Annotated in this window: 34 protein-coding genes, 1 tRNA gene and 1 pseudogene; 15 read left to right on the plus strand and 21 right to left on the minus strand. The window is 64.4% G+C overall.

What is annotated here, in order from left to right:
• Positions 1 to 189: 189 nt before the first annotated feature.
• Both ABT061_RS35770 and ABT061_RS35775 read right to left on the minus strand, forming a co-directional pair.
• Positions 190 to 1,134 carry a polysaccharide deacetylase family protein gene (locus ABT061_RS35770; protein ID WP_350926434.1) on the minus strand — a complete coding sequence of 315 codons (945 nt, stop codon included), beginning with the start codon at positions 1,132 to 1,134 and terminating at the stop codon, positions 190 to 192.
• A 41-nt stretch (positions 1,135 to 1,175) separates the two neighbouring features.
• A complete protein-coding gene (locus ABT061_RS35775) occupies positions 1,176 to 1,544 on the minus strand; it encodes a MerR family transcriptional regulator (protein ID WP_350926635.1) in 369 nt (122 codons plus the stop codon).
• Positions 1,545 to 1,857: 313 nt separating this feature from the next.
• Between ABT061_RS35775 and ABT061_RS35780 the strand changes: the two genes are divergently transcribed.
• On the plus strand, positions 1,858 to 2,289 hold the full coding sequence (locus ABT061_RS35780; protein WP_350926436.1) for a PPOX class F420-dependent oxidoreductase: 432 nt from the start codon (positions 1,858 to 1,860) through the stop codon (positions 2,287 to 2,289).
• Between the two features lie 313 nt (positions 2,290 to 2,602).
• Here the strand turns inward: ABT061_RS35780 and ABT061_RS35785 are convergent, their stop codons facing one another.
• Positions 2,603 to 3,682: a D-alanyl-D-alanine carboxypeptidase family protein gene (locus ABT061_RS35785; RefSeq protein WP_350926438.1), complete on the minus strand. Its 1,080-nt coding sequence runs from the start codon at positions 3,680 to 3,682 to the stop codon at positions 2,603 to 2,605.
• A gap of 1,451 nt (positions 3,683 to 5,133) precedes the next feature.
• Between ABT061_RS35785 and ABT061_RS35790 the strand changes: the two genes are divergently transcribed.
• Positions 5,134 to 5,206: transfer RNA gene (locus ABT061_RS35790), tRNA-Arg, on the plus strand.
• 1,222 nt (positions 5,207 to 6,428) lie between these two features.
• Here the strand turns inward: ABT061_RS35790 and ABT061_RS35795 are convergent.
• The gene (locus tag ABT061_RS35795; RefSeq protein ID WP_350926440.1) at positions 6,429 to 6,968 is read right to left on the minus strand and encodes a transposase; all 540 of its coding nucleotides are present in this window, start codon (positions 6,966 to 6,968) and stop codon (positions 6,429 to 6,431) included.
• Positions 6,878 to 7,399: a helix-turn-helix domain-containing protein gene (locus tag ABT061_RS35800; RefSeq protein ID WP_350926442.1), complete on the minus strand. Its 522-nt coding sequence runs from the start codon at positions 7,397 to 7,399 to the stop codon at positions 6,878 to 6,880. The genes ABT061_RS35795 and ABT061_RS35800 overlap by 91 nt, the downstream gene beginning before the upstream one ends.
• Before the next feature lie 239 nt (positions 7,400 to 7,638).
• Between ABT061_RS35800 and ABT061_RS35805 the strand changes: the two genes are divergently transcribed.
• The 3 genes from ABT061_RS35805 (at position 7,639) to ABT061_RS35815 (ending at position 12,356) form a co-directional block, all read left to right on the plus strand.
• Positions 7,639 to 10,146 (plus strand): DUF262 domain-containing protein, encoded by a 2,508-nt coding sequence (locus tag ABT061_RS35805; RefSeq protein WP_350926444.1) that lies wholly within the window; start codon positions 7,639 to 7,641, stop codon positions 10,144 to 10,146.
• A gap of 642 nt (positions 10,147 to 10,788) precedes the next feature.
• Positions 10,789 to 11,253 carry a DUF4365 domain-containing protein gene (locus tag ABT061_RS35810; protein ID WP_350926637.1) on the plus strand — a complete coding sequence of 155 codons (465 nt, stop codon included), beginning with the start codon at positions 10,789 to 10,791 and terminating at the stop codon, positions 11,251 to 11,253.
• Entirely contained in the window at positions 11,250 to 12,356 is a 1,107-nt protein-coding gene (locus ABT061_RS35815; RefSeq protein ID WP_350926446.1) for a hypothetical protein, read from the plus strand. The genes ABT061_RS35810 and ABT061_RS35815 overlap by 4 nt, the downstream gene beginning before the upstream one ends.
• On the opposite strand, the gene ABT061_RS35820 is transcribed toward ABT061_RS35815, so the two are convergent.
• From ABT061_RS35820 to ABT061_RS35845, 6 genes are all read right to left on the minus strand, one after another.
• Positions 12,346 to 14,412 carry a UvrD-helicase domain-containing protein gene (locus tag ABT061_RS35820; protein WP_350926448.1) on the minus strand — a complete coding sequence of 689 codons (2,067 nt, stop codon included), beginning with the start codon at positions 14,410 to 14,412 and terminating at the stop codon, positions 12,346 to 12,348. The two genes, ABT061_RS35815 and ABT061_RS35820, sit on opposite strands and share 11 nt — an antisense overlap.
• Positions 14,413 to 14,429: 17 nt before the next feature.
• On the minus strand, positions 14,430 to 15,476 hold the full coding sequence (locus ABT061_RS35825) for an McrC family protein (RefSeq protein ID WP_350926450.1): 1,047 nt from the start codon (positions 15,474 to 15,476) through the stop codon (positions 14,430 to 14,432).
• A 116-nt stretch (positions 15,477 to 15,592) separates the two neighbouring features.
• Entirely contained in the window at positions 15,593 to 17,680 is a 2,088-nt protein-coding gene (locus ABT061_RS35830; protein ID WP_350926452.1) for an AAA family ATPase, read from the minus strand.
• A gap of 9 nt (positions 17,681 to 17,689) precedes the next feature.
• Positions 17,690 to 21,937, minus strand: a complete 4,248-nt coding sequence (locus tag ABT061_RS35835) for an Eco57I restriction-modification methylase domain-containing protein (RefSeq protein WP_350926454.1) — start codon at positions 21,935 to 21,937, stop codon at positions 17,690 to 17,692.
• Positions 21,934 to 24,759, minus strand: a complete 2,826-nt coding sequence (locus ABT061_RS35840; protein ID WP_350926456.1) for a DUF8741 domain-containing protein — start codon at positions 24,757 to 24,759, stop codon at positions 21,934 to 21,936. The genes ABT061_RS35835 and ABT061_RS35840 overlap by 4 nt, the downstream gene beginning before the upstream one ends.
• The gene (locus ABT061_RS35845; RefSeq protein ID WP_350926458.1) at positions 24,756 to 29,852 is read right to left on the minus strand and encodes a DEAD/DEAH box helicase; all 5,097 of its coding nucleotides are present in this window, start codon (positions 29,850 to 29,852) and stop codon (positions 24,756 to 24,758) included. The genes ABT061_RS35840 and ABT061_RS35845 overlap by 4 nt, the downstream gene beginning before the upstream one ends.
• Before the next feature lie 167 nt (positions 29,853 to 30,019).
• On the opposite strand from ABT061_RS35845, the gene ABT061_RS35850 reads away from it, so the two are divergent.
• Positions 30,020 to 30,286, plus strand: a complete 267-nt coding sequence (locus ABT061_RS35850; protein WP_350926460.1) for a hypothetical protein — start codon at positions 30,020 to 30,022, stop codon at positions 30,284 to 30,286.
• Positions 30,287 to 30,892: 606 nt separating this feature from the next.
• Here ABT061_RS35850 and ABT061_RS35855 read toward each other — a convergent pair.
• Genes ABT061_RS35855 through ABT061_RS35865 form a run of 3 tightly spaced genes read right to left on the minus strand, consistent with a single transcriptional unit; the run spans position 30,893 to position 32,165 of the window.
• A complete protein-coding gene (locus ABT061_RS35855) occupies positions 30,893 to 31,645 on the minus strand; it encodes a hypothetical protein (protein ID WP_350926463.1) in 753 nt (250 codons plus the stop codon).
• Positions 31,642 to 31,785 carry a hypothetical protein gene (locus ABT061_RS35860; RefSeq protein ID WP_350926465.1) on the minus strand — a complete coding sequence of 48 codons (144 nt, stop codon included), beginning with the start codon at positions 31,783 to 31,785 and terminating at the stop codon, positions 31,642 to 31,644. The genes ABT061_RS35855 and ABT061_RS35860 overlap by 4 nt, the downstream gene beginning before the upstream one ends.
• Positions 31,782 to 32,165, minus strand: coding sequence for a hypothetical protein (locus tag ABT061_RS35865; protein ID WP_350926467.1), 384 nt, complete (start codon positions 32,163 to 32,165; stop codon positions 31,782 to 31,784). The genes ABT061_RS35860 and ABT061_RS35865 overlap by 4 nt, the downstream gene beginning before the upstream one ends.
• Positions 32,166 to 32,263: 98 nt before the next feature.
• On the opposite strand from ABT061_RS35865, the gene ABT061_RS35870 reads away from it, so the two are divergent.
• Positions 32,264 to 35,947 (plus strand): CHAT domain-containing tetratricopeptide repeat protein, encoded by a 3,684-nt coding sequence (locus tag ABT061_RS35870; protein ID WP_350926469.1) that lies wholly within the window; start codon positions 32,264 to 32,266, stop codon positions 35,945 to 35,947.
• Positions 35,948 to 35,990: 43 nt separating this feature from the next.
• Positions 35,991 to 36,149 (plus strand): hypothetical protein, encoded by a 159-nt coding sequence (locus ABT061_RS35875; RefSeq protein WP_350926471.1) that lies wholly within the window; start codon positions 35,991 to 35,993, stop codon positions 36,147 to 36,149.
• A gap of 327 nt (positions 36,150 to 36,476) precedes the next feature.
• On the opposite strand, the gene ABT061_RS35880 is transcribed toward ABT061_RS35875, so the two are convergent.
• Together ABT061_RS35880 and ABT061_RS35885 are read right to left on the minus strand one after the other, a co-directional pair.
• Positions 36,477 to 37,589, minus strand: coding sequence for an FHA domain-containing protein (locus tag ABT061_RS35880; protein WP_350926473.1), 1,113 nt, complete (start codon positions 37,587 to 37,589; stop codon positions 36,477 to 36,479).
• Positions 37,590 to 37,619: 30 nt separating this feature from the next.
• A complete protein-coding gene (locus ABT061_RS35885) occupies positions 37,620 to 39,296 on the minus strand; it encodes a serine/threonine-protein kinase (RefSeq protein ID WP_350926475.1) in 1,677 nt (558 codons plus the stop codon).
• A gap of 77 nt (positions 39,297 to 39,373) precedes the next feature.
• On the opposite strand from ABT061_RS35885, the gene ABT061_RS35890 reads away from it, so the two are divergent.
• Positions 39,374 to 39,562, plus strand: coding sequence for a hypothetical protein (locus tag ABT061_RS35890; RefSeq protein ID WP_350926477.1), 189 nt, complete (start codon positions 39,374 to 39,376; stop codon positions 39,560 to 39,562).
• A 498-nt stretch (positions 39,563 to 40,060) separates the two neighbouring features.
• Here the strand turns inward: ABT061_RS35890 and ABT061_RS35895 are convergent, their stop codons facing one another.
• A complete protein-coding gene (locus tag ABT061_RS35895; RefSeq protein ID WP_350926479.1) occupies positions 40,061 to 41,329 on the minus strand; it encodes an IS110 family RNA-guided transposase in 1,269 nt (422 codons plus the stop codon).
• Positions 41,330 to 42,248: 919 nt separating this feature from the next.
• Between ABT061_RS35895 and ABT061_RS35900 the strand changes: the two genes are divergently transcribed.
• From ABT061_RS35900 to ABT061_RS35910, 3 genes and pseudogenes are all read left to right on the plus strand, one after another.
• A complete protein-coding gene (locus ABT061_RS35900; protein WP_350926481.1) occupies positions 42,249 to 43,013 on the plus strand; it encodes an NUDIX hydrolase in 765 nt (254 codons plus the stop codon).
• Positions 43,010 to 47,995, plus strand: coding sequence for a tetratricopeptide repeat protein (locus ABT061_RS35905; RefSeq protein ID WP_350926483.1), 4,986 nt, complete (start codon positions 43,010 to 43,012; stop codon positions 47,993 to 47,995). The genes ABT061_RS35900 and ABT061_RS35905 overlap by 4 nt, the downstream gene beginning before the upstream one ends.
• A 4-nt stretch (positions 47,996 to 47,999) precedes the next feature.
• Positions 48,000 to 48,239: pseudogene (locus tag ABT061_RS35910) on the plus strand (IS5/IS1182 family transposase); the annotation flags it as partial.
• A gap of 45 nt (positions 48,240 to 48,284) precedes the next feature.
• Here ABT061_RS35910 and ABT061_RS35915 read toward each other — a convergent pair.
• Positions 48,285 to 48,482 carry an IS3 family transposase gene (locus ABT061_RS35915; RefSeq protein ID WP_502991554.1) on the minus strand — a complete coding sequence of 66 codons (198 nt, stop codon included), beginning with the start codon at positions 48,480 to 48,482 and terminating at the stop codon, positions 48,285 to 48,287.
• A gap of 281 nt (positions 48,483 to 48,763) precedes the next feature.
• On the opposite strand from ABT061_RS35915, the gene ABT061_RS35920 reads away from it, so the two are divergent.
• Genes ABT061_RS35920 through ABT061_RS35930 form a run of 3 tightly spaced genes read left to right on the plus strand, consistent with a single transcriptional unit; the run spans position 48,764 to position 52,679 of the window.
• The gene (locus ABT061_RS35920) at positions 48,764 to 49,534 is read left to right on the plus strand and encodes an NUDIX hydrolase (RefSeq protein WP_350926485.1); all 771 of its coding nucleotides are present in this window, start codon (positions 48,764 to 48,766) and stop codon (positions 49,532 to 49,534) included.
• Positions 49,531 to 50,691 (plus strand): 5'-methylthioadenosine/S-adenosylhomocysteine nucleosidase family protein, encoded by a 1,161-nt coding sequence (locus ABT061_RS35925; protein WP_350926487.1) that lies wholly within the window; start codon positions 49,531 to 49,533, stop codon positions 50,689 to 50,691. Before ABT061_RS35920 ends, ABT061_RS35925 begins: the two co-directional genes overlap by 4 nt.
• Positions 50,688 to 52,679: a hypothetical protein gene (locus ABT061_RS35930; RefSeq protein WP_350926489.1), complete on the plus strand. Its 1,992-nt coding sequence runs from the start codon at positions 50,688 to 50,690 to the stop codon at positions 52,677 to 52,679. The genes ABT061_RS35925 and ABT061_RS35930 overlap by 4 nt, the downstream gene beginning before the upstream one ends.
• Before the next feature lie 451 nt (positions 52,680 to 53,130).
• On the opposite strand, the gene ABT061_RS35935 is transcribed toward ABT061_RS35930, so the two are convergent.
• The 3 genes from ABT061_RS35935 to ABT061_RS35945 form a co-directional block, all read right to left on the minus strand.
• Positions 53,131 to 54,141, minus strand: coding sequence for a DUF4268 domain-containing protein (locus ABT061_RS35935; protein ID WP_350926491.1), 1,011 nt, complete (start codon positions 54,139 to 54,141; stop codon positions 53,131 to 53,133).
• A 312-nt stretch (positions 54,142 to 54,453) separates the two neighbouring features.
• Positions 54,454 to 54,669, minus strand: a complete 216-nt coding sequence (locus ABT061_RS35940) for a hypothetical protein (protein WP_350926493.1) — start codon at positions 54,667 to 54,669, stop codon at positions 54,454 to 54,456.
• A gap of 27 nt (positions 54,670 to 54,696) precedes the next feature.
• Positions 54,697 to 57,021 carry an N-6 DNA methylase gene (locus ABT061_RS35945; protein WP_350926495.1) on the minus strand — a complete coding sequence of 775 codons (2,325 nt, stop codon included), beginning with the start codon at positions 57,019 to 57,021 and terminating at the stop codon, positions 54,697 to 54,699.
• Positions 57,022 to 57,671: the final 650 nt, after the last annotated feature.

The following is a 57,671-nucleotide window of genomic DNA, read 5'->3' on the forward strand; positions in this document are numbered from 1 at the left end:
ACGACAGCGAGCTGGTCTGGCTTAAGGTAATCGGTCCCCAGAAGGTCGAGATGGTGGCAAGGAGGCTCACCACCGAACATCGAAGTGGGGCCAGAACTCGCTCTCCCGATCACTGATGAGAACGAGCACGACCAACGGGCTATGGAGGTAGGCGCCTGCGGCTCAATGCGGCCGGAGAAGCTTGAGCACCTACGAGGGCCGACTGTCCAGCGCCGACCGTCGTTGAGCGGGAAGGCGTACTGCCGATCTACCGGGGGCGCTGGACCATGCCCGTTGGATGGTCCGGTAGTCGATCACGGCGATGCCCTCCTGTTGGAGGAGTTCGTGAGCCTTCGGCGAGGTCAGGAACTCGTAGTCGGTTCGGCGTACGCGCCAGCCGCTGTCGATCGCCTGCGACTCCTCGCGGCCGACACTGGGATGCACCGCCCATTCGCTGAGCCCGGCCGGCAGGTCGCGTAGCAGATGGGCGTATCGGGCCGGCTTGCCCTCGATGCTGAGGGAAAAGCTGTCCAGGAACTCGTTGTCGGTGACCGGCAGGCCCCGCTGTCGCATCTTCTGACGTCCGGGTTCGAGCCAGACCCGCACCGCCAGACCGTACTCCGCGGCCAGCGCCACGGTCAGGTCGAGGATGTCGTCGCGCCCGCCGTCGGCCAGGCAGTGGAAGTCCAGATGCGTTGGTGTGAGCCCGGCGTCGGCCACGGCGTTGATCTGTGCGCGGAACTCAAGCTCTACCTCGTCGAGACGGGCCTGGGCGAGGAACTCGGAACGCCCCGCGGGTGTGGATATGAACAGTTCGCCCGAGTCGTCGAGCAGTGAGGGCACTTTCTCCTTCGCGGTCAGCGGCCCCCACCGGTAGTGGGCCGTGTCGCAGACCAGCGTGAGGTGGATCCCGAACGGGATCTCCGGCCGCCCGCGAAGCAGACGCATGGCGTGCGGCGCCGATGGACACGGCACCATCAGACTGCACGAACTGGCGATCCCCTGCTCGATCGAGTCGATCACCGCGACGTTGATCGCGTCGTACATCCCGAAGTCGTCGCAGTTGACGATGAGCACCCGGGCGTCAGGAGGGAAGCCCAGCAGTTCGCTCGACTGCACCAAGGGTGCGGCGGGCTCGACGGCATGTCCATCCATGCCCGAAGTGTGAACCGCCGGCAAGAGGTTACGCACGGGAATTAGTCGCATCCCTGATAGTGCCGTTCGGTGGCGTCGATGTAGTCGTGGAGGGCCTGGCGGGAGCGGATGAGCGTGTCGATGTGTCCGTCCAGCCCATGCAGGCGTGCTCGTAGGACGGCCAGGAGCTCGGGGCAGGATTCGAGGTCGGGGGCCGCGCCGGTGGCACAGGGCAGCATGAACCCGATTTCCTGGGTCGACAGTCCGGCTTCGAGCAGCCTCCTGATCTGAGTCACGGTCAGGACGGCATCGTTGGTGTACTCGCGGTAGCCGTTGGCGCCGCGGCCAGGCTCAAGCAAGCCCTGGGCCTCGTAGTAACGCAGCTGATGTGCGTGAACTCCGGTCCGCCGGCTCAGCTCCCCGATCAGCATGCTCACTCCTCCTTGACCTTCATATCGGTGTGAACGTTGAGGATTCCGCCATGACCACCAACGCACCTCGAAGGAGCGCATGATGCGGAATCGCGATGCCGGCCACACTCCCGTGACGGTCATAGGCCTGGGTCTGATGGGCCAGGCGCCGGCCCCGGAGCATTCCTGCGCGACGGGCATCCCACGACCGTGTGGAACGGCTACGCGGCGATGATCGAGCAGTTCCGCAAGCCCTCAAAGGTGCGACCATGACCAGCTGCCGGCCCGGTATCGCCGGGAATAGCCGGCATCCGATCACGACTTGGCAGGGGACATGACCGCCACATCATTCAACCCACGTACGCTGCTCGCGGAAAGTCGACTCGGTGTCCTCGCAACGATCAAGTCGGACGGCCGCCCCCAGCTTTCCCCCGTCATGCCCTTCTACGACCAGGAGGCCGATCTCATCTACGTCTCGATGACCGAGGGACGAGCCAAGACGACGAATCTACGTCGGGACTCACGAGCCACGCTGGAGGTCACCAGCCCCGACGGCTGGGCGTGGGCCACCGCCGAGGGCATGGCGACACTCACCGGGCCGGGGACCGACCCCCACGGTCCCGAGGTCGAGGCACTGGTGGACTACTACCGCATCGCCGCCGGGGAGCACCCGGACTGGGACGAGTATCGGTCGGTGATGGTGTCCGACCGTAGGGTGCTTATGGCAATGACGGTCGACCACGTGTACGGCGCCAAGCTCCGCTGACAGCGCTCCGCAGAAGCTTCGTATGTCCAGGTCCACACCGGCGACGGTGAGTAAGCCGTGCGCTGCTGCGGACACGATCACCGTGGTGCGCGCGCTGCCAGACGAGCCTCACCAGCGCGCGGCCCGGCGAACCTGCGAATTCTCCTGAACGGCCCCAAGCCCTCACCCGCCCTCGCTGCGCTTTTGACCTCCCCGCACCGCACGAGACCCGTACCGCTGAGCGGACCCACGCACACACTCGCCGCGTACGATGTCGCGCTCCCCAACCGTGACCAGATCCGGATGTTCGTACACCACTTCCCTGGCCGGGCTCTTACAACAGGGAACCGAGCTTGGGGTCGTACTCCCAGTGCCAGGGTTCGAAAGGACTGACATAGGCCCACTGGGGGTGGATCCAGCCGAACCTCTTGCCGTTGGCCTCCACCCAGTTGAACTCGGCCGAGCGGAAGCGCTCGACGCCCCCGCACAGGTCGACCGCGAGCCCCAGGCCGTGGTTGCTCCGTCCGGGAACCGCGGCGAAGCCGGGGCGGCGGTAGTAGACCGACTGCTGCTCGGCCAGGCTCCGGTAGCTGTCGGTCACGCACATGGGCTTGCCGAACCGCCGCTTGTACGCCTCGTTGAGGCTGATGAACGCGAGCGCGGCGTCACCGCGCAGCTGGTTGCCCGGTTGCTGGAGCGGGCAGAGGTACGCCTGCGGGATGAGCCCGTTGGGAAAGTCGCCCATCGAGGTCGCCCTGGTCGGGTCACACCCGGCCGCCGGCTGCCCATTCTTATTGATCTTGACGCCCAGCTTCACCAGCGCCTTGGTCAGGGACTGCACGATCTTCTGCGAGCGCGCCCTGAGCGTCTCGATCTCGGCGCCCATCTGCGCCTCCGCGAGGAGGTTGGTCGCCCGGAGCTCCTGCGCCTCGCCCGCCAGCCGCTCCCGCTCCAGCTGCAGGCGACTGCTGTCCTTGAGGATCAGGTCCTGCTCGGCAACGAGCTGGGTGACACCGGCCATGGCCCGCAGGGTGTTCGTGTTGGACTCGCCGGACAGGAAACCGGCCACGTCCCCGCCGAGGGGTTGCTGATAGAGGAGCCCGACCAGGTCCGAGAGCGGCTGCCGTACCTGCTCGAAAGCCCTCTCGGCCGCCTGCAGCTCCCTCAGCTTGGCGGTGAGCTTCTTTTCCGAGTCACGGATCTGGGTCCGCCGCTGCTCCAGCGCCTTGGTCGCGGCCTCAAGGTCCTTTGTCGCCTTCTCCGCCTCGCGACGCAGCTCTGTGAGATTCACCGGATCGGCGACGACAACGGCCTGAACCTCCGCCGGCGCCCGCTGCGCGACAGCGGCCCCCGGCAGGAGGGAAAGCATCGTCGCGACGACGGCGATCAGACCCGCTGATCGACGAGGTGGCACGTTCGACCCCTCCGTTTGCGAACTCGTGACCTGGGTCAGGCACGCACGCTACTACAGCTGGCCAACTACCCGGGCCAGACCTCCACAGCCGTTATGCGCCGAACACCCCTTTTTGCGACCAGACAAGTCAGACTTCTTGCCGCGCGTGCTCCTTACAGACCTCCCAGAGCCACGTCCCCCGCCACTCCACCGGGCAGCCGTCCCAGGGCTCCCGCCCCTCCCGGGGCTCAGGCTCCACAGGCGGCCGCAACGCGGCCCTCCGCGGCCCTCTGGGGCCTTTGGGGACCCTCACGGGTACGACCACATCCGCCTCGTCCACACTGTCCGGCTGGCCCGTTTGACCTGACCGCCCCAGTTGGTTCAGTTGACCGAGTTTGCCCGATTGACTTGATCGCCCCGGTTGGCCCGGTTGGTTCAGGTAGCCGGGTTGCCTCGGCTGGTTCAACCCACCCAGTTCGCCCGTCCCACCGAGCCTGCCACCCCCACTCGCCGAGCGGCCCACGTCCGATTTTGCGGCGACCGGCATCCACCCCCCGTACACCCGCTCCGGCCGCAAGGGCGGAGGCAGCAACCTCGGCCCGAACACCCCGCTCCGCACCGCCCCAACCGCGACCGGCACCACCGCCACCACGTCCCCCGCCGCCCCCTCGCCCAACAGCCCCACGCCCTCCCTTGCCACTCCCTCACCCAGCAACCCCGCCTCCTCCCTCGCCCCCCTCTTGCTCAGCAACCCCACGCCTTCCCTCGCCACCCCCCCGTCCAGCAACCCCGCCTCCTCCCTCGCCCCCCTCTTGCTCAGCAACCCCACGCCTTCCCTCGGCACTTCCTTGCTCAGCAACCCCACGTCTTCTCTCGGCACTTCCCCATCCAGCAGTCCAGCGTCCTCTCCCGGCACTCCCCCACTCAGCAGCCCCGCGCCCTTCTCCGGGACTCCCCCGTTCAGCCCCACGCCCTCCCCCGCCCGGAGCCCCAGGTCATCCCCAGCCCTCATCCAAGGCTCCGCACCGCCCTCAGCTCCCACCCGAGACGCCTCACCACCACTCCCTGGTCGGGACATCGCACCATTCCAGGCGCCTTCCCGGGATCCCTGCCGCCCCCCGCGCCCCTCGCCCCCCACCTTCCCCGACACCTCAGGCCCCGTACCGGCATCAGCCATCCGGATGGCCGCCTCGTAGCCCGTGAGCTCGGCCACCAGCAACCCCCCGGCCAGAAGCGCGGGCGCCAGCATCGCGCCACACAGCACCGCCGGCCGCAGCGCCCGGCGCCCACGGATACGCTTCCGTCTCCTGTCAATCACGGGGCGTGACGCTAACCCCGCCCAACCTCGCACACCCGCCCACTTGCCGCCCTTTTACTCCAGCTCAGCGAACCGATAACCCGAAGTCCGCCCCGAACACCCCCTCCAAGCGCGCAACCACTCGCCACTTTCGCTACTCTTACTAGGAGCCCCTGCCTCCGTAGCTCAGGGGATAGAGCACCGCTCTCCTAAAGCGGGTGTCGCATGTTCGAATCATGCCGGGGGCACCTAGTTGATCTTGTGATCTGCCGTCTGACCTGGGAGTTCTTCCCGGGTGCAGCTTGCATCCCTGTGCAGCCGTAGGCCGCCGAGGGTAGCCCTGAGTCGCCGTTCACGGAATATGCACGGGATGATCTTGTGGCCCCGTTTGCCGGGTTAGGCCTCGAAAGCAGAGCCTCGGACCCTGCGGGGCTCTCCACTAAGTCTGAACGCCTCCGAGGCCTTGCCGATCTGCCCATGGGCGACGCCATCCAACCCGCCGAGGCGCCCTGACAGAAGATTCACAGAGCTCCGCCCCCTGTACCCCAGGCCCCTCAGAGATGAGCCGGAAAGGTACCGGTGGGAGACAGTCCCCCGCCCACTTCGAAGGGGTGCGAGGCCAGCCGCCCAAGCTCAAGCCGCCGAATGCGGACAGGACAACAAGCGAGAAACGGAAGGTAACCGGAGCTACGCATACGCGCGGGACGGCACCAGATGTTCAGCTCAAATGGTCAATGGCGATGGCCAGGCTTTCTGCATTATGTGCCACAGAGGATGCGCCAGCACGCCGAAGGCGTGGACTCACTTCGCCATGACTTCTCCTTGCCCGCAGGGACAGAAATCACTCACTTGTGGTAGTCCTGTCATCCCCTCACGTTACAGTGATGGCGTGGCGTACAGCACGCACCGGGACCTCGGCCGGAAGATTGCTCAGCTCTTAGGCCCAACAATTGGTGCTCCGCGCATCGCGAAAGTGTTCAGAGAAACTGTGCAACCCGATCATGCCTGGCTTCTTCGAGCGCTGAGCCAGCCGTGGCGAGGGCACACTACTGACACTGATGCAGTCCTTTATTACCTCCTCCAACTTACAGTTAGTGCACAACTCGATATATGCACAATTAACTTAGATGGATCGGCCGGTCGAGACGATGATCAAGATGGCCACCAAGACACTCTCGATCGCACACTAACCGACCATGATTTGTCCGCCGTTGTAGACCCAAACCAGCACAACGCCGATTGCGATGGCGGTATAGTTGCCCACGCGAATATTACGGGGATTCGATTCCTGCTTCGACCTTACGACGAGAGCACATATCAGAATTTCCAACGCTCTTTCAACATGGTCCGCCAAGCACGACACAGGTTCCTCGTTACTGAGATTAAATCTCCAGAGTTAGGCCAGTTCGAAGGGCAGACCGGTCTCGTTGAAGAAGCCGGTAATGAGGTCGGGCCGGTACTGCATGCGTTTCAGCCGGGTCTTGATGATCGCGTTGAGGCGTCCAGGCCGGTGACTCTCAGGTTGCCCAGCCCGGTGCGGAGGTTGGCCCAGATGCCCTCGGCCGGGTTGAGTTCGGGCGCATAGGCGGGCAGCCGGTAGACCGTCAGCCAGTCCCGGGCAGCGATATATGACCGCATCGCCCGACTGATATGGGTGTTCAAGTTGTCCCATACCAGCACGATCGGCGCGCCGAGCTGCTGATGAGCGGCGTCCAGCAGGCCGGCATAATCGCGTTCGGCGAAGCTGCGGCGCTCACCCTTGTGGCCCCGATGCAGCCGGATCCGATAGATCAACCGGCTGCGCCGCCGGGGTTTGCAGCAGACCAGGCCGGCGATCGATACCCGGCCCGAGCCCTTGCCCGACACGGTCACCACCGGCGGGTGTCCCCGCCGCGACCAGGTCCGCGCCTTGGGCGGTCTCAGGATCTGGCCGGCTTCGTCCTGGAAGCAGATCCACGCGTCCTGAGCCGCCGCCGTCCTTTTATCCGCTGCCACTGCTCGGTCTTCCACCAGGTGATCACCACCTCGTCACGCTCGGTGGCCCGGTGCACGCTCATCTGCGGCGACCAGCCCATCCGGTGCAACAACAGCGACACCCCGCGCAGGCTGTAGCGGATACGAAACAGCCGGACGATCAACTCGGCGATGCGGGCCAGTGTCCAGCGCTGATCCTCACCCCAGCCGTGCGCGGCCGGTCCGGCCTTCAGTTCGGCCTCCAGTCGCTCGCGCTGTTCCTCGTTCAGCCGACACGGCCACCCGGCCGGTCCTTTGGAGGCCAGCGCCGCGGTTCCCCCGGCCTGCCAGGCGCGATACCAGCGGCTGGCCGACATCGGCGAGACCCGCAGCAACCGCGCCACCTCGGCCTGCGACGTCCCCTGCGCGTACATCTCCGCTGCCTGCAGCCGCACCGCCTCGCGTCGCGCTCGATCTTTGGCGGTCAATCCACCGCCTTCCGGATACCTCATAACTCCGGCATACCGAACACGAGGTCATCCAACGGTCATAAATCACCGTCGATGATCTAACTCCCGAGCTTCAACCTCAGTAGCTAGTTCGGTGAGCAGCCTCCGCAACTTGCCCGCCGTGTGTCGCGAGCCCAGGCCTTATCGGCCAATTTGGATGGCGGCTGGATGTGATCACTGAGAAGATTGGTCAACCTTTACCTTTCCGGAGGCTGGCGATGAAGGCGAACGAGACGACGCTCCGGAAGCTGATTAAGGGGGAGCAGCAGCTACTGATCCCGCTCTATCAGCGCCACTACGCGTGGGAACGCGAACAGCTCTTGCAGCTATGGGCGGACGTCATGGCGCAGGTCGACGTCCTGGCCGAGAACCAGAGCGAGGCGCCGAGCCACTTCCTTGGGTCGATCGTCCTCGCACCGGGGCCTGACTTGGCACCTGGCTGGGATCAGTGGATCGTCGTGGACGGCCAGCAGCGACTGACAACCTTGATGCTTGCCTTGTGTGCAATCCGTGATCACATTGCAGCTGAAGACCCCGACTACCGTGCACGGATCGACAATCTCCACCTGCTCAACACCTTCGAGAAGGGCGAACGTCGCTACCGCCTGCTGCCCACCCAAGTGGACCGGGCGGCGTTCAAGGCCTGCGTCGACGGTGAGCTGGACGGCCTGGCCGACAGCCAGATCGGCAATGCCTACCAGTTCTTCAAGACCATGCTGGTCAAGTTCGACGATCCCGCAGATCCACACGACATCCAGCGCGTGGCCACCGTGCTGCTCGACAGGCTCAACCTGGTGCAAATCCTCGTCGAGAAGGACGACAACGCCTTCCGGATCTTCGAGTCGATCAACAACACCGGCATGAGGCTCAGCCAGGTCGACTTGATCCGCAACTACGTCTTCATGTGCCTGCCAACGACCGGACAGCACGTCTACGACGCGTTCTGGCGCCCTATCCATAAGCGTCTCGACGCCAAGTCCATGGACCAGCTCATGTACCTGGTGCTGGTGCTCCGCCAAGGCGACGAAGCACAGTTCAACGCGACCTACCGCGGCCATCAGCGGCTGCTGTCGGCCATGGCCGGTGACGAGAGCAAGGTCGAAGCGTACGTGCGCGAACTCTCGCGGCGGGCCCGTCACCTGGAACGCATTCTGAACCCGAGCATGGAGTCGCCGATCGATGACCGGTTGAGGTTCCTGAACGCCTGGCAGGCGAGTACGGCCTACGCACTAGTGATGCGTCTTCTGGAGTTCCTCGAAGACGACCACGCGACCGAGGACGAAGTCGCCGAGGCGCTCCTGTATGTCGAGAGCTTCCTCGTCCGCCGATTGATCGCGGGAGTAACGACCGGGAATCTGAACCGCATCTTCCAGCGCCTCACGATCCAACTATCGCCGGACGAGCCGGTTGCCCAGGCTGTACGCGAGGCGCTGTCGCCGGCGCGACTCTACTGGCCATCAGACGCGCAGCTTCGCGAGGAGATCCGCAACCGAGCGTTCTACTGGCAAGGCCGAGCCGCCCAGCAGAAGCTGGTGCTGCGGCGCCTCGAGGAGGTCCTCAAGAGCAAGGAAGCCGTGGACCTCTCCGACAAGAAGATCACTATCGAACACGTCCTGCCACAGACGCTCACCCCGGAGTGGCTGACCGAGCTGAGCGAGGCCGAGGATCCGGACCTCATGCACAAACAGCTGGTTCACACCCTGGGCAACCTCACCCTTAGCGGCTACAACTCCGAGCTCGGCAACATCCCCTTCATGAAGAAGCGGGAGCTGCTTGGGCACAGCGGCATTGCGATGAACCAGGAGATCGCCATTCTGGAGCACTGGGGCAAGGCCGAGATATTGGAACGGGCGAACCGACTGGCGGACCGAGCCATCCAGACCTGGCCCGGCCCTATAGAGGCCGACCGCGGTCCAGCGACTTCGCGCGACTGGACGCTGCTCTACAACGCACTGGCCGCCTTGCCACCCTCGACGTGGACGTCATACTCCGCTCTCGCCGAGCTGATCGGCTCCCACCCGGTGCCGGTAGGCGTCCACCTCGCCACTGTCACGGCGCTCAACGCTCACCGCGTGCTCACCAAGTCCGGACAAATCTCGCCGGGATTTCGCTGGCTCGATCCGAATGACACGCGTGACGTTCGTGATGTCCTCCTTGCCGAAGGGATCAAGTTTGACGAGGCCGGGCGAGCCAATCCCGATCAGGCCGTCAGCGCACGCGAGCTGGCAGAGCTCTTGGGCCTGCCGGGCGCGGCGGACCTCGCTGAAACCGAACTGGATAACACCGGGGACGACCCTGGAAGCCTTGATGAGCGTGAAGTCCGCTTCTTGACCCAGCTCAACGAGCAGAGCGGCCCTCAAGCGGCCGGTGCCGTACAGAAAGTTCTCGACCACTGGCGGGCCGCTGGCCATGAGATTCAATACGGCTCGGCCGCTGCCGCCTCATGCGCGCCCTATATCAAAGTGGATGGCAAGCCGATCGCTCCCATCCGCTTCTACACGAAGGTCGTCGAGGTGCCGTTCGGCACGTTGAAAAAGCGCCCGCCCTTCGATGCCCTGGTCTTGCGAGACGAACTACGACAGCGGCTGAACGGCGCCCCTGGCCTGGACATCCCCGTGGCCAAGCTGGAGCTGTATCCGTCCTTCAAGATCACCCAACTCGTTAACGAATCGGTCTACGACGTCGTCGTTGCTGCACTTGACTGGTTCGCTGTCCAAGTCCACTGAGGGCAGGGAAGCGTCGGCCGGTGGTGTGGACGCGCAGCCGGAAATCCACAGCGTCGAGCGCCGCCACCGTCCGCCTGAACCTGCGCGCACACCTTGAAATGAGGCGCGGGCACAAGGTTCGTGAACGGCTGCGCAGCGGCAGCCTCCAACTCCCTCGACCAGCACCTCGGACAAGACGACCGACCGATTGCTGGGTGAGCCTTTCAATCTCCAAGGCTCACTGATCAGGTGCTATTGGAGGTGAAGCTCCAACGTCGGCGGCAGTCGCCGGATTGAATCCGGCCCGCCGTGGATCGTCGCAGCGGACAGGCACGAAGACGTGTGGACGCTCACAGAATTCCCTCATCATGAACCGAAGTGGTCGAGAACCATCAGACCGGCGCACTCAGCGTGCACCCGCCTCACCGCATCGACGTCAGATATGTCACCTACCCAGGGCCGATGGACGACAGGTACTCCGCGCGGTTAGATCACCCTGGCGGGCTCTCGGCCGAGTCTTTCGTCGGAAACCAGACCTTGCTATCGTGATCATGATTCTTTTCGTGGCGGACTCGGGGGTGGCCGTCGGTAAGGGAGGCTGCCCTGTCTTGTGAGTGGTGCCTGGACAAGAACAATCACCAGGGCTGGTATGGCGAGTGCTTCATTCAGGTTCTCGCGGCCGCCGCCGGGCTCCAGGCCAGCGTCCTCACCCCTGACTGCACCGGCGTTGACTTCGACATCTCCGCACCCGTTGAGATCCGCGGTGACTTTCCGGCCATGCGTGTCCAGGTCAAGACCTGGACCACCCCCAAGGGTGATGACAACGACTGGATTTATCCGCGACTGACGGAGAAGAGGTTCAACGCTCTCGCAGGCGGAGCGCGCCGAATCCCTCGCTTCCTCTTCCTTGTGATCGTGCCGGATAAAGTGGCCGAATACGCCAAGGGCGACGAGGACGGCCTCCTGCTCAGTCACGCCGCCTACTGGCATTCGCTGGCAGACCACGACAGGATCGACAGTCCACGCTGCAAGGGCACGGTGACAGTCCGGGTTCCAAAGAAGAACCTCCTCACCGTCAACACCCTGAGAACGTTGCTGGATCCGGCGCTGGAGGAGGTGGCCCCGTGAACGAGCCAGCCGTCGACCCGGCCGGCCTCGCCGGATATCTCGCCAGCAGGGGGTGGCGGAACGAGGGGATGTGGCGCGGCGCGGAAATCTGGGAGGGCACCAACACGCGGCTTCTCGTTCCTCCACAGCGCGAGTACCCCGATGACGATGAACTACTCAATGAGGCCGTAGCCAAGCTCGCTGCTCTGGAAGACAGGCCAGAGGAGGAGATCCGGCTCGACATCGCCGAACCGATGGTCGACACCATCGACATTCGCACCCAACCCGATGCCCCCTCGGGAACCATTCCTCTCCTATCCGGAGTCCGGGCGGTCGACAGCATCTGCGAACTCCTCGACACCTCCGCTCGGACGGTCGAAGAAGGAACTCAGCTGATCTTCATGGGGCGACGCAGCAGCAGCGTGCAAGACTTCCTCGGAAGCGTACGCCTTGGCACAAGCAAGCCCGGGAGTTATATCTTCACCGCGCGCGTACCATTAGTGGCTAGGGCGGTACAAGCTTCCCTGTTTGACGAGGAGGAGACGGACCCCTTCGGAAGACAGGTGCTCGGCACGCTCGAGCGTGCTCTTCGAGCCTCCCACACAGCGTGTACCCAAGTCATCCGGGGAACAGCCTCGTTCGACATCATCGAAGACTACGTCGAGCAAGGTGTCTCGGCTGACCTTTGTGAGGCTGTCAGCGGACTGGCCGGCCATGGAGTCGACCGCCCGTTTTCCATCTCATTTGGCTGGGCACGAGGGCTCAGTGCTCCCGCCGGCGAGAGCATCGCGTTCAGCGCGACCATGGCCAGCGTCCTCAGTCAAGCGGCCAAGCAACTCCGAGATCTTTCCCGCATCGGCAACACCACCATCACCGGCGTCATCGAGGATCTACACGACGATGGCATCGAACCTCCGCGCATTAAGATCCGCGGTGAACTGCAGTCGTCCTCCGCCGAGGCGGTGGCCCGAGCGATCTGGGTTGTGGTGAGCCGCGGAGAGTACGAAAGGGCAGGAACCCTTCACTATCAGCGCGCTTACCTACGCGTCAGCGGCAGATTGTCCACGACAGGCAAACGACTGGAGATGCGTCCCGACTCGACGGGGCTGGAGATCATCGGCTGACGGGCAGGAAGGGGCTGGGCTCATCGGTCCAAGTAACCATGAGCTCTTCACGTGCCCGAGTGCAGGCGACGAAGACAACACAGCGCTCACGCTGTAGGTCGAGAGCATGGGCGACCTTGTCCACAGCCTCGGCGGTGACGGCTGAAGGCGCGGGGACGGCGTTTTCGCTGACGCCTGTCACGACCATGCATCGAAACTCCAGACCCTTCATTCGGTGCATGGTCCCAACCAGCACTTTTCCGTCATGGGGTCCTGGCTGCGCCAGGTCGACGGCGGGGATTCCGTGCTCAGCCAGTGCCTGCACTGTCTCCCTGATGGGGGCTCGGGAGCGCATGGCGATACCGATCTGTCCTGGTTCCACGCCCTGATCCACCCACTCTCGGACCTTCCTCGCCACGAACGACAGCTCGTCTGACCGAGACCGGAGTCCTTCCAGATGAGGCCAGCTACCGTGGACGTCCGAGCGGCAGCCGGTCAACGACTCGAGATCGTCGTTCATGTCGTCGATCGCCTCACCTCGGAGCAGCCCCACGCTCCACGCCAGGATCTCGGCCGTGGTCCGATAATTGATCTTCAAGCGTGTTGACCGCCCCGTGACGTCGATGCCGACCTGCCGAAGGGAGACGCGGTTGTCGTAGATGCGCTGGTGGGTGTCTCCAGCGATGAACAGATCATCCGGTCCGGATGGGGCGGCCGCGCGCAGGAACCGCCACTGCCAAGGGCTGAGGTCCTGCGCCTCATCTACGATCACGTGCTCGTACGGCTTGCGCTCGGCTCCGTCCAGCAGCCGAGTCGCCTCGATGCAGATCGTCTCGTACGTCCACACGCCGTCCGTACGTAGCCCAGACGTGAACGTCTCTATCGCCTCCCAGACGGGCTCCCTCGCAGCGGAACCGAGCCGAGCACCCCGCCCCTTTCTCCTCGCGCCCTGATACTCCAGCAGCGACGTGATCCCCTGAGCCAGAACGACCTGTCGCCACTCGGCGGCAAGAAATGACGGCTCGTGTACGGAGCTGACCTTCGCCCATCGGCCCAGCTCTTGTGCATCGCTCAGGACAGTCAGGCGCCCATGCTCGCGGGACACGATCTGATAGGCGATCTGGTCGATATGACGGACGTCGATGCGTCGGAGCAGGTCTGGCTCGTTCACCAGCAGCCGCACCCCGTCGTCCAGCGATGCGGCGAGCGTCTTGGTGAAGGTGGTCAGCAGCACCGATCCGTCACCGTGAGTGCGACGAGCCAGATGACGCGCCCGATGCAAAGCCGCGACGGTCTTGCCGGTTCCCGGCCCTCCGGTGACCCGGGCGGGTCCGCTGTAGCGAGCGTGCGCGACGCGCAGCTGGCTCGGGTGCAGATACACCCGCCACAGAGCGAACGGCTGGCCGAAGACGTCCATCAGCTCGTCGGGACCGGTAACCAGAACCAGTCGGCGGCTCGTCCGTTCGGTGGCCGCAAGCAGATCATCGGTATTGACCGGAGCTGCCTGCGCGACCTCGTTCCAGACCTCCTCGGGGCTCATGCCCATGGCGAGGCCGATGAGCACGTCGTACTGAGCCTCACCCAACTGGCGGCGGGCCGTCTCCAGCTCGATCTGCTCCGTTACGGACCGGGCGAAGGCCAAGGTCTGCTCGTCGATACCCAGTGTCTGCAACTCCTTGTCGCTGACATGGTTGAACAGTCCTACGGTCATACCCGATGCGGTGTTCCTGGCCGTGGCCTCCTCGACGCCCACGACATCGATGACCTCGATGACCCCGGAAACTCTGTTGACCGAGACCTTGTGGCGCTCGGCCCACTTGTAGGCGGCGTCATGCTCGTCGACCTTGAGGAGGAGGTAGAGGTCGCCCTCGTCAGGGGCCAGGACGATGCCTCGGTACCCCTGGTCGATCCGGATCGACCGAAAGCGGTTGTCCTTCGCTCGGTGAATCTTCTCCAAATTGATTCCCGATCCGCCAGCCTGGAACTTGCTGAAGACCTCCTGGACCCGCTCCTGAACAGTCGGGTTCAGCTTGCCGAACTCCCACAGGAACCCGCTGTCGATCGCCAGCCGTGCCACGGATCCTCCTCGCCGGATCAGAACTCAGTTACGACCATGCTTACTTGCGTAAGGATCGCCTCCGGTGCCGAGGCGAGGTCGAGCGCGTGGCAGACGATCTCGATGCCCGCATGCCGTACGACGTGTGTGGCGGCTGATGAGTTCCCCTTGGCATAGATCAGATGTCCGCGCGGCAGGTGAAGCGCCGTGCAGTAGGCCAGCATCTGATACAGGTCCGCGTCCGGATATCCGGCGGGTTTCTCCTGCTTGTACTTGGCATCGACGACGGCACGTGGCATGCCGTCCAACTCCCACACCAGGTCGGGCTTCATCCGGATGGCGAAGGCTTCGTCCAGGTGGCAGGGATACTGCGGGTAGGCGGCACCGCCGAAGCGGGTGTGGAGCTCCTCCGAGACGGCCACGGTCACGAAGTCCTCGAAGATCTTCGGCAGGTCGAAGAGGAACCCGTTGGCGACCGTAGAGCCGGGGGCGTACTCCGGCGACGTCGCTCGCCACACGATCTCCGCCAGTCGCAGGGCGGTGTGATAGCGCGTGTTTAGCCGCGTCGGTTGCCAACGAGGCAATGCCGCCCCACGGACCAGGCTGGTTACCTCGGCCAACCGCTGCCGCAACGCGATCAGGCGCCTGCGTGACTCGCCGGTGATCCGAGGAACGGTGAGCAGGCGCGTGACGGCGGCGAGCAGGATCTGGTTCTCCGGGATGTCCACGGTGAAGTCGTCATGCCGGATCTCCATCGGAATGACTCGTCCATGGTGCCGACGCAGCTGATCACCTTCCCGCAGGCGACCGCGCAGCACATACGAGGATTCCTCACGGGTGCGATAACCCTGGAGCAGTCCCTGGCTCAGAGCACGCTCCACTTGCCGCCAAAGGGCTTGTGCGACAGCGGGGATCAGCCCGTCCCGGACGTCCAGACGAACGCTCTCCTCCCGCCAGCCTTTGGGATTCGCCGCGTAGCCGACCAGGAACAGGAGCCGATCGATCGGCAGCTTGGGCGTCACCCACACCTCGATGTCGCCGACGATCGCGACGCCTACCTGACCGCGCGGCGTGACCTCCCACACGCCCGTCTCGTACGGCGAGGGCCGGGCATACACCACGCCCGACTCGTCAAGGCGCCGTCCTTGCTCGGGCGTGAGCAGGGCTCGTGCCTGCCCTGTCTCCGCGACCTGAATGCGGGTCATTCCGGTACGGCAAGTGTCCGGCGAAGCGACGACATCCTGTAGCGGTCGAGGACGCTGGGCGGGCTGCCGTAGTGATGCTCGGCGAGAAGCGGCAGGATGGCCGTCTCCCAAACCTCCTCAAGCCCATTCGCGCGCCGATAGATCCCGGGCTTCATCAGGCAGGAAGGGCCGATGGCCAGGTCATGGTCCTCGATGCGACCGTTCAGCGCGTCGAGCACCTCTGGGGCGTCGAGATTGTGTACGGCAAGCTCGTCGTCCTTGCGCAGCCGAGCCAGCCAGCGTCCCAGCAGACCCTTGATCGGAGTGAGCCCGGGGTGAAGCTCGACAAAGCGGAACCGGCGCCGCATCGCCGCATCCACCAGGGCGATGGACCGGTCGGTGGTGTTCATCGTGCCCACGACGAACACGTTCGGCGGAAGCGTGAAATCGGACTCCGCCGAGTAGAGCAGGCCGATGGCGTCGTCGCGGTATTCGAGCAGGAAGTACAGCTCGCCGAAGACCTTGGCCAGGTTGGCTCGGTTGATCTCGTCGATGATGAGGATGTAGGGGTCGGACGGGTGCTGCCGGGCTGCTTCCACCAGCTGCCGGAAAGGGCCGGGGCGGAGCTCGAAGGCCAGTTGTCCGTCCAGTCTTTGCACCGGGCGAAAGCCCTCGAAGAAGTCTTCATAGGTATAGGAAGGGTGGAACTGGACGAGTTTGACCGCGCTCGGCTCCGCGAGTGCCCCGGCGAGCTTGCGGGCGATGAAAGTCTTCCCCGTCCCGGGCGGGCCGTACAGGATGAGTTGCTTGTTTTCCCAGAGCAGGTCGGCCAGACGCTGCAGTTCGTCACGATCGACGAGGATGTCGTCGGCGAGATCCTCGCTGACCTCCGGAAAGGCCAGCTCGCGTACCGGCTCCACCGGCTCATCGAGCGCTATGTCCAGGGCCGCAAGCAGTTCCTCGATCGCGGCGAGGTTCTCGGTCAGCTCCACCACGTCGGACTGGCTGTGGAGCTTGGCCGGCAGAGGCTGCGGGAGGTTGGCGAAGGGCACCGGCCGGGTCGCATTCAGCCACTCCACCTCGCGGCGCAGATTGGACCGCTTGTCGGAAGAGGAGGTGTAAACGGCCTCGCCGGCTATCCGGCCGACGTAGGTCTTGCCCTGGGTGGTGGTGAGAACGTAGTCACCCAGCCGCATCCGGATGCAGAAAGCGTCGAACTCCGCAAGCTTGGCTTCGCGGGCCGCGTATGACTTGTGCTGGTAGTTCTCCTCCACGATGGCCTTGAGCTGGTCGCGCTCGATCGGGATGGCGATCTCCGGCAGGCTGGAGGCGGCCAGCGACACCGATTCCTTGTGCAGCCAGACCGGCACCAGGTCCCGCCCGTCCACGGACGACCCCCGCACCAGCCACGCCCGCCGGATCGGGGATTCGGGGGCGAGCTCGGCCAGCATCTCGCGGAACTCGTCAGTGGTGAGGCGCTGTGCGGAGTTAGCGCGACCGGCCGAATCGAACTCCAGGCCTTCGCGCTCGAGCACCTCACGGGGATCGTCGGTACGCTCTGGATCGGACCACTTGAAGTCATCGGAGATGCGGCCGTCGTTGAGCAGCACGCGGTGTGCCGCGGCGGGTTGCTGCTCACTGAGGAACCCCCACACCGAGTTCCAGGCCGTGCCGTTCAGCGCGGCGAGATCGACGTGGCTGGTCCATGAACCCGCCTCCAGGCGAGCGAGAGCCTCGGCGATCGGCGCCCACTTCGGATCCGCGTACTTCTTCCCACTCTGGTGCTTGGCGCGATACAGCTTCGTCACTTGGCGATACAGCTCGGCTCCCGGGTGGTCCTCCAACGCCTGAAGCCCTGCTTCGGTGATCGACCAGCCGCCCCGCCGGGTCACCCACCCGAGCGCCGCCGCCTCCATGACGCGCCATCCGAGCTGCTTGCGCCACCGCGGCTCGCCGCTCGGGTAAGCCGTGAGGTATTCGGGAGCGATCTCCACCCGCCGCTCGACCTCATCGAACGTCTCCCGGCGCGTGATCGGGCCGTCCGCGTCGCGCAGCACCTCCAGGGTGGTCCGCAGCAACGGCCCGACGTGATCGGCGAAGGCCACGGTGGTCTCCTATTCGGTTGTCGGCCGGGCGGGGTGGCGGGGGCCCATGCCGGGTAGGGGGTCGAGGACTGTCCTGTACGGCTGCCGCGAGGTGATCGCATCGGCCATAGAGTCGTAGATCTCCAGGATCGCCTTCTTGGTACGGGAGAAGAGGTCCGGGTTGACGTTCCTGAAGGCCCGGAAGGTGTCCATGATGTAGTCGACGTCGTCGCGAGCGACGCCGTACAGGTGGAAGTAGGCGGCGTCCAGCTCGGCCCGGAGCCAGAAGCGCCGTTCGTCGTCCCAGCGGTACGGCGGGCCCTCGTCGAAGTGATCGCGGGCGAACGGCTCCATGGCGTAGGAGGTGTAGGTCAGCTCCAGGACCCTGGCGCGCACCCACCGGTCGAGACGCACGCCGCTGTCCCAGGGGGAGTCCTGCTCATACGTCGAAGGCGGCAGCACGGGAAGCTGGCGGACGATCATGTAGGACATGGACGTTCCAGAGATCTTCTGGCGTGCGCAGAAGTCAAGTGCGAATGAGGACAGGTTGGCCTGGAGCAGCGCTCCATCACGTTGTGGGAGCGCCAACAGGAACTTGTGTCCGACACCGGCAACCGGCAATGCGCCGAAGATCATAGTCCGGGTGTCGGAGCTGCGGCAGACGTCACGCCAGCCGAGCAACCACCCCCGGTCCCACCCCAGGACACGCCGGTTGCCACGCGAGCCCTCGGCAGGCCGGAGCCGCGCGGTGACCTCCTTCTCTAGCACCCAGTACTGCGGGAGCACAGCAAAATCCGGGTCAGCCTTTTGGGCCTCCGATGTGCGTGGAAGGATATAGTCCACTCGATCCTGGGCACGCTCTCGATAATCAGCAAATCGATCGTCGAAGTGCCAAAGCATTTTGCCTTCCAGTAGCGGCATTAGACGCTCACCGTCGCGTACTAGGGCATTGCCTTCGAACTCCCAGCCTTCGTCCAGCATGCCCTGGAGTGTCTCCCCCTCAGCCGCAGTTGGCCGGAAGAGTCCGGAGTCGTTTGCCATGTCAAGCATGCGGAGGAACGACAGCCCCCATGGGTTGGTTCCTTCGCCACCGGTGGCAGGAATCCGCCAGAGTAGAGGCACTCTACGGTAGATATCGAGAGTGATGCGTGCGTCGTCGGGAGTCTTGAAGGTCGGACAGCTCCCAGTGTTGGGATTGACGAGGCTGATGTCCACAGGAGAAAGCGAATACACCACACCAGGGTGTTTGATCTCGTTCGGCAAGCCGAGATCAAAGGCAAATTCAGCCTTTTCAACTCCTCCATGTGAGCCAGTAAACCCAAGCAAACAGAACCGAACGTCACCATGGCCAACGTCCTTGAATAGGCCCCGATTGTTGCGGAAGCCATAGACATGGATAAGTCGGTTCTGCTCCACCAAGTCGTTGAAGAAGAACTGCGTGGTGGCGTCGGTGGCGATGCCGGTGGGGAGGACCATGCCGACCCGACCCTGTGGAGCGACCATCAGTCGGCCGGTCTCGGCAAACACCGCGTACGTGTTGATGTCGCCCCGGCCGGTCAGCGGATAACGGCCCGACTCTCGCAGCAGCAACGTCGTCCCGTCGGCCTGCCGCAGCTCCCTCGTGAACTCGAAGTAGAGAGCCCGATCCGCCTCCTCCTCGCTGTCCTTGAGCGCGGCGATGGCCTTCTTCCGGGCAGCAGCGTTCTTGGCTTTGGCGATGTCCTCGTTGCGTGAGGCGAAGAACTCCTTCTCCTGGATCTTCACCCGCTCCCACGGCGGGTTGCCGATCACACAGGTGAAGCCGCCGTCCCACCCGGTCTGCCGGTCCACGACCCCCTCGTCGTCGGGCACCCGGAACAGGTGCGGGAACTCCACATGCCAGTGGAAGAAGCGATACTCCCGCCCCAGCTCCTCGACCCGAGCGGCGACGCGCCGCTGAGCCGGGTCGAAGTCCGCGCCGCCGATCCAGCCCAGCGCCGATTGCGTGATCGCCGAGAGTCGGGTCTCCGGGGTCAGCTCCTGCACGAACGCGGCGCACCACGCGTCCGCGATCCGCTTCGCCGACCGTCGCTCGGCGTCGATCAGGCGCAGCCTGCGTCGCTGCACCGCCGCTCCGGCCAGGTCATCGGGAAGCGCGGTGACGATCTGCCTCGTACCGGTTCCCAGCCGGGTGTTCGACCGGTTGTCGTCCGCCACGTCGAACAGGCTGTCCTGCACGAGGCGGTGGGAGTGATGGTCGGCCTGGGTCGCGCCCTCCTTGGCTACCGCCGCCGCGATCTTCTTGTCGTCGCCCTCGATCGGTTTGAACGCCGCGCCTGGAATGCCCCGCTCGATCAGCGCCGGGGTGGTGCCGAGCAGGGCGTTGCCGACCCGGATGTTGGTGTCGAGGAAAGGCAACGGCTTGCCCGGCTCGATCGACTCCAGCCAGAGCGAGATCCGCGCCAGCTCGACCGCCATTTCGTTGAGGTCCACGCCGTAGATGCACCGGGAGACGACTTCCCGCATCGCCCGCCGTACCAGCTCGGGGGAAGGCTCGTCCTCCCCAGAGCGGATTTGTGCGACGCGCTTGGCGATCCGGTGCGCGGCGGCGACCAGGAAGTGGCCGGAGCCGCAGGCCGGGTCGCAGACCGTGACGTTCAGCAGTGCCTCGACCTTGGCCTCGGCACTGTCCGCGCTGTTGGCCGCCTCATCGAGCACCGGGTTGAGAGCTGTGTCGAGCAGTGCCTCGGTCAACGACGGAGGCGTGTAATAGGAGCCGGTGGTCTTGCGGACGCTTCCTTCCGCCTGCCGCAAGGTGAAGGTGCGGGCCGCGGTGTCCAGATCGACGTGGAAGGCCAGCAACCATTCGTAGACACTGCCCAATTCCTCCGACCCGAGCTCACGGAAGTTGACCGGCCGGCGTTGAGATCCCGAATCGACGATCGCCAGCTGACGGATGGCCTGGAGCAGGTATCCGTTCTCGATCCGTAGACCCTCCAAAGGAGCGTCGAGTGCGTCCGGCCGGCTGCGCTCCAGGCGGGTGCCGTCGTCCAGTTCGGTGATCCGCTCGAACACGCCGCCGAGACCGGGGATCGCCAGTTCCGGACGCCCGCCTTCCTCACCGAGCCCGCGCATGATGAGATGCGTGGCTTCCCAGAGATCGTCATGATGATCGGTGCCACCTCGAATCGCCCGATCACGGAGCCGCTGTCCGGAGAAGAACTTGGCGTAGCGATCACGCGCGACCATGAGGCGTTTGCGCTCATCAGCGCCGACGGCGTCGTCCGGCACCGGTATCAGGAGGACATCGCGGTCCTCGGCGACGAACCAGAAGAGCAGCCGGTAGACCAGACGCAGGATGGCCCGGTTGTAGTCCTCCTTGCTCAGCCGGTGCAGTCCGCTGGGAGTCTTCGCGCCGGTGCCCAGCTCGCCGAGCGTGCCGTGCTCTGCGGTGAGGTCAGTCAGGGTGAGCTTGCCCGCGAGTTGCTTGCGGAGCCGCTCGTTGGCCGGATGCTTGAGGAACCCCGTGCCCAGAATGTTGATGGCCTGCTCGACCCCTCTCCGCAGCCGAGCCAACGCCCGATCTCCGACCTGCACCGCGTCGGCACGCCAGATCTCCAGCCAGCAGTCGCCGAGAGTCTTCCCGGCCGGTACGGCGAAGCGAGAGGCATGGACGAGCCGGAACAGGAGGACGAAGTCGGCGAAGAGCTGTTCGGAGAAGATCAGTTCGAGGTCGAACTCGACGAACGCCGATCCGGCGAGCGACCGCGAGTCGCGCAGCAGCCGCAGCTTGCTGCCGTTGGACAGGATGGCCCACAGATGGTCGTCGCTCTGGTTGAGCAACTGCTGCACCATGGACTGCGGCGCCTGGGCGGTGACCTTGGGCGTTCGATGATCGAGGTCGACATCCCAGCCGAGCAAGTGGATCGGCACCTGCTCCCACCGGTGGCTCACCGGATAGGAAACGTCGTTCACGGTGATCTGACCAGCCGGCTGGACCATCCCGTAGTCGAGCTGGCGCAGCAACGGGATCAGCCACCGATCCCGGGTTCGCGGCGAACGCCCCTCCCCAGCAGCCTTCTCCCGCTCTTTCGCAAACGCCTGCCAGGCACCGTTGAGATAGTCGAACGCGCGAGCCGCCGCCTCACGGACGTTCTCATGGGGCAGGAGCCCGTAGGTCTCGGCTTCGCGACCTGGCAGAGCGCTTTCGCCGGAGCCGGTCTCCAGGACGCGGTTGAACAAGTCGGCGGGCAGCAGACCGCCCGCCGCACGAACCGAAGGGAAGGGCGAACGGCTCATCGGTTGACCGCCGGAAGGTAGACATAGATGCCGAGCAGGTCGGCGGGCTTGTTCGCGACAACTGTGATCTTGCTGATGCCGCTCTGCCGGGAGGCCGCCCGGACACGGGCGTGGGACTCGCGCAACCGTTCGGCCATCGCATCCGCCTCGGCGTCGAGTGCGGGCGCCAGCCGTACGAGAAGATCACCGCTGAGAACCCGGTCAAGGTCGTCGCGGGCCAGGTCGGGAGCCACGTTTCCGCTGGGGGTGGCGGTCAGCAGGGCTTCGACCTCATCTTGGCTCAGCCAGTCGGGGGTTTCTGGTTTCCCGCGGAAGGCCAGCACTCGAGCCTCTTCGGCGACCAGCGGCTTCTTGCCGTCACGGGCGGGCAAGGTCAGGTGCATGCGGAATCGGGCCAGCAGCAGGGTGGTGCGCCGCTGCACGGCATCGGTTCGCATGACACCGCACCGACCCGGCCGGTCCGGAGTGGGCCACTCCAGCTTCCGGTCAAGTGCCGCATCGAGCACGTAACGGGCGATAGCGCCCACGGACTGGTCGGTGCGGTCGAGGTGCGCCTGACGGCGTGGGACCGGCATGGTGCGGTGGAAATGCAAGGGCTGGGCATGCCCGGGTGGGAGCGTATCGCTCAGCCCGGCCGGCAGAGTCACGGTGATCGCCGCGAAGCCGTACTCTTGGTCGGTCATCGAGGAGCCCAGCGCGTCGAGAGCCTCGCGGATGAAGTACTCGATCTCGCCGGTGGAGCCCAGGCTCGCCCGGATCTCGGCCAGTTCGCGTGCCACCTCATCGGGCTTGATGCCAACCTGGGCGAACTTGGTCCTTGACTGCCGCTCCTTGGCCGCGGCGCTCTCCCATTCAGTGTGCAGGTCGCCCGCGGCGAAGCCGTCAAGGGGAAGCTGCTCCCAGGTCTCGGTGTCAGAGGTGAGGAGTTCCTCCATCAGAGCCTCGACGAGTTGGTTGGAGAAATTGGGCACGGGAACGCTGACGCCGAGGCTCTTGCGGATCTCCTCGTGCTTGCGAATCAGAACCCGCATGACGATCTCGTCTATGAGATTGTCCGCGCCGAGAATAGTGACCGCCCGCACCTTGTCGGCGGGCTGGCCGAACCGGTCGACGCGACCCTCGCGCTGTTCGTGCCGCGTCGGATTCCAGGCCAGGTCGTAGTGGACGACGGCCTGGAAGGCGTCCTGCAGGTTGACGCCCTCGGACAAGCAGTCGGTGGCGACCAGGACGTGGCGGCCCTCGGTGCCTCGGAGCTCGTCGATCCGGGTCTCGCGCTCGCTGGGCGGGAGGGTGCCGGTGACGCAGCCGACTTCGGCAGTGGCACCGAGCGTCTTGCGCAGGTGTTCGGCGACGTATTCGGCGGTGTCGATGAACCGGCAGAACACGATCGGGTCATAGCCGTCGCTCAACAGCCCCTGGACCACGTCGCTGAGCTTGGCCAGTTTGGCGTCGCCCTTTCCAGCGAGCGCAATGGCCTGCTTGGCGAAGCGCAGCAGCCGGGCACGCTCGGTCTGGTCGTCCTCGTCGAGGTCGTCGGCGCCGGGGATGACGTCAACCGATTCGGCGGCCTCGTCGTCGGCCATGTCGAGCACCGTCGCCCGGCCGATGCGGTCGGCCTCCTCCGGTGTCTCAGACCGCATGTTCTTCGCGCGCGTCTGCAGGGTTGCAGCGGCTGCCTTCGGTGAGGACGCCAGGGCTCGCAGCAGCGCGAGAATCGACCAGTAGCGCACTCGCTGGCGAAGCTGACCGGCTGAGGTATCGCGGACGGTCTCCCGCGCGTAGGCCAGGACCTGGCGGAACAGCCTGCGGTAGTCGTCGGTGAGGTAGTAGCGCTCTTCGTGGGTCTCGCGGTCGGAGGGGAACCTGGTCTCCTCGTCGAGGTATCCCCGAATATCGCCGCGCCTGCGCTGGACCATGTATCGGGCCAGTTCATCCCGGCCCCTCGCATCGTCCAGATTGAGGTTCGGCAGCGCTGGGTCGAGCAGGCCGACCAGATTGCGGAAGCCTTCGTCCTTTCCGCTGTGCGGAGTGGCGGTGACCAGCAGCAGATGTCGGTCCTTCTTCGCAGCGAGCTCACGGACGAGGTTGTAGCGCTGGGTGCGATTGCCGCCGGTCGAGCCGTCGGCGACACAGGTGTGGGCCTCGTCGACGATCACGAGATCGCGGCAGGAGGTAAGAAACTCCTTCATCCGGGCGGGCGCCTTGATGAAGTCGGTGGAGACCACGGTGTGCTTGTAGAACTGAAAGACCGATTGGTCGTCGCCAATGAGGTTCTTCTGCAGGCGCTTGATCGTGCTGGGGAGGACCAGCTCGGCATTGATGCGGAACTTGGCGGCCAGCTCTTCCTGCCACTGCTCGGCCAGCGCTGGGCTGCACAGCACGGTGAGGCCGGTAGCGGAGCCCTGCTCCAGCAGCTCGGCGGCGATCAGCGACGCCTCGATCGTCTTACCGATGCCGACGTCGTCGGCAATGAGCAGCCTGACGGTCTCCTGGCGGAGCGCCATCAACAGCGGGACGAGTTGATACGGCCTGGGTTCGACCGCGAGATTCGCCAGGGAGCGGAACGGCCCGGCGGTGGCCCGGAACCCGACCCGCAGGGCCGTACGCAACAACCCCGCGCTCACAGCGTTGCCCGCATCGGCACTCTGCGGCGGCGGGAAGGTGGCCTGGGTGACCGTCTCAAGGTCCGTCAGGAGGCCGGCGATCTCGTCGTCGCCGCCACCGAGCGGACGGGCGATCAGGAAGCCTTCGGTGCTCTCCGGGAGCACCACCCAGTCTCGACCTCGCGCGCTGACCAGCGATCCAGGGCTGTAAACGGTCAACGCTGTTCCCTCCGGCTCGTCCCGAAGACACTCGGATATCTCTTGACGATGTGCGAGTAGTCGCCACCGTACGGGATGCGTACGACACTCCAGCCTAGATCGCGAAGCTCATCCTCCGCATCGTCATCCCGGCCGGGTGCATCGCCGTTGTCCGGGCCATCCACGAAAATCGCGACCTGCCCGCCGTAGACCATCTCCGGCCGGGCTTCGCCGATCTCCGCGTTGAGTGACTCCGGCGCGGCGTACTCCCACTCTTCCAACCAGCGAACGAAGGCATGCAGCGGGTTGTTGGGTTCGGCGTCGTAGCGGACCGGTTCCCAGGTGTCCTGGGCGGAGGCGACAGGTGGCTTGGGGACCTCGGCCATGGCGAGCTCCAGCAGCAGATCACGGGCGAGATGGCGGTCGATCTGCTCGTGCTTTCCCTGGTTGCCGAAGGACAGCAGACAGTCGTAGCAAGCCTTGGCACAGCGTTCATTGTTGACCGCGCCACCGGTGTCTTCTCCGGTGAACGGGTTGAAGTGGGCGATCTCCAGAGCTTTCCGCGCTGCCCTGGCGAGCGCGTCGTCTTCCATGACCAGCCGCCGGAGTACTCCGGCTCCGCCCTCGGAACTCTCGATGAAGAGTGCCCTGCCGCGGTGCGCCTCGTCGGGCAGCAGCTCGCTGGCGAGCTCGCTGTCCTCCAATTGGAACTCGGCCTCGATGCCACGCTCCAGGGCGTACATGAAGCTGATCGCCGCCTCATCAGTCACCGAGTCGGCCATGCGGGTGATCAGGATGTTGCGGCGGTCTTCGACGTAGGGGATGACCTGCTGCTTGGCCTGAACCCGGTCGGCGTCGTCGAGCACGTGGGGCTCGGGCGTCAGAGCGTTCTTCTCCGTCAGCCAGCGGCCGGTCTGAATGTTGATCCAGAACCCGTCGCTGGTATGGCGCTTGCGCCCCATGTTGGTGACGCGGACCGTCGCAGTGTCCCCGTACTGCAGCTCCAGAACCTTGCGCCTCCCTCGTACGGCAGTCGCGTCCAGGCGGCCGGGCCGTACACCGTGGTTGTTGAAGCGATAGGAAGTGATCAGGTCGTATCCGGCTCGGCGACGCTCCTCCTCGTCGGAGGAGATCCGGTCACGACGGACCGTTTTGACGGTTTGGAGGCGCAGCAGGCGATGCATAGTCTTGCCGAGGCGGCCCTCGCATGACTCGCACACATCGATACCGACGACCGAGTCGTGCAGATAGCCGCAGTACTCGCAACGGCGGGCGGACTTGGTGTCCAACCCGCTTCCGCCCTGCTCGTTCGGAGCGAGCTGTACCTCTTTGACCTGGTAGCGCGAGCCCTCGTGGTAGATGAGGGCGTCCGGGCCGAACTCGCGGATGGCAATGAACCGCGGACGGTGGATGAACTCGACCTCGGTGTGCTTGCCCTTGCGAGCGGCGATGTAGGCGCGCAGGGGCAACCGGGGGAAGGAGTAGCCAGGCAGGAACCCTTCAGAGGCCAGGTAGCGATAGGAGTAGAAGTCAGTTTGGAAGTCCTCTGAATCTTCGTTGCGAAGCAGCTTGAGCTGGTTTTCCGCTTCCCTGCGGCGAGCGGTCGCGATCTCCCTGGCTTTCTTACCGGTGGAGTGGTCGCCGATGATGCGGTGCTGCTCCTCACGCTCCGCCTGGGCGGTGCGGTAGAGCTCCCGCCAGCGGTCGAAAGCGGCGTCGAACTGTTTCGGCGCATCCTCAAGTGTCCGATCGATCCACTCATCGTGCCACCATGAGGTGATTCTCAGCTCGGTGTCGCGTTCCGCAAGAATCGCACGTGCACGCTCGGCTGCCTTCAGCTGGGCGGTGCGGCTGGCTGCGGAAGTCGCGATTCTGGGCAGGAGCGGGAATCCAGGCCTGTCGATGTCGAGGATGCCGCCGATCGAACTGTGGAGGGCCAACCCCGTCTCGGCGAGCCAGATCGCGTTGACGTGTGAGCTGATCAGGTCTTCATTCGTGAGATCCAACCGCGGTGCGGCGACGGACCCGCCGACCATTTGGTCACGATGGCGGAAGTAGTACTGGTCGTGAGCGTTCCCCGTGGCGCAGTAAGTGACCACCAGCGCAGGCTGCCCGGAGCGGCCCGCTCGCCCCGCCCGCTGGGCGTAGTTGGCCGGGGTCGGCGGCACATTGCGCATCCCGACCGCGTTAAGGCTGGCGATGTCGATGCCAAGCTCCATGGTCGGTGAGCAGTAGAGCACCTGCAGGTCGCCATCACGGAACTGTTCCTCCCGAAGGGCGCGGACCTCATTCAGCACCTGTGCAGTGTGTTCGCGCGCTTGGAGTCCGGCTAGGTTCGCCGCCTTCTCCATATAGAGGCGTTGGAAGAAGGGATTGACCCGAGGTCCCTTGTCGGTCGCGACGTGCTTGCGGATGCGATCTTCCACGCCCGACTTGCCATCGCCCAGCCGCCAGATGATCGACGAGGCTTTGAGCTGGTAACCCTCGCGTTCCCTGGTGAGGATGCCGCAGCGTTCGGTCACAGCGAGCATGTCCCGAATCATCGCGTGCGCGTCATCCCGGGAGAGCCCGTCATGTCCGCGCAGCAGGTACTTGCCGTAGGCACCGAAGCCGGTCAGGTGCAGATCCTTGCTGGCCCTCTGGCCTCCCTGGCTGCCGGCGCGGGGGTAGGCGACCGCGGCATAAGCCACGTTCTCCGTCGGTTCCATCGCCCACGGATTCTTGAGGTAGTGCCTGCTCTCCTCCTTGAGCTGCACGAACCCCGGTTCGGTCAAGCAGTCAGCATCGATCGCCAGAACCCGGCGCAGCTCGTCCATCAGAGTCCGCAAGAGCTCTTCCCGCAGCTGCGGCGCATCGTCCCGGAGCGCGTAGTGCGCATCGTCCCACAGGTCTTGAGCGGCAGCGATGTCGGGAAGATCCAGATAATCGACCTTGAGGAGCCCGGTCTGCTCCAGGTTGGGCATGGTGATCCGCCAGCCGCGCTCCAGATCCAGGTAGAGCCGGTAGTTGATCAGCTGACGCAACGCTCTCCATGTGTTGCGCTCGGCAGAGAATCTGGCCTCGGGCTTCTCGGCGAAGTCAGCGAAGTCGAGATTCAGCGCCTCGGTCACCTTTTGTGCGATCACCTCGTGTGTCAGGCCGCCCGGCGCATCCTGTAGGGCCCGATAGAGCGCACCCCTGAGCTGAACGATCTGAATGAAGTCGTTGAAGTGCCCTGCCTGCAGGCTGGCATCCTGACGGTTATCGGTGAACGCCAGCAGTTTACGCTCGGGCTTGCCGATAGTGCCGTCTTCGCGGAGAGTGCGCACCACGCTCGAGCTGATCACGCTTGTCGCGGAACTGCGACCTTCCACAGCCAGCGACCCCAGCTTCGCGAAGTCGCTCCCTCGCACCTGCTCGTATGACGTACGGCAGGCGAGACAAAAAGTGAACGGCGCGGCGATGAACGCGGCGCGGGTGCCCTCCTCGTGCAGGTGGCCGTCGGGGGCGACCCGAACTACTTCTGGCAGATACTTGCGCTTGGCCGTGACGACGCCAGCCGAACCGTCGGCGCGGGTCTCCAACCACGACTCAGGCACGCGCTGATCGTCTATCGCGATCTTCGTGCTGTCCGGCCATGGAAAGTCCGTCGAGATATACAGATAGCCGTCCGCCTCGTCGCCAGCAGTGTCGCTGTCCCTGCGGGAGGTGAAGCGCTCATCCGCCTTTCGGACGGTTAGATACTCCTGGCCGCACTCCCGGCAGAATGAGGCCGGAACAAGGATGTGATCTTCCTTGCCAGGCTCAGGGACGACCGTCTGGTAACGGCTGGTGATGTAACGCTCTGCCTCAGGCTCGATGCTGAGGTAGACATCGTCGCCCTTGGACAGAAACTGGTGCAGGCGGAAGGCGAATATGGGTCGCCGGGTCCGCGGATGATCGATTGCCGCGCCACGTTTGAGAACCTCCTGAATGGCGTCAGCGCAGTCTGTTGGGTCCTGTTTGATCAACACGGCTAGTTCCTGTGCGGCCTCGCGGACCGTCCGCGGCCGGGGCGGGCGGACCAGCTTGCCGGAAGCTGGATCCGCGACGACACCGAACTGCGCCTCCACCCACGCGGCGAACGGGTCCGCCACGAAGGACTCATATTCCGACTCGGGGATCTTGAGGCTGGTCACGGCGGTCGAATCGGCGGTTGTGGCACGCTCCAGCGTCTCTCCGATGACATGCGCACGGGACACTGGCAGCCCGAACAGCCGACTTGCCGTCTCGGCAACCTTCGCACGGCGCTGCCTCTCACTGCCCTCTGTGGTCATCGTCGCTGACGTGCCTACGCACTGGATCTCATCGGCCTCACACGCGTCCCTGACTCGACGCACCAGCATCGCCACGTCTGCGCCCTGGCGACCTCGATAGGTGTGCAGCTCATCCAGAACAAGCCAGCGCAGTCCCCGCGCCGCCGTAATCAAGCTGTCGCGCTCGCCCGGACGGGTCAGCACGAGGTCGAGCATGACGTAGTTGGTTAGCAGGATGTCCGGCGGGTCTGCGAGGATCTCCTGTCGCTCGCGGGTCTTCTCCTGGCCGGTGTAGCGGCGGAAGGTGACCGGCTCTCCGCCTCGTCCGTAGCCTTCTTTCAGGAACTTGTCGAGCTCGTGCACCTGACTGTTGGCCAGGGCGTTCATCGGGTAGACGATGATCGCTTTTACGCCTGGCTGATAGGCGCCGCTGGCCTTCTGCCGGAGCACCCAGTCCACGATCGGCACGATGTAGCTGAGACTCTTTCCCGAGCCGGTGCCAGTGGTGAGGACATAGCTCGCTCCGGTCCGCGCGATCTCCACCGCTTCACGCTGGTGGCGATGGAGATTCAGCACCTGACCTGCTGACTCTGCACTCTTGCCCACGCGGAAGATGCGCTCGCACTCCCCGTCGAGCATGCCGCGCTGGGCAAGTTCGCTCACGGAACCGCCGGGCTCGAAGTTCGGGTTCAACGACAGGTACGGATCCGGCCACTGCTCACCATGCTCAAGACGCTCGCGGATGTGCTTCTTGATGCGCTCGTCCTCGATCTCAGTGAACCCCGAGGTGAACTCCGCGTAATCGGCGATCAGCTGCTCGTGAACCTTGAAGACGTCCATTCCGCCCGTATTCTGAGATCTTCGAAAGCTTATGAAGGGGCACCCTATCGACCGGCTGGGCCCGGCGTAAGGCACCTCCAGGCACGGCGCCTTCCTTGTTATCACGACTCCATTACCGACCGTTACATCCCAGGGCAATTTCAAAGTCGGATCGCTGATGGTAGGGTGTGACGCTTCGTGATCAGTGGGAGGACGCGGAGAGGGGCGCGGCCGATCGCCTGGACGGTCTCCTTGATCTTGGTGATCCCGTGGATGCTGAACAGACCGAGCGCCAGGTTGCGGAAGGTGGCCATGAGGCGGGGGCCATTGCCGAGGTATGCCTGATGGTCGTCTTCGTGCGGCTGGTGGAGCAGGTGTTCCGAGATAACGAGGCGGTTCCGCCGGGGCCGCGTTACGCGGCGTTCCAGCTGGAGGACAAAGGGCGGCAAAGGTGAGGTGAGCTTCGTGTACGTCGTCCTTACCGGCGAAACCAGCACGTAATCATCCGGTTGGTTGCTCGGTGGTTGCCCTTCGGCTACCGATACGCCACATCATGGGTCGGCATTCCCCGGGATCTCGGAACCGGCATTGACGTGCGAACGGGCATGAAGAGGTACGTTCGGGCAGCATCCGACACATAGGTCGCTGACTCTTAATCAGCGGGTACTCCTCAGCAGAAAGCGTTCTTCTATCGTCAGCTCCTGACAAGCGAGTACATTGGGGCTTAGCTGCCTATCTGGGCTGCACCCCGCCGGGGGCACCTAGTTGACCTTGTAACTTACCGTCCTACCTAGGGCTTCTCCTCCTATACGGCCTCCGCCGATGCGCAGCCGTAGGCCACCAAGAGCAGCCCTGAATCGTTGTCCACGGAATATGCGCGGGATAATCTTGTAGGGCAGGTTCAGCCCGACTCTTGGTCGCGCTGCCCATGCTGGTCACTCCGCGAAGCAGCCGCAGAAGGCGCTCGTGGCTATGCAGCTATGGAACTCGCCGTCCATAAGCTGCCGCGATAGATACCTCTGACGATCACGTACCGGAGTTGTATAGATACGTTTGGAGAGTCAGTCCGCGAGGGGGGAGTCCGGATCCCAGCGGGACTTGCGGGCCAAAGCAGTGAGGGACCGACCTTCGCTCAAAGTTAAGGGCTTCTCCGTCTTCGGGTGGCCCAGCTGCGTCGCAAGCTCGCGGCCGTAGAGGTCGACTACGGCTTCGAGGAGATCGGCCAGGATGGTGATGGCATCGCGGGCCTTGATCTGCGCGGTGACAGCGATGACCGAAGCGATGACGGAGGCTGGCCACCACCAGAAGGTGAGGAAGAGGTACAGCAGCGCCCAGCCCATAAGGCGAGCGGAGGCGACGTACGCGTCACGCGCCATGCTGATCTCAGCGCGGGCGGGGTCAGGTACGAGCAGCCAGAGTCTGGGCCAGATGACGTCGACGTCGAGGCCGTACGCACGTTCCACCCGCACGCGGCAGGCTCGCAGCCGGTCACCTACCCAGGTGGGCCGGTCCGCTTCGACTAGGCAGATGCGATCGGCGCGATTCATGGCCGCCAATACCTGGTCTGGCCTCGCGTCGGAGGCGTCCGCCACGCGCTTGGCCGCTCTGGAGCGCCCTCGCCGGTAGGCGGCGATCCAATTGGCAGGCGGTCGCTTGCCGGGCAGCATCCATATGAAGGAAACCAGCTGGCCAAGGGAGGTGGAGATGAGGCCGACGGCGAGTGAGCCGACCAGCACCAGAATAATGACTAGCACCGTCCCTCCGGTCGAGCGGAGGGTGGGACTCGCGGCCCATTGATCGATCTGCCTGCTCAACAGGGCGAGGTCGAGAGCGTGAGTCCAGCCCGCGTGTGGCCGACCATAGCCGCGGCAAGATAGAGCAGACCAGGCAGCGCGAGCAGCGTCACCCAGCGCTCGGCGAGTTTCTTCCCGATTTCGCTCAGGAACCCGTTCACCGAGTCAGCGGCTTCTGCGCGAGCGGCTCTCCACTGATGCTGCAGATGGGGGCGGCCTGGCCTGCCTTCACTCGGCCGCGGCCAGCGCAGCGCTCCTGGGGGCAGCTCCACCACTGCGCCCCAGTCGAACGGGACGTTCCGGGTAACAGCGAGTAGTTCCGCGTCGTGGAGTACAGGCTGTATCCGGTGGAGTCGAGCACCATGGAGTTGAGCGTGTCCAGGTCGGCTTCGAGCTTTCTGTCCACTTGACCTGATTCAAGCATCGACCGTACGCGCTGGTAAAGCTCTTCCATTTCCTTCTGCTGGACAAGTTCTAACAGGCTCTCGTCTTCAAGATATCGACAGAAGCCTGAAATCTTAGTCTGAACATCCATGCCCACGCAGATACTCCTTTGAAAGGTCGTCGAGCACCAAGTATGGCTGTTACGCTCAACGCACGAGTGTTGCATATGAAGCGCCTCTGTAGGGAGTTATTCGAGTGAAAGCATGGGAAGGGCCGCTCGCCGATCTGGCGGCGCGCCTCGAACAGGCCACCGAGCAGGGCAACCCTAAGTCGATCACAACGACAGAGGCGTTGGCACAGGCACAGCATGTCCTCGACCTTCTCGACGGAGATGATGAAAGCGAGCTCCCTGCATGGTTCACCCTCGGCTGGTTCTTCTGGTCTCGTTTTCTGGAAATGCCAGAAAAAGGTAGAATGGACTACAAGGCAGCCGTCGAGATGTTCATGGGATGTTTTCTCGCGGGGACCGACAAGGAGTATCTTCCCGAGCCACTCCTCACGAATATCGCGCTACGTTCGGCCACCGCTGTTATCACATGGCTACAACCTGTTTTAGGTCACCCTTCGTATGACGAGGTCGATCAGGCACTAAACGTTCTCCGGCGGGCTCTCACCATACTGCCGGAGCGCCATCCTGACCGTGGATCAGTGCTGTCGAACTTAGCCGTGGCGCTGCAAACCCGCTTCCAATATCGAGGGGCGTTAGGCGACCTGGATGAGGCCGTCACCGCTCTGCGATCCGCGGTTCGAGAAGTCCCGGCCGACCATCACGGTCTGCCTAACATGTTCGTCAACCTCGCGGGAATCCTGAATTCCCGATATACGAGAACGGGTCAGCTCGAAAACTTGCTCGACGCAATCGACGCGGGTCGGCGAGCGGTCGATACCGCTACCGGGGAGGGCGACCTCGCCGCTCACCGCGGGGCGCTGGCAGCGACGCAGCTGAAGTTCTTCGAGCGTACAAATGAATTGCCCTGGCTGGACGAGGCCATTGAGGGTTTCGAATCTGCGGCGACCGCAACCTCGTTGAAGCGGCACGAGCAAGCCGGCATGCTGACCAACCTGTCGATCGCACGCCGCCGACGGTTCAGCTACACCGGTGACATCGAGGATCTCGAACGCGCTGTCGAGGCAGGGCATGAGGCTGTACGAGCTACGGCGGCCGATCACCCTAACCTTGCAATTTTCCTCACCAACTACGGCACCGCCCTGCAGGCGCGGTTTGAACGCACCGGAAACGCGGCAGATCTCGACAACGCCGTTGAGGCCCTCCGGCTCGCTGTCCACTTGACTCCCGAGGAACATGCAAGCAGGGCTGTACGCGTGTCCGCTCTGGGAATAACCCTGATCATGCATGCCGGGCGGACGGGAGACGCGGCCGACTTCGACGCGGCGATCGATACCTGCCGAAAAGCGGTCCAGTTAGCTCCGCCAGATGACCCCAACCGGGCAATCCATCTGAACAATTTGGGCGTCGCCCTTCGCGCCCAATTCGAGCGTACGGCCACGTCGGCCATTCTCGACGAAGCTGTGGAATTCTCTAAGCAGGCGGTGCACGCTACGCCTGACAACCACCCTGAGCTCGTCAGCCGGTTATCGAACACCGGGCTCGCCCTGCTGACGCGATACAACCGTGCTGGGCGACTAAGGGATCTCGATGAGGCCGTGGAGCAGATGGAACGCGCGGTCGCGGTAGTCCCCCCCGGTCACACTGAACGCGCGGTCGTGCTCTCTAACCTTTCGGCCGCCCTCATGGCCCGTTACCTTCGGACCGAGACGCCAGCGGACCTGACGCGTGCGCGAGAGGCCGCACAGGAAGCGGCCGACACAGTCCCGCCCGGCCACCTTTATGAGGCGCGTTATCGCGCCAACCTCTCGGGAATTTTGAAGGCGCAACACGAGCGGACCGGTTCCACTGCGGACCTGGACAACGCGGTAGAGGCCGCCCGAGCCGCAGTGGTCGCAGCCAAAGACGGGGATCCGTACAAGGCCCGCTACCTATCGACTGCCGGGGCGATCCTGTCCATGCGTCACTCTCACACCGGTGTAGCTGAGGATCTAAGCTCGGCCGTCAAACTCGGCCGAGACGCGGTCGAGACAGTCCCACTCGATCACCCAGAACGAGTCGACTACCTGCTGAACCTCGGACTAACGCTGCGGGACCGCTTCAGGGTGAGCGGCGACCAAAGCGACATCGACAAGGCAAGGTCCGCATTCGAGAACGCCGTTACGCTCTCGTCGGGCCGGCCGACCCAACGGATACTGGCGGCCAGGGCTGCCGCGGAAACCATGGCGGCCTCCGATCCAGGAAGAGCAGCCGACCTGCTGGAAACAGCGGTCCGGCTCTTACCCGAGGTGGCTCCACGAAGACTTGGCAGACGCGATCAGCAGTACGCGCTCGGAGAGCTGGCCGGGCTGGCGGGGGACGCTGCGGCGCTCGCTCTCTCAGATCCGAGTGAAGGGGACGACGAGACAAGGGCTTGGCGTGCGATTCGGCTCTTGGAGGCGGGCCGTGCATTCATGCTCAACCGGGCGCTGGATACCAGGAGCGACGTGTCCGAACTTTGGACGGCGCACCCCGAGCTGGCCGCCCATTTCGAGGAACTCCGCGACCTCTTGGACCAGGATCCAGACCTTCTCCCAGCGCAGGACGGGGGGCCGAATCGGCGTCATCTGGAGGAGGAACTGGCGGCGGCCTTTGAACGCATCCGTGCACTGGAAGGGTTCGCCTCATTCGGGCTGCCACCGACGAACGAGGAGCTTCTCGCCCAAGCCGAAACCAGATCTGGGGGAGGGACGATCGCCTGCTTCAATGTGACCTCCTACCGCAGTGACGCCCTCATACTGTCCAGCCGTGAAATCACTTGCTTGCCCCTGCCCGACCTGACCGAGGACGCTCTGGCGGCCAGGATCGATGACTTCTACGACGCGCTTGCGGTGACTACCAGCTCCGAAAGCGCCCTGCTGGAGCGCCGCAAGGCTCAGTTGCGCCTGCACGGTGTGCTGCGCTGGCTATGGGATGCCGCCGCTGGCCCCGTCCTCGCCGTGCTGAAAGAGACCGACGCCAGGATCTGGTGGGTGACCGGGGGACTGCTGGGCTTCCTGCCCGTCCACGCCGCCGGACACCATACCGAGACCCCGGAAGTCGGACACTGCCGTCGCACCGTCCTAGACCGGGCGCTGTCTTCCTACACACCAACCATCCGGTCGCTCGCTCACGCGCGTCGGCTGCGGGACAGGCCGAGCCCCACAGGCAAGTCGCTCATCGTGGCCATGCCCACGACCCCAGGCATCCCCGGCGAACTCCATCATGTCCTGGCCGAGTCGCACGCGCTGCTGACTCGCCTGCCCGACCCGCTGTTCCTGGCCGAGGGCGACGGAACAGTACCAGCGTCCCTGCCGACCAAAGCCAACGTGCTCGCCCATCTGAACGACTGTAGGATCGCCCATTTCGCCTGCCACGGCGTCGCGGACCCGGTCGACCCATCGAAGAGCAGGCTACTGCTGCACGATCACGCGACCGATCCCTTCACCGTCGCCGCTCTGACGAGGCTCTCACTGCATCGGGCCGGCCTTGCATACTTGTCGGCGTGTCGCACCGCCTTCTCAGGATCGGTGGAGCTGCGCGACGAAGCCATTCATCTCGCCTCCGCGTTCCAACTGGCCGGGTTCCCCCACGTCGTCGGCACGCTCTGGGAAGTCGATGACGCGATATCCGCACAGGTCGCGGAAGGGTTCTACGACAGCCTCCGCACTGACGATGGGAATCTCGATGTGGTGAGGTCCTGCGGCGCCCTGCAGGAGATGGTCCGCGACATACGCGACAGATTCCCCTTGGCACCGTCATTGTGGGCGGCGTACCTACACGCGGGGGCATAGCTCCACAGCGAGAAGGTAGGGACGTCATATCAGGAGGCCGCTCATGAATAAGGGCGAGCTGCTGCTTGAGCCGGAGGCGGCCAAGTGGCGGGTACTGGGCATTCAGAACAAACTGCACCGCTGGGCCGGCGAGGATCCTACTCGCCGGTTCAATGATGTGTTCAACCTGGTCGCAGACCCGGCGTTCCTCGTGGTCGCGTAGCGTCGGGTCCGAGGCAACACCGGGTCTCGCACGGCGGGCGTCGATGGGCCGACGGCCCGTGACGTTCCCTTGGCGCTCCCTCCACAGCTAGAGCCTTTGCGGGCCTCTGCAGCGATGACGCGATTGCGGGACATACACGGGATGATCAAGCAAGGGGAAACACCAGAACAGGCTATTTACACAGGTCAGATCGGGTGGCGGAACAGTAACGCCCGTGCTCTCCTGAAGCAGGTGTCGCATGTTCGAATCATGCCGGGGGCACTCTTCTTACCAGCGGTTATGGCCTTGAGCTGGAGTTATCCGTGATCACGCGTTCGCACACCTAGTTCAGTTCACGGTCGTCTGATCCTCAGCCTGGTCGCCTTCCTGGATGACACTCCGATCAGCGGCGAGCTCTGCGGGGAAACGGCGACCGCTGCGAACCAACTCAAGGCCCGGGAGCAGAACCATACGGTCTCCCAGGCTGACGCGATGCTCATCACCACGATGAAGCATGACTTCTTTGCCGTCTTTGAGTACCAGTAGCGTGCCGTTGGCGCTCGTGTCCCGGACGACGAGCCGTTCCCCCTCCAGGGAAAGAACGAGATGGGACCGGCTGACGTGAAGCCGCCCAGAGCTGTCGAGCCAGGGGCTGACGTTCAGGCCACTCAGAGGAGGCTGACGCCCCACGATCGCCTTGGAGCCCTCCAGCACGGTGAACCGTTGAATCTCGCGATCGTCCTTCAGTAACTTGATCTGCATCACGAGCGGCCGGGGACCCAGATCGACCATGTCCAAGCCATGCTGGTCGCAGAACACCCGACCGTCCCGCCAGCGTGGGAGAAGGACGTATCGGCTGCGCCGGGGGTCGTGACGGACGCAGTGGGTCTCCGGGCAGCCCCACAGTCGCCCCAGCACGTCGAACCTCGGATTCCGGCCGGTCCCAAGGCCCTGTTGGACGAGCACATCGCTCTCTTCAGAAGCGGACAGATCCCAGGCCGCCACCGGGATCATCGTGACACGCCTCAGGGCGACTCTCCGATCCGGGGCAATGTAGGGTTCCAGCACTACGTCGCCTCTACCGTCAAGCCAGGAAAAATCTCGGCGATGCCCTCTGAATCTGTCACCCGTGATGATCGGCAGCCCTGTCACCTCAGCGATCTGCAACAGTCTGACATCCGCCTTGCCCTCGACTTCGATCAGGCGCTCATCAGCCCACCGGCGGGTCAGCCGAAATTGATCGGAATTGCTGAATAGGCCACCTCTGATCAGACTCTGATCGGATACCGCGTAGAGCGCGATGTCCGTCGCGCCGTGAAGTTCGGCGAGGGCCTTGGCCACTCGGTCGAGACGGGTAAGGTCGGCGGCGCCTGAACCACCGAGCCTGCTGTTCCTGACAACGTTCGACAGGTCGACGAGCGCGTCCGCACGATCGATGTCGGCGGTCAGATAATCATCCATCCGAGCCTGCGACCCTCCCTGTTTCTTCCGCTACGCGGCCTTGGCGCGGAACGTTCCGCTCACGTGGAAGTCATCAAAGGAGACCTTCATGACAGAAGCCTTGTCGGGGGTGTTGGCGACGATTCCAGACACGCCGTTCGAAAGGGGAACACCATCGGTCACCGACTGCACGTATTCCCCATCCAGCCACATGGTGAGCCGGATGCCGCCTGACTCCTCGGAGCACTCGGCCGCAAGCCGCCGTGAGCCGCCCTTAGCCGCAGTCCCCACTCTGACGTGCGCCAGATCCCAGCTGGCCCCGTCCTGAACCCTGCGAATCCGGGCACCTCCCGCTTCGTCCAGCAGGAACTCGTATCTGGTCGGCTTGGAACTCAGGTCCCCCCGGCAGAAGACGCCGTAAGTGCCCCGGCCCGAGGTGCCCTGCCTAGTGGAGAGATCAACAAAGATCGCTATCCTTTCGGGAAGCCTCTCGTCGGCCGATGGCTGGGACGACTTGCTGCTCCGCAAGGCCATCCCCGGGATCGGAGCAACATTCGTCATGCCGGATGATACGGAGCCTCTGACATCGATCGCGTAGAACCCACCGGGCGCATAACCGTAACCCCAATCCGCCGAGTCCAGATGGTAGTACCCTCCGCTCCACCCTGATCCGGGTTGCTCGAAATCATCATGGAAAAGCACGGGCAGATCCAGCGGCGGTCCACTGGATAAGAATACCGAGAGGCTCAGCAAGCTTGCCAGAGCGATCCCAACGCCCCCCGCAATGGCGAGACCCCGTTTGCGCCCCCCCTTCCAGTAGATTCTCCGCCTGCGGCCTTCTTCCGTGGGCGACAGCGCCGCGTCGTCATCAGTGGGCGCTTCGGGAAGGAGCAACGTTTCGGTCCCGGGGGGAGGCCCCTCCGCCGTCGGCTTGCTCATCAAGGACACGGCTCTGACCTGTGTCAGGTCACTGTCGGAACGGCCGACCAAATGGTCCAGGAGCTGCTGCGAGGCCGGCCGGAGACCAGGTACTTTCGTCAGTGCCGCCCGCACCGGCTCTCGCAGATCGCTCTGGAGGAAGTCCAGCTGAGGCTCCACATGCAGGATTTGGTGGTGAATGGCCGGGATATCCCCTTCGAACGGCGGGCGGCCGCTCGCGGCAAATACCACCAGGCATCCCCAGGCGAATACATCACAGGCTGCGGTGACCGCCTCACCGCGAAGTAGTTCCGGTGCCGTGTACCGGGGCGTGCCGACCACCTGACCATGGCTGGTGATGTCCACGAGAGCATCCAGTGGGCGGGCGACCCCAAAGTCGATCACACGTAACCCGCCTGGGGAAAGCAGCACATTGGACGGCTTAAGATCGCGGTGAACCACACCGGCTTCGTGGATTGCGACCAACGCGGCCGCCAGGTTCACCGCGAACGCGTGGAGAGCAGCCCCTTTGAGGTGACCGGATTGCTTCACGAACTCGTCGAGGTCCGGCCCTTCGACGTACTCGGTCACGAGATACAACCGGTCTCCGGTCAGCGCAGCCTCGATGACCTCGGCCGTCGTGAACTGCGGTACCCGCCGGACCGCCTCGATCTCCCGCTCGAAACGCCTTCTGAACTGCTCGTTTCCGCTGTGCTCGTCTTTGATCACCTTGATGGCAACGAGTCGACCGTCGGTACCCTCTCCCAGGTAAACGGTGCCCATGCCACCCTGCCCCAAGAGCCGCAGCACGCGATACGAGCCTATAGTCAGTGGTTCGCCAAGCTCCGGGCCATTCAACCCTGAACCTCACCTATATCAAGGCATACATGATCTACAGCATCATAGCGGGATATTCATCAATTCATGGTGCCTCAGGTACGGCAGTTGTAGTTCCTGACCTTGCTGGTGTTGGCGGAGGTCGAGCGGCGGTGCCGGAGACGGGAACGGTCACCGCGCTGCAACGGCCGTCGAGGCTTGATCGTTTCTCACAATTCGGCATGATCGATAGCGCTTGAGCTGCATGAGGAGCTGCTGGATGGCCTGCTGCGGCAGGTGGCCGGGCGTTTCGCCCCCCGGGAGACCCGCCAGCCCTGCCGTCAGACGGTGGCTGTCGTACGGGGGGAACCTCAAGTTGCCCGGTTCGGTAGACACATCATGGCTTGCGGCTAAGCGGCAGCACAGTCGCCTTCTTGTTTGGCTTGGAGGACATGCCGGCATTCGTACTCGGTGGGGCTGAGTTGGCTGTTCGAGGAGCGACGGCTGCGGGCATAGCAGAACCCTCGATGTAGCCGAACGCGGCGCGTTTGGCGTCTGACCTCATAGCCTGGGGCGCGGGACATGCGCGGGATGATCAAGCAAGGGGCAGCCTCGGTACAGGCTATTTTCCCAGGTCAGATCAAGTGACGGAACAGTTTTGCCCGCGCCTCTCCTGATCCGAAAATCAGACATTCGCTGGGCACGCGGTAGCGAACCTCATGTGGTGGTGCGTAACGGGGTCGTGCGGGCCGTACTGGTCAGGCGGCGGGGTCGAGGGTGACGCGGTAGCCGAGGGCTTCGAGCTCGCGGACGTGGTTGCGCTTCTTATTGTCGGGATTGGTGCGCCGGACGTAGAAGTCGGCGCCGAGATCGATGAAGTGCGCATCGGGGTCGGACAACAGATGCCAGATGATGACCAGGATGGAACGGCCGACCGCGACGATGGCCCGCTTCTTGCCCTTGCGCCGAACGATCCGCCGGTAGCGCTCACCGAGGAAGGTGTCGGTCCGGCCGACCACGACCGCGGCTTCGCCCAGAGTGCGGGCCAGATAGCGGTTGCCGTGCCCGGTGGCGTTCTTCCCGTTACGCTTACCGGCCGACTCCTTGACTCCCGGCGCGAACTTCGCCCAGGAGGTCAGGTGCGCGGCGGTGGGAAACCGGCTCATGTCCAGGCCGATCTCGGCGATGATCGCGTGCGCGGCGGTCAGGCCGATCCCGGGAATCTCATCCAACCGGTCGACGTCCGCGGCGAACGGTGCGATCTGCTGGGTGATCTTCTGATCCAGGGTGGCGATGTCGGCGTTGATGCCATCGACACGGGCCAGCATCGTGGCCAGCAGGAACGCGTGATGGTCGGAGAAACGGCCGGTGAAGGCCTCCTCCAACGCAGGAATCTTGCCGCGCAGGCTGGAGCGCGCCAGCTGCGCCAGCGCCTTCGGGCTGCGCTCTCCGCGGATGAGGGCGGCCATCATGGCGCGGCCGGAGACGCCGAAGATGTCGGAGGCCACCACGCTCAGCTTGATCTGCGCGTCCTCCAGCAGTTTCTCCACCCGCTGTTTCTCGGCGGTGCGGGCTTGGACCAGGTCCACCCGGTAGCGGGTCAGGTCGCGCAGCAGCCGGATCTCCGGGGGCGGCACGAAGCTGGGGCGCAGCATCTGACGTTCGGCGACCTTGGCCAGCCAGACCGCGTCCAACTTGTCGGTCTTCGGGCGGCCGGGCAGATGCTTGACGTCGCGGGCGTTGACCAGCCACACCTCAAACCCTTGCGCCTCCAGCAGGTAGAACACCGGTTTCCAGTAGTCGGAGGTGGCCTCCATCACCACCCGGGTGACGCCCAGGCAGCGCAGCCGATCGCTCATCGACAGCAGGGAGCGGGTCATCGTGGTGTAGGTCTGCACCTCCTGCAGCCGTCTGCCGGCTTTCTTGTCGTCGGGGACGCGGGCGCAGCACACCAGGGTGGCCTTGCCGACGTCCAGGGCGGCGACCCTTTCGATGATCTCTTCGGCGTCGTGGGTGGGGGCGAGCATTGGGCCTCCTTACCGCCGGGGACAGCATGAGGGTGGTTGCTCGCGGGAGCCGCAAGGGGACGGTAGCGAATCTGATCCGCGTGCTCGAAGCAACAGTGAAAGGCCCACAGGCGCGGCTCCCGGCGTCCGACTAAAGCACGGCCTGAACAACCAAGGAGATACGACGTCAGCGAGCAACCACCCCGATTTTCAGGCCCGAACGGCCTCCTCTGCCAGGGGGAGATTGGAGACTAAAGCGGGTGTCGCATGTTCGAATCATGCCGAGGGCACTCATCTCCACCGGGATTTTAGTACGCTGAGCTGTGGTTTCTCGCCGCAGGTCTTTTGCTTGTCGGAACCTTGGTAGGCCGCCGAGGGCACCCGCATGCAGCCGCAGGACCTTGATCACGGGATCAATGCGGGATGATCTTGATAGTGTTTCCCCAGGTCGGATACCAATTCGGGGCCATCCGGACCTCCAGCAACGCCCGCAACCACTCAAAGGAACCAGGGCCGTCACGGCGACCCTCGACGGCTCGACGTCATTGGCATCGAAGCAGCGTCCTGCCGAAACCGCCATAGGCTGCGATTGGCCATGACGCCTCTGGTGACGGCGCTGCTCCTCAGCGGCAAACCCGGACGGGTTCAGCTCCACATGCGGATCCCCGGATAGGGCCGCAACAGGCCACTACGGACTCCGTCACCTCGTCCTGAGAAGTACGCCCTCTCCGACAACCCGATCCCGGCCAGCCCCCCTTTGTCACACTTCTCCCGGCTTGGACACAACTGTCGTACGCCTGGCCGCCAGGCATGCCGGTAGGTGACGGACGGAAGCTTTCCGCTTTGCACACCGTACAAGACACGTCCATCCGACCCCCGCCTGAAGAATCAGCGACAGAAAGGACTTCCTGTCGGTCTGACAAAAAGCTACGGTGTGCTCATGTCCGACGCCCCATGGGAACCGCCGAGCATCCTGCTCGCCGTCGATCTGGTGATCTTGACTCTCCGCGATGCACGCTTGAATGTCCTACTCGTCGAACGCGGAGTCGCCCCCTATCGCGGCGCGCTCGCCCTACCAGGAGGGTTTCTCCGTGACGAGAGCGAGGACATCGAGGCGGCAGCGCGACGAGAGCTGTCCGAAGAGGCCAGCCTGGCCGACGTGCACCTGGAAACACTAGGGGTGTACGGCGAGCCAGGACGTGATCCTCGTGGTCGCGTCGTGTCTGTCGCCTACCTGGCGATCGCGCCCCGCCTGCCGGAGCCCGTCGCAGGGACGGACGCGGCTGGCGCCTCCTGGACGCCGGTGGACGACGCGTTGTCTTTGGGGACTGAGCTGGCCTTCGATCATCGGCGGATCGTCGCCGACGGCATCGAACGTGCGCGTGGCAAGCTCGAATACACGGCGCTGGCCACGGCGTTCTGCGACGAGACCTTCACCATCTCCGAGCTTCAGCTGGTGTACGAGGCGGTGTGGGGGGTGCGGCTCGATCCCCGGAATTTCTACCGCAAGGTGCAGAGTGCGCGTGGCTTCATCGTCTCGGACGGCCCGATGCGACGGACTTCGAACGGCCGCCCGGCCCGGCTCTTCAGGGCGGGCCCGGCCCGAGTGCTCTATCCCCCGATGGTCCGTTCGGCACAGGCCGTGCCAGAGGGTCCTGACGATTCAGCAGCCCAGATCACGGCTGAAGGAGGCCAGCAGTCATGAACGAGCGTCTCATCGTGATCCTCACCGCGCTGGATCTGGAGTATCAGGCCGTCCGAAAGCACCTGGCCGATCTTCAGATCCATCGCCACCCTGCCGGTACACGGTTCGAGGTCGGCCGACTCGCAGACGGCAACTGCCGGGTGGCCTTGGGGCTGGTCGGCAAGGGCAACCAGCCCGCAGCGGTACTCGCCGAGCGCGCGATCGCGCAGTTCGCACCGTCGGCTGTGCTGTTCGTGGGGGTAGCCGGAGCCCTCTGGCCCGACATCGGCCTGGGCGACCTGGTGGTCGCGACCCATGTGTACGCCTACCACGGCGGCACCAGCGAGGACGACGGGTTCAAGGCACGCCCGCGCGTCTGGGAAGCCTCGCATGAAACGGATCAGATTGCCCACCACCTCTATCGGAGTGAGACCTGGGTCCGCCGCCTGCCCAAAGGAGCAGCCGTTCCGAAGGTGCGCTTCGGACCGATCGCGGCCGGCGAGGTCGTGCAAGACTCCGCGATCTCCGCGCACGCCCAGTGGGTCCGCCAAACCTACAACGACGCGCTGGCGATCGAGATGGAGGCGGCTGGTGTGGCGCAGGCCGCCCACCACAACAGGTCACTGCCCATGGCCGTGGTGCGTGGCATCAGCGACCGGGCCGACGGCACCAAGACGAACACCGACGACGCGGACTGGCAGCCGAGGGCGGTGGCGAACGCTGCGGCCTTCGCCACCGCCTTCGCCCAAGAACTGGCTCAGGAGCCACACCGCACACCTCCTGCCGATGCCGCGGTGGGAAAGGCGCAAGGCGCACCCGTGACCGAGCGCGTGACGAGCATCGCCCGCGACAACGCCCACGTGGGCATACAAGCCGGACACATCCACGGAAACATCTCGATCAGCACCGTACTGTCCAGCGACGTATCGGCCCGCATGCATGAGCACATCAAGCAGATGGAAGCCGCGCCTCCTCTGCCCGCAACCCAGACGGCTCCATGTCTTCCAAGAGAGTTGCGCCTCCTGTTCGGACGCGAGACAGAGATCGCCGAGGGGCGAAGGTTGCTCGAGAAGTCAGACGGCAACAACAAGCCAGCGCTCTTGGTGACCGGTCCACCAGGGATTGGGAAGAGCGCAGTCGCGCTGCGCCTCTCCCGACTCGTCGCAGACGTTTATCCGGACGGGCAGTTCCACGTCGACCTCGCCCTATCTGCGAGTGGACAGCACTCCGCAGATCTAGTGCTGGCGCTCCTGCACACACTGCACCCCGGCGATGGACCGCCTCCCGAAAGCCGTGCACACCGAATCGCAATGCTGCGCGGGACACTGTCCTGCAGCAGAGTCCTGCTGCTTATCGACGACATCGTCTCGGAGGAAGCACTCCTCGAGATCCTCCAGATGGATGGCCCCTTTGCCCTTGTATGCACCAGTCGGGCCAAGTTCAGCGGACTAACCGGGCTAGTGCACCTCATCGAACTAGGGCCGCTACCTCACCAGCACAGCGAAGAACTCGTTAGGGCGATTGCCGGGCCCACTCGGCTAACCAACGAGCAGGCGTCCACCCTGGCCGAAGCATGTGCCGGGCATCCCCTCGCATTGCACATCGCAGCCGCTCACCTGGCACGTCGGCCGAAGGTCAGTGTCGACCGATTCCTCGACGACATCGCCAGCCCCGACCGGGGGCTGAGAGCCCTGCGCGCCGGTCAGACCGCACTGGAGCCAGTGCTCGAGCGAAGCTTTGCCGCACTGAGTTCTGAACAAGCAGAACTGTTCACCAGGCTCGGGATCCTGCCGCATATGTCTGTTACCCCGGACGTCGCCGCTGCTTCTACCACGTCACCGACCGAATTGGACGACGTTCGCGTCGACGCCGTGACGGAGCTGCTGGACTCGCTCTTCGAACTCAGCCTCATAGAGCAGATCGACGAGGACCGGTTCGTTTTCCACGAGATCCTGCATCGCTTCGCCCGGCTCAAGTCAGCCTCGACCGCAACGGAGCTTCGGGAAACCGTAATCGGACAGACCTGCCTCGTACTGGCCGCTCGGACACAGTCCGCAACGGAATCGATCGGCTTCGTGGACAAGGAAGCGAAAGTGTCCGCTCAGCACAATGCAGACGCTCTGCGCGTGCTGAACGCGGATCGACCCGGTGCCGTCGCCATGACCGAACTGGCCCAACAGCATCAAGTCTGGGGACCACTCGTCCTTCTCGCGTCGGTCCTCACAGCCTCGCTGTGGCACGGCAGCCACTGGAACGATCTGGATCGTATCTATCGATGCGTGCTCGAAGCCGGTAGCCAGTCCAACAATCCCGAGTGGATAGGGACGGCTCTGCACAATCTAGGCATGGCTGCTGCCCGTCTCGGCGAAAGCGAGCGAGCCGCCGAGCTGTTTCAGCGCAGCGCCGAAACCGCGCACGAGGCCAGCAATCCGTACCTGATGCATCTCGCCCAGCTCTCGCTGGGAACGCTGCTCATCAACCTCGGTCGGGCCCGTGACGCTGTCCCATACCTGCGCAACGGGTTGCCTTTCTGGCGGACCATCAAGGACTACCGGGTGTTGGCCCAGGCGCTGGGGAACCTGGGGCAAGCCCACCTGGCCCTCGGGCAGCTCCGCCGGGCCGAACAGTATCTCCACAACAGCAAGAACTTGTCCCGTCCCGGTAGCAGTGCGGACCTGTGGAACCGCGATGTGATCGCCGCACTGCTGCGCAGGACGGGCCGACTGGCTGAGGCCGCCCAGGAGGCTTCGCTGGACATCGAACGGGCACGAGCTGTTGGGAGCCGGGAATGGGAAGCAAAGGCGCTGATGGAGCTCGCCGAAACGCCCATGGAGGAGCGGCCAGACTCAGCCCCTGTTCAGCCCCTCGAGACTGCACTGGCCATCTACCGTGACACAAACGACGTTCAGGGACAGGTCCGTGCTCTGTTTCGGCTCGGCAGCCAGGCTGCGGAGCGAGCAGACATCTACCAGGCTGTCGAACACCTCGAAGAATGTGCGAATATCGCCGCCGGAATCGGCGACTACGAACACGCAGCACGAGCACTTTCCTACCTAGGTTCTTACCACGGAGGCGTTGGGCATCTCGACGAAGCAGAGACGTACTTCGCCAACGCCCGGGACATGGCACGCCACCTGGGTAACCCCATCGTGTTCGCCGAGACTCTGCAAAGGAACGCCGACTACCTGTGGCACCTGGGTCGTATCGGCGAGGCCATCAACCATCTGAGCGAAGCGGTTCGCCTATTGGAGGCCACCGAAGACAAACGGGCCTTGGCCCAAGTCAGGGCAGGGTTGGGAGAGGCACTCGTCGTCGCGGGACGATGGCAGGAGGGCGTCCAGGCCCTGGAATCAATCGTCTCCGTGTTGTCGGACGACGCATCCCCTGCCACCAGGGCTCAGGCGTCTCGTGCGCTCGCCATCCTCTATTCACGCCGGGGCCTCCATAGGGAAGCCATGTCCAGGATCACCAAGGCGCTCGACCAATGCGAACAGTCCGGCGACAAGTCAGCCATCCTGCAATGCAGGATGGCTCTAGCAAATGTGTACGCCCGGAGCGGGGAGCGGACCAAAGCACTCGATCAGTACAACAAGGCTGCCGAACTGGCTTTGGAGCGGAAAGATCTTCATGTCCTCCTCACCGCCCATACCATGGCGGCAATGTGTCGACTCCAGGGCGACGAAGCAGAGAAGGATAAAGCGATTGCCGTCATTGCCAAACTCATGCCGTTGACCAAGCAGTTACGGATGCAGTCGCTCGAAGCCGCCCTGCGTAACAACGTCGGCGCATACCACGCCGAATCCAATGATCACGAAAAGGCAATCAATGAATTCCGAGAAACCCTGACCCTCGTCGACCAGATCGATGACAACACGCTACGTGCAACCTGTCTGCTCAACCTAGCCCGCTCCTATCGAGCACTCGGTGACGTCGATAAAGCCCGCAGCCATGCACGCGAAGCCTTCGCTCTCCATCAGCAATTCAGCAACTGGTCAAAGGCCGGCGATGCCCTACTGCTGCTCGCAGGGCTGTACCAGGACGCGGCACCAGACCCCGAAGAGCTCAAACTCAACGAGCTACTGGGTGACGGTCAGCAACTCGACCACCGCGTCCTGGAGGCCATCCGCTCCCGCCCCCACCCTTTTGACTACAGACCTGTCATCAAGGACGGCCGCGAGGCCAGCATGTCGGCCACCATTGCTGACAGGAGAAAAATCAATGTCTCCGATGCCGTCCGACAGGAACTGACCGGAATCGACATCGAACAGCTCACCGCTCACCTCGGGAACTCCCGGCAGACATGCGTGGCCTGCGATCTCTTGATCGACGAGACAGGAGAGGCCGAACTGCTCCTGTTGCACCACCGGAAGCTGAACCAGCTCACGGTACGCCTCACGCACCCTCACTGCGCAGCCTCCACGGTGATCTACCTAAAGGAAAGGACGCTGAAGGAGCCGAAAGTCATCTTCGAGGTCGAATGCATCCTCTTCGGCGGGGACAAGGCCGGGATCATCGCTGACTGCTACGGCGGATGGGGGGTGCATGAAGATGGGCGACTTGAAGACCTCGTCCTCGAGAGGTACCGCGAAGCAGGATTTATCAATCTACAGACCATGCTCCAGCTGGACAACGGTCAATCGCTGGACCTGCGCGACATCCCTAGCGTCACTAGCAGCGGGGTTCAGGCGCGACTCGAGAAGAACAATCTCTCAATCACCGGCCCGCATGGCCAACTCCTGCACCGCATGCCACTCAACTTCCTCCCCCGCTGGTATCAGCAAGCAAATGAGGGTTCGTTGACCGTCATAGTCGGCAGGAACCTGCAGGGGATGGCAGCCGAAGATCCCTCCTATTTAGTACGAGCCATGGCACTGAGCAGGACGATCGGTGGCGCCGTACCACTGACCGTGGTGCGCCCCAGCAGGAACAGCCCCTGCCCGTGCGGGATCCGCGCTGGACGCAAGTTCAAGCACTGCTGTGGGAGGAGTAGCGCCCTGAAGTAGTTGTATCCGCACCCATCGAGCCGAACGACGATCCCGCTCGCGGCGCCTGGACGTGGCACAGCAAGCTTTGCTGGTGTTGGCCTATCTGTGTAACGGCGATACTTATGTGAGCTTCCCTCGTAGCCCGGACAGCGGCTTTGCCATCGGCACTGTCACCGCCTAGCGCTGCACCCACAGAAGCGTCGACCTGTTCGCCGCACTCGCCAATGGCGTCACGGCCACCGTATTACGCGCTGGCCGACTTGAGGGGCCACGGTGCTTCCGGACAGCCGCCTTATGGGCGTGTAACCTATGCGGCTGCTTGGGATGAAAGGGACTCGTTGAGCACTTCCAGGGGCGGCCGGTAGCCGAGCGCCGAGTGCAGACGCTGCCGGTTGCAGAACCCTTCGATGTAGCGGATGACCTGCCGTTTCGCCTTGGTTCGGATGGCGAAGACGAAGCGGTAAAGCCGTTCGTTCTTGATCACGCTGAAGAACGACTTGGCCATCGCGCTGCCGTAGCAGAACCCCGGTGCGGCCGCCCCCCTGTGTCAGGCTCAAGCAGGACATCCCCACCAACGACACCGGCCCAGGCAGCGACTTCGCCTGTCCGTGGATGACGCGGGCTTCGAGCGATGAATGCTGATTCAGCATCGGGGCAAGTCAGGCTGCATGTCGATGCCCGAACGCTGTTTGTCGAGAGGTGGATCGGCGGCGATCCATTGATGGCGCGGTAAGTGTCACCCCTCAGCAAGTTCCTGTCAGTTTGACAAAAATCTATGGTCGTTTCATGACCGACGATCAGTGGGAGCCGCCGAGCGTTCTGCTCGCGGTCGACTTGGTGATCTTGACATTGCGCGACGCCCGCCTGCACGTCCTACTCGTCGAACGCGGCGTCGAGCCCTATCAAGGAGCGTTTGCCCTGCCGGGAGGCTTCCTGCACGACCAGGGTGAGGCCATCGAAGCGGCGGCACGCCGGGAGTTGGCAGAGGAGGCCGGCCTATTCGACGTGCATCTGGAGATGATCGGCGTATACGGCGAGCCTGGGCGTGACCCTCGCGGCCGGGTGGTCTCGGTCGCCCATCTGGCCATTGCGCCCCGATTGCCGGACCCCATCGCAGGCACGGACGCGACCAGCGCCTGCTGGACACCGGTGGAGGACGTCCTATCCACCTCCGCATACGTGAGGCTGGCATTCGACCATCGGCGGATCCTTGCCGACGGTGTCGAACGGGCTCGGACCAAGCTCGAGCACACGTCACTCGCGACAGCCTTCTGCGGCGCGACGTTCACCATCTCTGAACTCCAGCAGGTCTACGAGGCGGTGTGGGGAGTCCGGCTCGATCCTCGCAACTTCTACCGCAAGGTCCAGAGCACCCACGCCTTCATCGTCGCGGCCGGCCCCATGCGGCGTGCACAGAACGGCCGCCCCGCCCGGCTGTTCAAAGCTGGGCCGGTCCAGGCCTTGTATCCACCCATGGTCCGCTCAACTCAGACCGGACACGAAGCCCTCGGCGGTCACGCTTCTGAGATCGCGCCCGAAGGAGGCGAGCACACATGAACGAGCGTCCTGTCGTGATCCTCACCGCGCTGGATCTGGAATATCAGGCCGTCCGCAAGCATCTGGCCGGGCTGCGGACACATCACCACCGCGCCGGCACCTTGTTTGAGGTGGGCCACCTGGCAGACGGCGAATGCCAAGTGGTCCTGGGGCTGGTAGGCAAGGGCAACCATCCCGCCGCCGTGCTTGCCGAACGGGCGATCAGCGAGTTCGATCCCCTCGCATTGTTGTTCGTCGGGGTAGCCGGCGCTCTGTGGCCGCAGGTCGGCCTGGGCGATGTGGTGGTCGCAACCCACGTATACGCCTACCACGGGGGCACCAGCGAGGACGACGGGTTCAAGGCACGTCCCCGCGTCTGGGAGATCTCGCACGAGGCGGCGCAGGTGGCGCATTACCTTGATCGCAGGAACACCTGGACTCGGCGCCTTCCCGATGGTGCGGACATTCCGAAAGTGCGCTTCGGGCCGATCGCGGCCGGCGAGGTCGTGCAGGACTCCGCGATCTCCATACATGCCCAATGGGTTCGCCAGACATACAACGACGCGCTGGCAATCGAGATGGAGGCCGCTGGCGTGGCACAGGCTGCCCACTTCAACAGGTCGCTACCGATGATCGTGGTACGTGGCGTCAGCGACCGGGCCGACGGCACCAAGGTCACCACCGACGGCGCGAACTGGCAACCGAGGGCGGTGACCAACGCCTCGGCCTTCGCCACCGCCCTCGCCGCGGAACTTGCACAGGAGCCACATCACACATGGCGTACTGCCTCGTTGAGAAAGGCGGAAGACAAACGCATGACAGAGAGCGTGCGAAACATCGCCCGCGGCCACGCGCGGGTAGGCGTGCAGGCTGGGGCAATCTACGGCAACGTATCGGTGGGACAGCCGTCCAAGCCCTCCGCCGACGCAACGGCACTTCTCGCGGAACTCCGCGACGAGCTGGCGCGGGCACGGACGGCGGGGACAGTTGACGAGGACACGTTCGTCGCAGCCGAGGAAGAACTCAGCGTCGTCACCGAGTCCCTGTCAACGGACACCGAACAGGGCAAGAGCCGCGCGATGATTGCGCTCAGGAAATTGCGCGGCCTGCTGATGGACCTGGCCGAGCTGGCCTCGATGGTGACATCCGTCATCACCGCAATCAGAGGCGCCTCATGAGCAATCCTGGCACCGGCACGACCAACATCGCGGACGGCTCTGCCACCGTCGGCATCCAGACCGAGACTGTGCATGGCAACGTCTACGTGTACCAGGTGCCGACGGGCGCCTCGCCGATGGAGCGGTTCGAGGTTGGCCTGCGCTGCCTGAGCGGCGGCATGCCAGGAAGGGCGAGAAAGCACATCGGCGAAGCCGTCATAGACGGCTACGTCACCAGCCGTTCCTGTTTCTACTTGCTGCTCGCCCTGCTGAGCGGACGGACGCTTCAGCAGGTGCCGAAGGAGGACCTCGCCCCTCTTGCCTTCGCCCAAAAGGCGCTCATCGGCCGCATCGACGACGAGTGGACCCACGCGATCAGGGTGATCACCCGCCTCCTGGCCTCCCTCCAGGAGCGTGACGTCGATTTCTCCGTCATCGAGAAACAACTCAGCGAGCTGAAAGACGACCGGCGCAACGAGATCGTCCGTCATCTCGAGATGTTCTTGCACGGCCCCATTCAGGACACCATCTGGGCGCGCGCCTTGGACATGGCCAAGCAGGATCAATGCGATCGAGAACGTCTGCAACGGGTCTGGAAGTTCTTCCAGCCCGAGCCGATCGGCCCACGGGTACGACCGCCGCGTCCGCCCGACACCACGATCGGCAGCTGGATGTTGTCCGTAACGACCACGGCCCTCACGCTGGCGGCCGTCGGTCATATCGGCGTCCACGCCTGGCAGCACTCCTGGCCAGCGGCCGCCCTCGCCCTGCTGCTTGTCACCGCCGGCTCATACGCGTGCGCGCGCGGGGGTGTGGAATGGCGCTTCCGGGTCGTACGCCTGCGTGCCAAGGACAACGAACGGCAGGTCGTGAAGCAACCAGTGCCAGAGGGCTTCGCGAGCCGGATCGGCCGACAGTTCGCCGACTATTTCGCACGGTACGTGCCGCGTAACACGGACAGAGCCGCGTGGCTGACGCAAACGGCTGGCGTTCGTCAGGTCTTACGGGATGAGGTCGTCGAGCTGTACCGGGAGAGCAGGATCAACGCCAAACGGGTCGCGTGGCTCATCCGATACCTCGTCAGCGACGTGAAGGATCGCTGGCAGAAGGGCCAACTGTGGGAGTACCGTGACCGGCTCCGGGTACCCGCGTCCATGAAGGCACGCGTCGCCCTCGGCGCCGTAGCCCTCGGCGCCGGTATGGCCTGGCTGACCTGGGGCGGGCTGAACATCGCACCCTTCAGTGTCGTCGGCGCCGCACTCATCGCCGCGGCAGCAGGCCGGTTCGCCGTGGACGGTTGGTTGCGCATCCTCCTGGAACACAAGAGGTACGCCGCCGACCAGGAAGAAGCCGAGCGGCTGCTAGAGAATCGCCAGGCGGCATTCACTCGGTGGAGGCGCAAGCTCTCCGACAAACCGGATGATCGGGAAATGGCGTACTGGCTGGACTGCGACCGCAAGGTATTGACGGAGGAGGCAATGCAGCACTACAAGCTGAAACCACACGACGTCATTGCCCACGCCTTCATCGAAGCCCCCGCAGCTCCCTACAAACGGGCACGCGTCCGAAACGGCCCCTGGCGTTATTCCAGATACAAGCTCCTCGTCTTCCTGCTCACCGCGGACGGCGTCCGACAGATGACCATCGACCTCGATTTCGAAAGGGCAACATTCCACGATCGAAGAAGAATCAACTACCGCTACGACGCCGTGGCCGCGGTTCAGGCCGCAGAAGCCGATGACGGCCACAGAACGTTCGAACTGACGCTGGTGAACGGCCACCCGATCACGGTTGAGGTGACCGGACCTCCACCCAATCCCGAGGCGGGGGTAGAGGAGGATGCGCGCACCGTGTCGCAGGTGACGCTCGATACCGCAGGACTTGGAAACACCCTACACATTCTAGAAGGCATCGCCGCTGAAGGAAAGAAATGGATCAATCATGAACGAGAGCGTGAGCAGGACCGGTTAGCCGATCTCACGAACACCGCGCATGGAATGTTCGGCTAGACATGTGGGTGGACACCTGAAGTGATCCCACGGACGCGTCAGCGGTTGTCACCACCGAAGGTAGAATCGAGCTTGATGGCATGATTTCGACACCTCAACGGGCGCTGCATGCGTCGTATTCGACGTGAAGCACTGCGACAGCTGGGCATTCTGGTACACCGGCACTGACGAAGGCCTCACCGATTTGCGGGAGAAGTTCGTGCGGCGGATGACTCAGCCCGAACTTTCGGCGTGAACCGACGGCGTCCGACCAGCGGGCTCTCACCTGTGCCAGCACCAGGGCTAGATCACCCCCACACCATCTCCCAGGACGTGAATACGTCCTCCGCAGAGCTTCCCGATTAGACAAGATGGGGCTAGTTGCCACCTGTGTGTCGGCGAGAACGACTTCTCGCCTTTACTCTGGGAGTTATCCAATAATGCCTCACCACGTGTACCGCGACCAGGTCGATCATGCGCGGGGATTGCTGGTGGTGGAGATGGCTTGCTGATACAGCTGGGGCAGGCCACCTATACCGTTGATGGCCTTGCGCAACCGGGTCTGGGAGTCGAGGAACCAGTCGAAGTAGGCGTCCCAGTCGCTGGCCTGATCGATGCTTCCGGAGCGGTAGTCAGCGACCCGGCATGCGATCTTGTCTGGGAGGGGTTCGTAGGTTAGTTGCCCTCCATAGGCAGTTTCGAGCTGGTCTTGGTTGGCGATCAGGGCAGCCAGCGCGTGTTCGTTGATGGCGGCCTCGGCGGCGAGATAGAGCTCGCTGCGCAGCCCTTGCCTGCTGAAGGAGACGGTGTAGTAGAAGCCGGTCACTCCGGTCGGCATCTCGAACCAGTTCTGCGCGGGAGGCTTGCGCGCCCTCGTCCATCCTGTGCGCTCCGAATGTGTCCGGTCGAGAAAGCGGGCCCAAAACTGCTGGTAGGTGAGGTTGCGACTGGTCGCGTTGGCTGAGCTTGCCCGTTTAACCTGCTTACCCCAGTCGTTGGGTTGTGCCACAACACGAAACATCGGGGCCGGCGGGGAATCAACGACGCGGACCAGGCGGATCTCAACGCCGAAGAACCGGGTGTTCTCATCGGTTCTGGCGTTGAGCCACTCCAGCGCTGCGCGGTGCTCATCCCGGAACATGGTGGCCAGCCAGACGACGTTGGTGGGGGCAGTGCCGCCGGCATAAGTCAGGAGCTGCCCCAGATGGGCGTGGTCGGTCGGTGTGAGCTGGTTCTCGACGATCACCCGCTCATTGGTGGCCTCGTCCACGCCGATCAAGTCGAGTAGGAATCCTCCGACCGGATGCTCGGCGACCTTCAACACCAGGTCCATTCCCAGCTCTTCGCCGAGAACGTCGGCGTTTTCCAGCAGCCAGGGCGTGAAGTCACGTGCCTCGTGGCGCCATACTTCACGTGGATCTACCGGCGTCAACCGACTCAAGTCCGGTCGCCCGCTCCTGCTTGCTTTCCCTTTGCCCATCATGGCCGGAGCGTAACCCCGCGGTTTCATTTCCGTATGCCGTATGCCGTGAGACCTCCTCGCAAACCCAAGGCTGGCAGCACGTACCGGCCAAGTATGTCCCGACTCGATCGAAGGTCTCCTTCTATCCGGATCGTCGCGATCGCACTCTTCTGCCGCAGAGCGCGTCCATTGAGTTCACCAAGCATCCGGTGGGACGCGAGTGTCAACCATCTGCCGAGACAAGACATTGACGCCACTCCCAAGCGGGTGTGCCACAGCCGCGACACCCCTTCCGGCGTTTCCAGCCTCGTTCGGCCGGGAAACACCGGAGAGTCATCGCGGTCCCTGGACCGCGGTCAAGACCGCCAGGCACAGGGCCATCGCCGCAGCGAACGCGCCGCCGCTCACCAGTGCCGATTCGGCGAGTCCCGCTCCGGTCTGGCTCTTCAGTATGCCCGCGACCAGGGCGATCACCAGGGAGAAGAGGCCTGCGACCGCCAGCCACAGGGCCCGGGCGGCACTCGGGCCGGCAGGAGGTTGCGTGTCCATATGGAGTTTCCTTCCTTAGAGATGCGTTCATACCGGGTCGAGAGTGAGCGCCCCGCTCATGAGGCCCCTGGTCAGCAGGGCGCGGGCGTCCGTGGCGGCCGTGACCAGCCGCCGGTGGAGCGAGATCTGCAGGTCGAGGTCGTGGAGCAGGGCGGCGACGCGCCGCTGTACGGGCATTGGGGGCAGCATCACCGGTAGTTCCCCGAACGAGCGGGTGCTGATGGAGCGCGCTCCCGCCGTGGCCGAGCGGTCGTACACCCAGTCGAGTACGTACGGCTGTGACAGGAAGCCGAGCAGGTAGAGCGGATCGAAGGCCTCCGGCCGGTGTGCACGCAGGCGGAACAGGTTGTGGTGCGGCAGCCAGCCACGGTGCTCGTCGCGCACCAGCGCGGGAGGGGCCAGCGCGCCGGACCGGATGCAGACGATGTCGCCGGGTTTGAGCAGGTAGCGCTCGTACGCCGCAGCGAATTCGGCCGAGATCTTCTCCTGGCCGGAATCGGTGATGTAGCCATCCCGCAGGTGTCTGGGCCGCACCATGGGGATGGCTCCGTCCGGCGAGCGTCGCTCGTCGCGCAGCCGCGAGTATGAGGGACCCGCCTGGATCTCACACACCTCTGCCAGTGTCGTGCTGGTCCAGCCGTCCGGGAGTGAGGAGGACAAGCCCCCCGTCCCTCGGGCGAGCGCCGCCGCGTGCGCGCCGGCCACCTGGCCCGCCTCGTTCGCCCGCGCCTGCGCCTGCTCCAGCCGCTCGAACGCGACGGCGACGGCGCTCAGCCCGGCCGCACCGTCCGGCGGCTCGTTCGCCAGATAGTCGGCGGGGTTGAGCGAGAAGTCGCGGGCGTGGATGTCGCCGGGCGAAACCACTCTGCCGAGGCCGTCGTTCGCCTCGTGCTCACCGCCCGGCGCCTGGCCGTCACGCCACCGCCGGTACATGGTCACGATGGCGTCCAGGTCGTCCGGCGGCAGGGTCCGGTGGTTGCGGAACTTCGCTGCTCGCTCCCGTGCGTCGATGAAGAGCACCGGCGCGCCGGGAGTACCCGGCCGACGCAGCAGCCACACGGACACGGGCACGTCCGTAGCGGCGAACAGCCGGCCCGGCAGGGCGATCACACACTCGACCACGCCGGCTTCCACCATGTTGCGGCGGATGTCTCGCTCGGCCTGGTTGGCGGACGTCCCAGCGCTCTGCGGCATGATCGTGGCTGCCCTGCCGCCGTCTGCCAGCGTTTGCTGGATGTGCTGCAGCCAGGCGAAGTTGTCATTCCCCGCCGGCGGCGCGCCATACGGCCAGGTCGCCTGGGTTCTCTCCCGCACCGTCGAGCCCATGTTGAACGGCGGGTTCGTGACGATCACGTCAGCCCGGATCACCGGCCGGTTCCCGTGCGCCTCCCACGGAGTGGCCGTGCCGACTTCCAGGGTCGCATCGGCACCGTGCAGGGCCAGGTTCATTGCGGCGTACCGGAGGGTTTCCAGGCGCGGGCTCTCGCCGCGCACGTCCGCGTCCCCGCCCGCGGCGCCGGCGGTCGCGACCAGCAGTTCGCCCCCGCGGGCGTACGGATCGTAGATGCGCTTGATCCCGGTGGCGCCGGAGACGAGGAGGTCGGCCATGAGCCTGGTCAGCGCGGGAGGCGTGAAGAACTCACCGCTGCGCAGCGCGACCTGCTCCTCGTACCTGCTGAGGAGCTGCTCGTACGTCTCGTGTCCGAGGCTGGCGGAGAGATGGACGACCTGCCTGAGTTCCTGGACGGCACGTGGGGTTAGCCGCACCAGGGAGTCCTGCAGCCCCGGGGGCACACCACGGCGGCGCAGCGCCTCGTCGGCTGCGTGCCCGATGCACCGGAGCAGTTCTTTGGCCTGCCTCGCGCCACCGGTGCGCATGGCCAACTCGTGCAGCTTCGTCCAGCGCTTCCGCTCGGCCACACGCAGGAAATTGAGCGTGAGCAACAGGGCCAGGTAGTCCGCCATGGCGGCGGAGCCTCTGACCGCATCCGCCAGGGCCAACAGCTCGTGCAGCCGTCGTACGTACCCTCCGCTGGGCGAATCCCCGACTGCGGGGGGCAGCTCGTTGTCGGGCAGCCTGCGCCGGACCCGGTCGCCATAGGTGGTGCCGGGGGGCTCATCGCCGATCAATCTGTTGGCCGGGACGCGGCGCGTGTCCAGCCAGGTGAGCACGCTCTGGAGCTGGAAGTATTCCGCTTCCCCGGCCGACACTGGCTTGGGGAAGTCCGCGTGCCGCCTCTCCCAGTTCGTGACAGCCGGACGCGCCACCTTGGCCCACTCCGCGATCTCCGTCCGGGTGATCAGCCGGCGGGCGTTACCCGCCTCCGCTCGCATCTCTCGCTGCTGTGCCATGAGCACGACTGTAGAGGGGACGACAGGCCCCTGCCTGCTGAGCACTACAGGTGCGCAACCTAGGGTCAGCCGGTGTGCGGCTGCGCACGCGTCGCTGAGACTGTCACTATGCCCCTGATCTGCAGGAAAATTCGTTAGACGACATCCAGTCGATCTCACCGATGGAGCGGATTTCCAAAAATAGGATTAACAGATTGACGGGGCGATAGGACTCTATGAGATCAGATGTGTCGCGCCCGGTTCATGTACATGACCATATGGGGCAATCCCTATGCTCGGCACGTCAATCGCCGCCTCTGAACCGATCCGCCACGTGGATCCGGGCGGTCCCGCCCCTCTCTCCTCCGCGCGGCCAGCTGCATACCTCGGCGAGCTGTCACGCTCCCCTAGGCCGGAGAAGGGTCACGGCGCGCCGGTCATCGGAGTGGCACTCACCACTCGGCGGCGTCAGCGCAGTCTGTACGGGGCTCATACACCTGCAAGGCGAAGATCCTGAAGATTAGCGGCCGTCACACCTATGAGGGCAGCGAATACGACACCTGGACCTGGTGGTTACGCCACATCCAGTAATTCGGGCCCGCTTGCCGCCGAGCCGCGTGGTGGCCCGCCCGACGTGTATAGGACATGTACGGGATGATCTTTCCAGCGGT

The organism is Streptosporangium sp. NPDC002544, from assembly GCF_040295965.1.
In the GTDB taxonomy this organism is placed as follows: Bacteria; Actinomycetota; Actinomycetes; order Streptosporangiales; family Streptosporangiaceae; genus Streptosporangium.

Bases quoted from the DNA above. Each gene is read 5' to 3' on its own strand.
- ABT061_RS35770 (WP_350926434.1), bottom strand. From the start codon at position 1,134: ATGGATGGACATGCCGTCGAGCCCGCCGCACCCTTGGTGCAGTCGAGC.
- ABT061_RS35775 (WP_350926635.1), bottom strand. From the start codon at position 1,544: ATGCTGATCGGGGAGCTGAGCCGGCGGACCGGAGTTCACGCACATCAG.
- ABT061_RS35780 (WP_350926436.1), top strand. From the start codon at position 1,858: ATGACCGCCACATCATTCAACCCACGTACGCTGCTCGCGGAAAGTCGA.
- ABT061_RS35805 (WP_350926444.1), top strand. From the start codon at position 7,639: ATGAAGGCGAACGAGACGACGCTCCGGAAGCTGATTAAGGGGGAGCAG.
- ABT061_RS35835 (WP_350926454.1), bottom strand. From the start codon at position 21,937: ATGAGCCGTTCGCCCTTCCCTTCGGTTCGTGCGGCGGGCGGTCTGCTG.
- ABT061_RS35845 (WP_350926458.1), bottom strand. From the start codon at position 29,852: ATGGACGTCTTCAAGGTTCACGAGCAGCTGATCGCCGATTACGCGGAG.
- ABT061_RS35875 (WP_350926471.1), top strand. From the start codon at position 35,991: ATGAATAAGGGCGAGCTGCTGCTTGAGCCGGAGGCGGCCAAGTGGCGG.
- ABT061_RS35880 (WP_350926473.1), bottom strand. From the start codon at position 37,589: ATGGATGATTATCTGACCGCCGACATCGATCGTGCGGACGCGCTCGTC.
- ABT061_RS35890 (WP_350926477.1), top strand. From the start codon at position 39,374: ATGATCTACAGCATCATAGCGGGATATTCATCAATTCATGGTGCCTCA.
- ABT061_RS35895 (WP_350926479.1), bottom strand. From the start codon at position 41,329: ATGCTCGCCCCCACCCACGACGCCGAAGAGATCATCGAAAGGGTCGCC.
- ABT061_RS35900 (WP_350926481.1), top strand. From the start codon at position 42,249: ATGTCCGACGCCCCATGGGAACCGCCGAGCATCCTGCTCGCCGTCGAT.
- ABT061_RS35905 (WP_350926483.1), top strand. From the start codon at position 43,010: ATGAACGAGCGTCTCATCGTGATCCTCACCGCGCTGGATCTGGAGTAT.
- ABT061_RS35915 (WP_502991554.1), bottom strand. From the start codon at position 48,482: ATGGCCAAGTCGTTCTTCAGCGTGATCAAGAACGAACGGCTTTACCGC.
- ABT061_RS35920 (WP_350926485.1), top strand. From the start codon at position 48,764: ATGACCGACGATCAGTGGGAGCCGCCGAGCGTTCTGCTCGCGGTCGAC.
- ABT061_RS35925 (WP_350926487.1), top strand. From the start codon at position 49,531: ATGAACGAGCGTCCTGTCGTGATCCTCACCGCGCTGGATCTGGAATAT.
- ABT061_RS35930 (WP_350926489.1), top strand. From the start codon at position 50,688: ATGAGCAATCCTGGCACCGGCACGACCAACATCGCGGACGGCTCTGCC.
- ABT061_RS35935 (WP_350926491.1), bottom strand. From the start codon at position 54,141: ATGATGGGCAAAGGGAAAGCAAGCAGGAGCGGGCGACCGGACTTGAGT.
- ABT061_RS35940 (WP_350926493.1), bottom strand. From the start codon at position 54,669: ATGGACACGCAACCTCCTGCCGGCCCGAGTGCCGCCCGGGCCCTGTGG.
- ABT061_RS35945 (WP_350926495.1), bottom strand. From the start codon at position 57,021: ATGGCACAGCAGCGAGAGATGCGAGCGGAGGCGGGTAACGCCCGCCGG.